Below are 55,702 nucleotides of genomic sequence, written 5' to 3'. Positions count from 1 at the left end.
GGCGACGCGGCGGCGCTCGCGGCGGCGACCGTGCCGCTCGCGGACGTGACCATCATGGCCGAGGACGCCGCGCTGCACGTGAGCAGCGCGGACATCGTGAGCAAGGTCGCCGCCACGGAGACCACCACCACCGAGCTGGGCGGCAGCGCCATCCACGCGGCCGAGACCGGCCTGGCGCAGCTTACCGCGGCCAGCGACGCCGACGCCGTGGACCTCGCCCGCGCCGTCGTGGGCTACCTGCCGCTGAACAACAAGGCGGCCTCCCCGCTCGGCGCCGACGTCGACGCGGACGCGGGCGCCGACCTCGATACGTTCATGCCGGACGACGACAACCAGCCCTACGACGTCGCCGACATCATCGCCGCGGTCACCGACGGCGACTTCCTCGAGCTCTCCCCCGAGTTCGCGGCGAGCGTGGTCACCGGCTTCGCGCACGTCGGCGGGCGCGCCGTCGGTGTCGTCGCGACGCAACCGAGCGTCCTCGCCGGCTGCCTCACGCGCGACGCCGCGCGCAAGGCGGCCCGCTTCATCCGCACGTGTGACGCGTTCAACCTGCCCATCGTGCAGCTCGTCGACTGCCCCGGCTTCCTCCCCTCCGCGGAGGAGGAACGCTCCGGCTCTGCCGCCGGCGCCGCCGCCCTCGCCTTCGCGTTCGCCGAGGCGCAGGTGGGCACGATCACCGTGGTCACCCGCAAGGCGCTCGGCCCGGCCTACGCCCTGCTCGGGTCGAAGGGCCTCGGCGCGGATCTCGTCTTCGCGTGGCCGACGGCGCAGATCGCGCTCGCCGACGCCGCCACCGCCGCCGAGGCCATCGGCACCGACGAGGCGGAGTACGCCGAGGCGAACCTCAACCCGTACGTGGCCACCGAGCGCGGCCTCGTTGACGCGGTCATCGAGCCGTCCGCGACCCGCACCCGCGTCCTCGAGGGCCTGCGCCTGCTCGAGCGCAAGGTCGCCTACCCGACGCAGAAGAAACACGGCAACATCCCGCTGTAAGGAGGCCGACGTGGATATTCAGGTAGTCAAGGGCAACCCGACCGAGGCGGAGCTCGCCGCCCTGGCCCAGGTGCTCGAGCAGATCCAGCGCGAGCGCAAGCTCGCCGGCGTGCGGCCGGACGCCAACCTGTGGGGCGTGGCGCACCCGGCCACCGCGTTCAACCCGCACGCGTTCGATTCCGCGGCGTACTTCTGATGCGGCTGGTCCTGGCGTCGCAGTCGCCGTCGAGACGCATGCTGCTCGAGCAAGGCGGGGTGGCGCCCGTGCTCCGCCCCGCGGACCTCGACGAGGACGCGCTCATCGCCTCGCTTCACGACGCACCTCCGGCCACCATCGTCGCCACCCTCGCCCGCGCAAAAACGGAGACGGCCATCGCCGAATTTCCCGATGACGTGGTCGTAGGCTGCGACTCCATGCTGCTCCTCGACGGCGAACTGCTGGGCAAGCCGCACACCGTGGACGAGACCGTGCGCCGGTGGAAAGCGCAGCGCGGCAAGGTCGCGCAGCTGCTCACCGGGCACGCGGTGTGGTTCGGCGGCGAGTGGGTGGTAGACACCGTCGCCACCAGCATCCGCTTCGGCGATGTCTCGGACGCCGACATCGAGGCCTACGCCCGCTCCGGCCAGCCGCTCGAGTGCGCCGGCGCGTTCACGCTGGAGGCGCTCGGCAGCTGGTTCATCGACGCCATCGACGGCGACCCCACCAGCGTCATCGGTCTGTCCATGCCGCTGCTGCGGCGCTGCCTGTACCGCTTCGGGCTCGACGCCTCGGACTTCTGGGCATAGCGGACTGCGCATGGCGGATGCAATCGGCGGGTAGCCTGGCGCGCATGGAAATCAACGACATGCTCGCCCCCAAGCCCATCGAGCTGCCCGCCGACCCGGCCGCCGGCGAGGACCTCCTTGCCGACGCCACCGCGCTCGCCCACCCCGACTCCCCCGCCGTGTGGGCCGCCCGCGCCGAACGCGAGCTGTCGGACGGCGACCAGCTCGTCGCCTACGCCTACGCCCGCACGGGCTACCACCGCTCCCTCGACCGGCTGCGCGCCAACGGCTGGAAGGGCTGGGGCCCGGTGCCGGCCTCGCACGAGCCGAACCAGGGCGTGCTCAAGGCCATCGCGATGCTGGCGCTCGCCTCGAAGGCGATCGGCGACCAGGCGGAATACGACCGCTGCCGCCAGATGCTTTCCGACGCCGACCCGCAGTCGGTGGAAACGCTCCTGGCGGCAGCGGACGAGTAGCGCTGCGCTGCGCTGATAGTTCTGCGCTGCGCTTTTAGCGCTGCGTTGTGCTGCGCTGTGCGCTCTCCTCAAGCTCAACCAGCTTCGAGGTGTTCTGCGCCGTCTTCACCAGCGAGACGTAGAACTCCAGCGTGATGCGCGTAACCACCACCGCGATGAATGCGGCGAGGGTGCCGAAGATGAGGAACCCCACGAGCATCAGCATGCCCTCGCCGAAGCTGTCGCCGAAGCCAGCGAAGGAGAACAGCAGGCCAGACACCCACGCGAGGGCGATGAGGCCGAGCGAGATCGCGTAGATCACGCGCATGAAGTCGACGGTGATGTAGCGGCTGAAGGACAGGTCGAACAGCGCGTTGAAGAAGCCGTTGCCCTTGCCCGACTTCGCGGGCTTGCCGTAGCCGTACTGCGACTGGTCGTACTGCTGGGTGCCGGCCTGGGGGAACTGCCCGTACTGGGCCTGCTGGCCGTACTGCCCCTGCCCGTACTGGCCCTGCCCGTACTGGCCCTGCCCGTACTGGCCCTGCCCGTACTGCGGCTGGGTGTAGCTCTGCTGGCTGTACTGGGTCTGGCCGTACTGCGGCTGAGAGTACCCCTGCCCGTACTGGCTCTGGCCGTACTGGGCCTGGGAGTACTGGCCCTGCTGCCCGTACTGGTTCTCGCCGTACTGGTTCTCGCCGTGCTGTGGCTGCACCGACGGGTACTGGCCATAGCTCGGGTAGCTGCTCTGGCTCTCGGCTTGGTCGGAGTGGGCGCCGAAGCTGCCGGTCTCGTTGGTGGAGCTGGTGGAGCTGGTATCGCCGGTGGAGCTGGTCTCGCTGTCGCTGGTGGCGCTGGTATCGCCGGTGAGGTCGCTGGAGGTGCCGGTCTGGTCGTCGTCCGGGTCCGGAGTGTGGTTCGGGTTGTAGGGCGTGGACATGGGAGCTCCTTGCGTCTTTGGGGTTGAACACAATAACCATAGACCGGCGACGGTGCGCCTGCTGGGGCAAGCCGGGTAGTAAGAGTACGCAAAACACCCGGTCGGCACCGACGGGAACGCGGGTGTTGTCAACTGTTACGGGCAGGGGGCGCGGCGTGGAGGCCGGGTTTTGTAAAAATCCGCGCAAGCGAGACGCCTTCACGCGGGGTGCCGACCTGGGCTTTTGTCGGTGGGGTTGTGGATTTTTACAAGCACCACCGCCAAAGCACCACCGCCCCGGTCCAACGTGGGAGGGACCGGGGCGGTGGTGGCTTGAGACGTCGATAAGCAAGAAGCGCTTAGGCGTTCTTCTCCTCGACGCGCTTGATGGCCTCCTCGGCCACGAGCTCCTGGATGCCCATGTCGAGCTCGGAGGTGAAGCCGACGCAGGAGCAGTTGATCTCGCCGAGGACGTAGGTGTCCTCGCCGGTCTCGTCGTCGTCGGCGAGCATGAAGTCCGCGGTCCAGATGAGCGGGATGTTGTCGCCGCCGAGGTTCTCCGCGATGACCGGGCGGGCCTCGGCGAACATGTCGATGAGCTCCTGCCACTCCTCAGGCTTCTGGTAGGTGTACTTCGCGCCGGAGAACAGGGTCGCGGAGAAGGCGTCGCCGCCCTCGGCCGGCTTCTTGTGCACGACGAACACCGGGTGCGGGCCGACGAGCAGGATGCGGATCTCGCCCTCGACGATGCGCGGCATGAAGCGCATGTCAACGAGCATGCCGTTGTCGCCCACGATGTACTGGTCGCAGAAGTCCATGAACTCGCCGAGCTCGCGCTCCTCGGTGTGGTTGTCCACGGCCTCGGTGCACTTGAGCTTGGTGTCCAGCGGCAGGGCGGTGCCCGGTTCGACGGACTCGGCGAGGGACTCGTCGGCGAGGCGCACGCGCCAGATGCCGGAGCCGGTGGAGCCGCGGTTCTGCTTGAGCACGCGCTCGCCGTAGGACAGGGAGGTCGGGAAGGTGTTGTGGAAGTCCTCCACCTCGTAGTACGCGGCGGTGTCTTCCGGCACGAGGTCGGTCTTGTTCAGCTTCACCAAGGCGTCCTTCGCGCCGTAGGAGATCATCTCCTCCGGGGTGGACATGCCGACCAGGCCGGCCTCGGACAGGCGGGTGAGCAGGTCGAAGTAGCCCTTCTCGCCGCCCGGGATGTTGCCCGGGTTCACGCGGGAGATGTAGGCGTCGAAGTTCTCGGAGACGTAGGTGAACAGGTCGTCGCTCCACTCGGGGCGGAAGAAGACAACCTCGGAATCCCAGCCCTTGTCCTTGATCGCGTTGACGATGGGCATGGTGTCCTTGCGGTGGCCGTCGAAGGACTTGTCGGAGCCGCCTTCGACCTCGAAGACAACAATCGCCTTGTGCACGGTGGTTCCCTTTCGTGATGCATGCCCCCGACCGGCGCTCGGTAGCGCCGCCGGGGCAATTGAGATTCGGTAGAACAAACTGGCCGTAACCTGTGTGTTCCTCGGTTTGACTGTAACTCCCGGGAGTGATTCTTACCCGGCGACCAGGGCGATAGTGGGCAAGTTCACACGGGGCGAAAAACACACGATCGCATCAGGCGGACCGCATTCGTTTCTGTATCGTTGTGGTTGCTTTGCTCCCCGCCGGATTCAGGCGGACCCGACTGAGAAGAAAGGTGGTCGCCGTGGGCATCGAGCTCGACGACAACCCCCAGTTCAAGGACTACGCGCACCCGGAGAAGTTCGTCTCCGCGGCGTGGTTGTCGGCGCGCCTCGGCGTGCCGGGGCTGAAGGTTGTGGAAAGCGACGAGGACGCGTTCCTCTACGACATCGGCCACATCCCCGGCGCCGTGCGCATCGACTGGACACGGGACCTCAACGACCCGCTCGTGCGCGACTTTATCGACGGCGCAGCGTTCGCCGAACTCATGCGCTCGCGCGGCATCGAGCGCGACGACACGGTGGTCATCTACGGCGACAGCTCCAACTGGTGGGCTGCCTACACCGCCTGGGTCTTCGAGCTATTCGGCCACCCCGACGTGCGCCTCCTCGACGGCGGCCGCGACGCCTGGATGGGCGAGGAGCGCGACACCTCGTTCGTCGTGCCCGAGTACGCACCCTCCGACTACCCCGTCGTGGAGCGCCAGGACGGCCCCTTCCGCACGTTCGCCGCGGAGCTCCTCCAGCGCAAGCCGCAGCAGCTTATCGACGCCCGTCCGGCCCCCTTCTACCAGGGCGACAGCGACGCCGCCGAGACGAGCTGCGCCACCTCGCTGCGCCAGGGCCACATCCCGGGCGCGGTGAACGTGCCGTGGGGTCGCTCCGTCTTCCCCAACGCGCGCTTCCGCCCGGTGGAGGACATCCGCGCGATCTACGAGGACTTCGACCGCGACGCGGAGACGGTGGTGTACTGCCAGCTCGGCGAGAGCTCGTCGCACACGTGGTACGTGCTCAAGCACGTCCTCGGCTTCACCGACGTTTCGCTCTACGACGGCTCCTGGGCCGAGTGGGGCAACATGGTCCGCGTGCCGGTGGAAAAGGGCGAATAGCGGCCGCGCCCCGCGTCGTTGAGGAGGCGGCGGCCGGGCCTGTAACATGGTGCGACATTTACCCGATGGTTTGACGGTTCCTATTTCCGAATGAAGGACGGGATTGCTTCGTGCCCACTACCGCAACGACTTCTGACCTGCCCAACACCCTGACCAAGGTGCTGGTGGCCAACCGCGGCGAGATCGCCGTGCGCGTCATCCGCGCCTGCCAGGACGAAGGCTTGGCGTCGGTGGCTGTGTACGCGGAGCCGGATGCAGACGCACCTTTCGTGCAGCTCGCCGACGAAGCCTTCGCCCTCGGTGGCACGACCGCGGCCGAGAGCTACCTCGACATGGACAAGGTGATCGGCGCGGCGCAGAAGGCGGGCGCCGACGCCATCCACCCCGGCTACGGCTTCCTCTCCGAGAACGCGGAGTTCGCGCAGAAGGTCATCGACGCCGGCATCACGTGGATCGGCCCGTCGCCGGAATCCATCGCGGCGCTTGGAGATAAGGTCACGGCCCGCCACATTGCTGAGGCCGCCGACGCGCCCATGGCGCCGGGCACAAAGAACCCGGTCGCCGACGCGGACGAGGTGATCGCCTTCGCCGACGAGCACGGCCTGCCCGTGGCCATCAAGGCCGCGTTCGGCGGCGGCGGTCGTGGCATGAAAGTCGCCTACACGCGCGAGGAGATCCCGGAGCTATTCGAGTCCGCTACCCGCGAGGCCACGGCGGCGTTCGGTCGCGGTGAGTGCTTCGTGGAGCGCTACCTGGACAAGGCGCGCCACGTCGAGGCGCAGGTGCTCGCGGACATGCACGGCAACGTCGTCGTCGTCGGCACGCGAGATTGCTCGCTGCAGCGCCGCTTCCAGAAGCTCGTCGAGGAGGCGCCCGCCCCCTTCCTCACCGACGAGCAGCGCGAGCGCATCCACGCCTCCGCGAAGGCGATCTGCCGCGAAGCGGGCTACTACGGCGCCGGCACGGTGGAGTACCTCGTCGGCTCCGACGGGCTCATCTCCTTCCTCGAGGTGAATACCCGCCTCCAGGTCGAGCACCCCGTCACCGAGGTCACCGCCGGCATCGACCTCGTGCGCGAGCAGTTCCGCATCGCGCGCGGGGAGGCATTGCGTATCGACGCCGATCCGGTCCCCCGCGGCCACGCCATCGAGTTCCGCATCAACGGTGAGGACGCGGCGGCGAACTTCATGCCGGCGCCGGGCACCGTGACGGCCTACGCCGAGCCCGCCGGCCCCGGCGTGCGGGTGGATTCCGGCGTGCGTGCCGGCTCCGTCGTGGGCGGCCAGTTCGACTCCATGCTGGCCAAGCTCATCGTCTCCGGCGCGACCCGCCACGAGGCGATCGAGCGGGCGCGCCGCGCGCTCGGCGAGTACGTTGTCGCCGGCTTCCCCACCGTCATCCCGTTCCACCAGGCGGTGTTGAACGACCCGGCCTTCGTCGGCGACGAGGACGGCTTCGGCGTGTACACCCGCTGGATCGAGGAGGAGTGGAACGGCGAGCTGCCCGACGCGGGCACGGATGCCGACGCCGACACCGAGACCGAGGGCGCCCCGGCTCGCCGCACGTTCGCCGTCGAGGTGGACGGGCGTCGCATCGAGGTCGCGCTGCCCGAGGAGCTCGTGGCCGCTGGTCCGGTGAAGCGCAAGCCGAAGGGGCGTCGAAACGCAACGAAGGCCGCGGTCTCCGGCGACGCGGTCGCCTCCCCCATGCAGGGCTCCGTGATCAAGGTCAACGTCGCCGAGGGCGACGAGGTGAACGAGGGCGACGTGCTCGTCGTCCTCGAGGCGATGAAGATGGAGAACCCCGTCAAGGCGCACAAGGCCGGCACCGTCACCGGCCTCGCCGTCGAGGCCGGCGCGCAGGTGAACAAGGCCGCCGTGCTTATGGAGCTGAAGTAAGCGCCTCGACGAGCTCCGGCGGCAGCTGTCGCAGGATCGCCGGCGCGGCGAGCGCGAGCCCGACGGCGAGTGCGATCCAGAACGCCACCTTGCCACCCTCGCTGCTCTGCGCGTGCGAGGCATCGGAGGCCGGCGTCATCGTCACCGGCACCACCGTGACGCGCTTTGGGAGCCTGGAGCCGATGAAGTCGCGCTCCTCGTTCTCTGTCACCTCGCGGCCCTCCGCCGGCTTCGACCCGCGGTTGAGTTTGGCGCGGTCGCCGGTGACGGTGTTGGTCACCTCGCTCGAGCCTGTATAAATGGCCACGAAGCCCTTCCCCGGCGCCCAGACAGGGCCGCCCGAATCGCCGGGCCGGCCGCCCGGGCCGTCCCAGTAGACGTTGTTGCCCAGGTTGCTCACGTACGTCCCGCAGAGCGGGTGCTTGCTGGTCACGCCGTACATGCAAAGCTGGTCGCCGGCGGCGAGGTCGGCGCCGTCGATGACGGTGTTGCCGGTGTACTTGTTGGGCCCGACGGTGACCGCCTCGTCCCAGATGATGACCCCCCAGTCGTTGCCGCTCAGCGGCTTGCGGTAGTCCTTCGACGGGAAGAACACGCCGGTGGCGCGGCCCCCGCCGGGGGTGTCCGACTCGACGCGCGCGCCCGAAGCGCCGCAGTGCGCGGCGGTGTAGCTCACGTGCTGGCCCGGGTCGTTAAACCCGATGGTGCAGGTGTTCGCGCCGCCCACCTTGATGGTGTCGCCCTGCGTCACGGTGGGCGCGGTGGGCGCCTGTGGTGCCGTGGTGGGCGCTGCAGGCTGCGTCTCGGCGGCTATTGCCGGGGCCGCGGTGAGTGTGAGGGCGGCCGCCGTCGTCAGGCACAAGCGTCGAAGCATGCATCAAGATTAACCTGGGGGACATGGATTACACACCTGAGTTCCAGTTCCGTGAAGCAACCGAGTCCGACCGCACCTACCTGCGGCGGTTGAATTTTCTCACCGACGTCTTCGGCGACGAGCACGGGGAGGTCGGCCACGAGGAGCGCGCGGGCGCGGAGACCTACGTCGGCCAGTGGGACCCGGAGAAGGAAAGCGGCATCATCGCGTTCGACCAGTTCGACGTGCCGGCCGGGGGCGTCTGGCTGCGCTACTGGGATTCCACGGACGACGGCCACGCGCACGTCGGCCCGGACGTGCCGGAGATCGCGATCGCGGTGGAGAACCGCTACGCGGGCAACCAGCTCGCGATGCGGCTGCTCGAGGCCGCGGTTGAGCTGGCGAAGTCCCAGGGCGCGCCGAAGGTGGCGCTGTGGGTGGACCCGGACAACGAGCGCGCCCGCCACCGCTACGAGAAGTTCGGATTCAAAGACGTCGACGGCCAGAACAATGTCATGGCCGTCGACGTGGAGGACTTCACCGGCTAACTAGCCGATCACGACGACGAGGTCGCCGCCCTCCACCTTCGTCGGCTTGGAGAAGGCGACACGCTGGATCACGCCGTCCTTCGTCGCGGAGATCGCGGCCTCCATCTTCATCGCCTCGATGGTGGCCACCGGGTCGCCGGCCTTGACCTCGTCGCCCTCCTTCACCGTGACGGTGACCGCGCCCGCGAACGGGGCGGCGACGTGGTCCGGGTTGGAGGCGTCGGCCTTCTCCACCTCGGCGACGGAGGACTCGACGGACTCGTCGCGCACCGCCACCGGGCGGACCTGGCCGTTGACGGTGAGGATGACTTGGCGCATGCCCTTGTCGTCCGGCTCGCCGACGGCGTCGAGGCTGACCACGAGCGGCGGGCGGTTATCCCCGATCTCGCCGTACCAGATCATCGTTTCCTCGCCCTCTTCCAGGCCGTAGAAGAACGTCTTGTCGCCGAGCTGGTCGGTGATGCCGTAGGTGCGCAGGTGCTCCTGGTACTCCGCGTACTGCTTCGGGAAGAGGAGCTTGTCCAGCGCGGCGCGGCGCGTCTCGTGGTCCTCGGACTGGAGGTCCTGCGCGAGATCCTCCGGCACCTGCACGGTGTGGTCCACCTCGCCGCGGTTCTCCAGCGCCTTCTCGCGCAGCAGCGGCCAGCCGCCGGGGGGCGTGCCCAGCTCGCCCTGGAGGAAGCCGATGACGGACTCCGGAATGTCGTACTTACGCGGGTTCTCCGCGAACTCCTGCGGGGTCACGCCCTGGCCGACGAGCTGCAGCGCGAGGTCGCCGACCACCTTCGAGGACGGGGTGACCTTCGTCGGGCGGCCGAGGATCTCGTTCACGCCCGCGTAGGTGTCCTCGATGAGCTCGAAGCGGTCCTCGAGGCCCAGCGCCTTCGCCTGCGTGCGCAGGTTGGACAGCTGGCCGCCGGGGATCTCGTGCTTGTAGACGCGGCCGGTCGGGCCCGGGATGCCGGATTCGAATGGGGCGTAGACCTGGCGCACGGCCTCCCAGTACGGCTCCATGTCGAAGACGGCCTGCAGGTCGATGCCGGTGTCGCGCTCGGTGTTCTCGAACGCCGCGACGAGCGCGGACATGGACGGCTGCGAGGTCGTGCCCGCCAGCGGCGCGGAGGCGACGTCGACGACGTCGGCGCCCGCGTTCGCGGCCGCGAGATAGGTGGCCAGCTGGCCGCCCGCGGTGTCGTGGGTGTGCACGTGGATGGGCAGGTCGAAGCGCTCGCGTAGCGACGTCACCAGCTTCGCCGCGGCCGCCGGGCGCATGAGGCCAGCCATGTCCTTGATCGCCAGCACGTGCGCGCCGGCCTCGACGATCTCCTCGGCGAGGCGCAGGTAGTAGTCGAGGGTGTAGATGTCCTCGTTCGGGTCGAGCAGGTTGCCGGAGTAGGCCATGGCCACCTCGGCGACGGTGGTGTTCGTCTCCAGCACGGCGTCGATGGCCGGGCGCATCTGGCTCACGTCGTTGAGCGCGTCGAAGATGCGGAAGATATCAATGCCGGACGTCGCGGCCTCCTGCACGAACGCCTTGGTCACGGAGTCCGGGTACGGCGTGTAGCCCACGGTGTTGCGGCCGCGCAACAGCATCTGGATGTTTACGTTCGGCATGGCCTCGCGGAGCTCGTCGAGACGCATCCAGGGCGACTCGTGGAGGAAGCGCATGCCCACGTCAAAGGTCGCGCCGCCCCACGCCTCCACCGAGGTGAGCTGCGGGGTGAGTTGGCCGACGTGCTTCGCGGCGGCGACGAGGGTGTTCGTGCGCACGCGGGTGGCCAGCAGCGACTGGTGCGCGTCGCGGAACGTCGTCTCGGTGACGCCGAGGGCCGTCTGGTTGCGCAGCTTCTCCGCCCACTTCACCGGGCCGAGCTCGAGCAGGTCGTCGCGGGAGCCACGCGGCAGGTCGCCGTACTCGTTCTGGGGCAGCTTCTTCGACGGGCGGATGTTCGTCGGGCGCGGGCCGTTCGGCTGGTTCACCGTCACGGAGGCGAGGTAGTTGAGGATCTTGCCGGCGTCGTCGGCGGCCGAGGGCGCTTCGAGCAGGTGCGGGTGGTCCGCGATGAAGCCGGTGTTGATGCGCTCGTGGCGGAACTCCGGCTCGCTGAGCAGCGCGCGCAGGAAGCCGATGTTGGTGGACAGGCCGTTGATGGTGAACTCGTTGAGGGCGCGCAGGGCGCGGTCCACGGCAACCTGGAAGTTGCGGCCGCGGCAGGTCATCTTCACCAGCAGGGAGTCAAAGTTCGGGGTGATGGTGGTGCCCACGGCCACGGAGCCGTCGAGACGCACGCCCGCGCCGCCCGGCGAGCGGTAGCTCGTGACCACGCCGGAGTCCGGGCGGAACCCGTTCGCCGGGTCCTCGGTGGTGATGCGGCACTGCAGCGCCGCGCCGTTGACCTCGATGAGGTCCTGGGTGAGGTGGAGGTCCTCGAGCTTCGCGCCGGCGGCGATGTACATCTGGTTCTTCACGATGTCGATGCCGGTGACCTCTTCGGTCACCGTGTGCTCCACCTGGACGCGCGGGTTCATTTCGATGAACACGTGGTTGCCGGCCTCGTCGACGAGGAACTCGACCGTGCCGGCGCCCTCGTAGTTGATCTCCTTACAGAAGTTCACCGCGTCCTGGCAGATGCGCTGGCGCTGCTCCTCGGTGATGTGCTGCGCCGGGGCGATCTCGACGACCTTCTGGTGGCGGCGCTGCACGGAGCAGTCGCGCTCGAACAGGTGCACCACGTTGCCGTGGCTGTCGGCCATGACCTGCACCTCGATATGCTGCGGCTTGATCACGGCGCGCTCGAGGTAGACCTGGGCGTCGCCGAACGCCGCCTCCGCCTCGCGCGAGGCTTCCGCAGCCAGCTTCTCGACGTCCTCCGGCTTCTCAATGAAGCGCATGCCGCGGCCGCCGCCGCCGGCGACTGCCTTGACAAAGACGGGGAACTCGAAGTCCTTGGCGTACTCCGCGATCTGCTTCGGGTCGGTGGACGGCTCGGAGTCCTTAAGCACCGGCAGCCCGGCGCGCTCCGCGGCCTGGACGGCGGCGGACTTGTCGCCGGTGAGCTCGAGGGTCTCCGGGGACGGGCCGATGAACTTAATGCCGTTGTCGCGGCAGGCGCGGGCGAGGTCCGCGCGCTCGGAGAGGAAGCCGTAGCCGGGGTAGACGGCGTCGGCGCCGGTCTGCTTCGCGGCGCGGATGATCTCGTCAATGTCGAGGTACGCCTTCACCGGCTGGCCCGGCACGCCGATCTGGACGGCCTCGTCCGCGAACGGGCGGTGGAACGAGTTGCGGTCTTCGCGGGGGTAGACCGCAACGGTCTTCGCGCCGGTTTCGAACGCGGCACGGAAGGCGCGCACGGCGATCTCACCGCGGTTGGCCACCAGGATCTTGTTGAACGCCGGCAGGTCGTGCAGCGGGAGGTTGTCCGTATTCATGAAGTTCCTTTCCTCGTGGAAAGACGGGGGTCATACAACATCGGGTAGTTTAGTACAGGTCACACTTTTTTCGGAAGAATTTCGGTCGGTTATTCGGTCACCCCCTCCCCCAACATGGGGCGCGAAAACGCGGGCCGTCGATAAGCGACTGCCCGCGTTTCGGGGGTGGAACGTTGGCCCGCTAGCGCTCGATGTGGCGCTCCTCCGGGCCGTTGTAGGCGGACAGCGGGCGGATCAGCGAGTTGTTCTCGAACTGCTCGATGATGTGCGCGGTCCAGCCGGTGATGCGGGACATGACGAACAGCGGGGTGAAGAACTCGATGTCGAAGCCCAGGATGTAGTACGCCGGGCCGGACGGGAAGTCCAGGTTCGGGCGGATGTTGATCGAGGTGTTCTCGTACATGGTCTTGGCCATGATGTCGTACATCTCCACCCACTTCTGGGCGTCCTTCTCCGGGTGCTCGGCGGCGAGCTTCTTAAAGGCGGCCTCCATGGTGGGCACGCGCGAGTCGCCCTTCTTGTACACGCGGTGGCCGAAGCCCATGACGAGCTCCTTGTTCTTCAGCTTGTTCAGGCACCACTCCTCGGCCTTCGCCGGGTCGCCGATCTCCTCCATGTGGTGCATGACGAACTCGTTCGCGCCGCCGTGCAGCGGGCCCTTCAGCGCACCGATGGCGCCGGTGATGGCGGACCAGCCGTCGGACATGGTCGACGCGATAGTGCGCGCGGTGAAGGTGGAGGCGTTGAAGGAGTGCTCGGCGTAGAGGATCATCGTCTTCTCAAACGCCTCGATGTCGGACGGGATGTTCGCCGGGGACTTCTCGTCGTCGCCAAAGACCATCCACAGGAAGTTCTCGCTAAAGCCCTTCTCCTTGGAAGGTGCGATGTACTCCTTACCCTGGCGGCGGCGGATGTCGGTGGCCACGATGGTCGGCAGCTTCGCCAGCAGCTTGCGGCCGATGCTACGCAGGTGGTCGGAATCCGGCGTGAACTTCTCCGGATCCTCCGTGCCCAGGTATGACACCGCCGTGCGCAGCACGTCCATCGGGTGGCAGTCGATCGGCATGAAGTTGATGATTTGGATCAGCTTCTCATCGATGTCGCGGTTGGCCATGCAGCCGCCACGGAACTCTTCAAACTGCTCCTCGTTCGGCAGCTCGCCGTTCCAGAGCAGGTAGGCGACTTCCTCGAACGTGCAGTGCTCGGCCAGCTCCTGGACCGGGTAGCCGCGGTAGAGCAGAGAGTTGGTCTCCGGGTTGACCTTCGACACTGCCGTGTAGTCGGCGACGACGCCGTTGAGGCCCTTGCGGATGTCTTGTTCAGTCATGGTGTTTCACTCCTTATTCGAAGGTCGAGCTGTAGGTGTCTTTTGAGTAGGTGAAAACGGACTGGTCGAACTGGTTGTACTGGTCGTACTTCACCAGCTCGTAGAGCCGGGAGCGGTGCTGCATCTTGTCCAGCCACGGCACCTGGGAGCCGGTTTCGGCCATGTCGCGCAGCATCGCCTCGGTCTGCCCCATGGCGATGCGGAACGTGGTCACCGGCCAGATCACGGCGTTGTAGCCGAGGTCTTCCAGCTGCTTCGCGCTCAGCAGCTCGGTTTTGCCGAACTCGGTCATGTTCGCGAGCAGCGGCGTATCGACGGCCTCCCGGAACTTCGCGAAGTCGGCCTCCGAGTACAGCGCCTCGGTGAAGACGAGATCCGCGCCCGCATCCGCGTACGCCTTCGCGCGCTCGATGGCCTCGTCGATGCCCTCGATGCCGGCGGCGTCGGTGCGCGCGCAGATGACGAAGTCGTCGTCGTGCCGCTCGCGCACCGCGGCGGTGATGCGGCGCACCATGAGGTCCCGGGGCACGACCTCCTTGCCGTCGAGGTGCCCGCAGCGCTTCGGGTTCACCTGGTCCTCGAGGTGCAGGGCCGCAAGTCCCGCGGCCTCGAACTCGGCGACGGTGCGGGCGGCGGACATCGGCTCGCCGAAGCCCGTGTCGGCGTCGATGAGCACCGGCAAGTTCGTGGCGCGGGCGATCTGGCCGCCGCGGTGGGCCACCTCGGTCAGCGTCGTCAAGCCGATGTCCGGCAGGCCGAGGTCGTTGGCCACCACCGCGCCGGAGACGTAGACGCCGGAGAAGGCGCCGATGTCCTCGATGAGGCGCGCGGTGAGCGGGTTGAAGGCGCCGGGCAGGGTCGTAATCGCGTCGCTGGTGAGCGAGGCGCGCAGCGCCTTGCGGCGCTCGTTCGGGGTTTGCTCGGGTGCGAACATTAGAAGATGCCTCCGGGGATCTCGGGCGCGGCGGCGCGGGTGGCGTCGTTGACGCGGATGTTCAGCTCGGTGAGGTCGGTGAGGTTTTCGAGGTCCTGCACAGCGGCGAGGAAGCGCTCTTGCTCCTGCGTATCGACGATCCCTTCGGCCAACGTGCGGAACTTGGCGATGTAGTTCTCGCGGGCGAACGGGCGTGCCCCGAGCGGGTGCGCGTCGGCGACGGCCATCTCGTCCTCGATGACCGAGCCGTCCTTGAACGTGATCACCGCGCGGGCGCCGAACGCCTTCTCGTCCGGGTCGGTGGAGTGGTAGCGGCGCGTCCACTTCGGGTCCTCCACCGTGGAGATCTTGTGCCACAGCTCGACGGTCTCCGGGCGGTTCGCACGCTCGGGCGCGTAGGAGTCGACGTGGTGCCACGCCCCGTCCTCGAGCGCGACGGCGAACATGTACATGATGGAGTGGTCGAGCGTCTCACGCGACGCCTTCGGGTCCATCTTCTGCGGGTCGTTCGCGCCGGTGCCGATGACGTAGTGCGTGTGGTGCGAGGTGTGCAGCACGATGGACTCGATGTCGGCGGTGGTCTTGCCCGCGTCCGCGATGGTCTGCTTCATGCGGCGGGCCAGGTCGATCGGGGCCTGCGCCTGGTACTCGGCGGAGTGCTCCTTGGTGTAGGTTTCCAGGATCGCGCGCTTTTCCTCGCCGTCCGCCGGCAGCGGCACGGTGTAGGTGCGCTCCGGCGAGTGGAGCATCCAGGCGATGACGCCGTCCTCGCCCTCCCAGATCGGGGCGGGCGCGCCCTCACCGCGCATCGCGCGGTCGACCGCCTCAATGGCCATCTTGCCGGCGAACGCTGGGGCGGACGCCTTCCAGGAGGAGATGAGGCCCTTGCGGGACTGGCGCGTCGCAGTCGTCGTGTGCAGCGCCTGGCCCACGGCCTGGTAGATCGTGTCCACGTCGAGGCCGAGCATGGTGCCCAGGCCGGCGGCGACCGACGGGCCGAGGTGCGCGACGTGGTCGATCTTGAACTCGTGCAGGGAGATGCCCTTCACCAGGTTCACCTGAACCTCGTACCCGGTGGCGATGCCGCGGATGAGGGTCTTGCCGTCGAGGCCCTTGTGCTGGGCGACCGCGATCATCGGCGGGATGTTGTCGCCGGGGTGGGAGTACTCCGCGGCGAGGAACGTGTCGTGGTAGTCGAGCTCGCGCACGGCGGTGCCGTTGGCGAAGGCGACCCACTCCGCGGAGTAGGTGCCGTCCTCGCCGAAGACGAGCGCGCCCTTGTTGTTCGCGGGGTGCGCCTTCGCCATCTCGCGGGCGACGGCGACGGGGCGGCGGTTGTAGGAGGCCACCGCAACCGACGCATTGTCAATGATGCGGTTGATGATCATCTCGCGGGTGTCCTCCGGGACCTCGACCGGGTCCGCGGCGACCTTGGCGATCTTGTAGGCCAGATGCTCTTCGATGGGAAAGTCCTCGGCGGACTTGTGCGTTCGTACCTCGTGCTGGATCATGCGGTCTCCTTGTGACGGTGATGCAGTCATTGCAGTAATTGAGATGGTGTGGCTCATACTAAGGACTTCATTGTGTCACGCGTCATAGTTAAGGTTGCGTAATCTTGCGTCCTCAGACGTGTTACTTTGCAATATGTTGTAAATCCGCACGACAACTGCCCAGTTGAGAGGAGCGCCGTCATGCCGAAGCTGTTCGCGGGGGCACAGATCCGCACGCTGCGCACCGCCCACCGCCTCACCCAGGCGGAGGCGGCCCGCGCCCTCGACATCTCCACGAGCTACCTCAACCAGCTCGAGAACGACCAGCGCCCGCTTACCGCCCCGGTCCTCGTCGCGCTCACCACGGCGTTCGGCGTGGAGGCCTCGTACTTTTCCGGCGACGCGGAGCGCGAGGCCGCCGCGGCGCTCGCCGAGGTCCTCCCCGGCGTGCCGAAGGACGAGTTGGCCGACTTCGCGCGCAGCTTCCCCACCATCGCCGCGCAGGTCCGCGAGATCCCCGACCGCCTCGCGGGCACCTCCCCCGACCCGTACGAGTACACCCGCAACTTCTTCCAGGACCACCGCAACTACTTCCATGACCTGGACATGCAGGCCGAAACCCTCGCCGCGCGCCTCGGCGGGCGCCAGCTGCGCCTCACCCGGCTGGCCTCCACGCTCGACCGCGAGTTCGGCTACGCCGTGCGCTTCAACCAGCCCGTCGAGGACGGGCGCTCGAGCGTGGCGATGGGCGCGCGCGAGATTCACCTGCGCGCGGGGCTCACCGAGGCGCAGCAGTGCTTCGAGCTGTCCTACCGCTACGGCCGCCTCGCCCACGGCGACATCCTCGCGGGCCTCACCCGGGGCATCGCCGACTCCCCCACCCGCGCCGTGACCACCCACGGCCTCGCGCAGTACTTCGCCGCGGCGGTGACCATGCCCTACACCGAAATCCTCGAGGCCGCCCGCGAGACGCGCTACGACATCGACGTCGTCTCCGCCCGCTTCGGCACCGGCTTCGAATCCACCTGCCAGCGCCTGGGCACGATGCAGCGGCCCGGGGCGCAGGCGGTGCCGTTCGTGTTCGTGCGCACCGACCGGGCCGGCAACGTGTCAAAGCGTCAGGAGACCCCGTCGTTCCACTTCTCCCGCTCGGGCAGCACGTGCCCGCTGTGGGTGGTCCACCGCGCGTTCGAGACCCCGAACCGCGTCACTCGTCAGGTCTCCGCCACGCCGGACGGGCGCACGCAGATGTGGGTTGCGCGCATGGTCCAGGGCCCCGCCGTCGGCTTCGGCACCCCGCGGCGCGAGCACGCGGTGGCGCTCGGCTGCGACACGGCCTACGCCCCGCAGCTCGTCTACGCGGACGGGCTCGACCTCAACCCGTCCTCCGCCACGCCGATCGGGCCGGGCTGCGCGACGTGCCCGCGCGTCGACTGCGCGCAGCGTGCGTTCCCGGTTGGTCCGGGTCCGAGCTAGTCCAGGTCGGAGTGCGTGATCAAGCGGCGTGCCGCCTCGGTGATCGAACCGGACAGCGACGGGTAGACCGCCATCGAGTTGGCCAACTGGCGCACCGTGAGGTTGTTCGTCACCCCAATGGTGAGCGAGAGGATGAGCTCGGACGCGGTCGGCGCGACGATGACGCCGCCGATGACCTGGCCGGACCCCTTGCGCGCGAAGATCTTTACAAACCCGTGCTGCAGTGCGCGCATCTTCGCGCGGGCGTTGGTGGCCAGCGGCAGCTTGTAGATGTCGGCCTCGATCTCGCCATCGCGGATCTGCTGCTCGGTCACGCCGACCGCCGCGATCTCGGGGCGGGTGAACACCGCGTTGCCCACCGTCTTCAGGCGGATCGGGCTCACACCGTCGCCGAGCGCGTGGTCAATCGCGGTGCGGCCCTGCTGCGCGGCCACGGAGGCGAGCGGCATGAGGTCGGTGCAGTCGCCGGCGGCGTAGATGCCGGCGACGTTCGTGCGCGAGACGCGGTCGACGTGGATGTGGCCCGACGGGGTCGTTTCCACGCCCGCCGCCTCGAGGTTGAGGTCCGCCGTGTTCGGGATCGAGCCGATGGACATCATCACGTGCGAGCCCGCGATCGCGCGTCCGTCCGTCGTGTGCACGACGACGCCGTCGCCCGTGTTCTCCACCCGCTCCACGCGCGCGTCCTTCTCCAGCTGCACGCCGCGGTCCGCGAGGACCGCCTCGAGCACGTCGGCCGCGTCCGCGTCGTCGTGAGGCAGGATGCGATCGCGGGAGGCGACCATGGTCACCTTGACGCCGAGCTCCGCGAACGCGGAGACGAACTCCGCGCCCGTCACGCCCGAGCCCACGACAATGAGGTGCGACGGCAGGTCCTGCAGGTCGTACATCTGCCGCCAGTTGAGGATGCGCTCCCCGTCCGGCTCCGCACCCTTAAGCACGCGCGGGCTCGCACCCACCGAGACCAGCACCATGTCGCAGCTAATCGTCTCGGTCTCGCCGTCGGCCGTGACCACCTCGATGTTGTGCGTCGTGTGGCCGGTCTGCTCGTCCGCGAAGCGCGCCTTGCCGTTGATCAGGCGCGCCCCGGAGCGCTCGAGCTGCGCGCGGATGTCCGCGGACTGCTCGGCGGCGAGCGACTTCACGCGCTCATTGAGCGCGAGCAGCGACAGCTTCGCGTCGCCGAGGGCGTGGTTGAGGCCCATGTCGTCAGCGCGGCGCAGGTCGTTCTTAATGTTCGCGCCCGCGATGAAGCTTTTCGACGGCACCACGTCTTTCCGGATCGCGGACCCGCCGGCGCCCTGGTCCTCGACGAGGGTGATGTCGGCACCGTGCTTCGATGCCAGCAGCGCAGCCTCGTAGCCGCCGGGGCCTCCGCCCATGATGACGATCTTCTTGGACAAAACAGCTCTCCTCAGGGGTCGGGTGCGGGTCGGGTCAGCCTGTGACGGGCCAAACACTCTCACAGTGTACCCACAGCCGGTTATTCCCCGTCGGGGCGGAATCCGGCGGCGAGGTCGGGCCGGAAGTACTGCTCCACAATCGAGGCGAACAGGCGCACGCCCACCCCGATCGCACGCTCGTCGACGTTGAGGTTGCCCTGGTGCAGGTCCTGGGGCTCGCCCTCCCCGTTCCAGGCGCCGAGCCGCATCATCGCGCCCGGCACGTGCTCGAGGTACCAGGAGAAGTCCTCCCCGCCGCTCGACTGCGGGGCGGCGACGACGCAGTGCGGGTCGACGGCCCGGGCCGCCTGCACGGCGAGCGCGGTCGCCGCGTCGTCATTCAGCACGGGCGGCACGCCGCGGATGTAGTCGAGGTGGTATGTGCAGCCGGTCGGCGCGACCACGAGGTCAATGAGGTCCGTGAAAAGGTCCTCGTTGCTGCGCCACGTGGCGATGTCGGCGGTGCGCAGGGTGCCCTCGAGCACGCCCCGCTTCGGGATCGCGTTGGCGGCGTCGCCCGACTCGGCGTGGCCGAACACGAGCACGGTGCCGGTGCGCGGATCCACCCGGCGCGAGAGCAGCGCGGGCAGCTGCGTGATCAGCGCGCCCATCGCGTAGACCACGTCCGCCGTGAGCTGCGGGCGCGACGTGTGCCCGCCGGGGCCCTGGACCTCGATGCGGATGACGTCGGAGGCCGAGGTGATCGCGCCCGCGCGCACGCCGATCTCGCCGACCTTGACGTGCGGCTCGGCGTGCACGGCGTAGATCGCGGAGACGTCCTCGAGGGCGCCCCACTTGACGACGTCGAGGGCGCCGCCGCCCATCACCTCCTCGGCGGGCTGGAAGATGACGCGGACGCCGTGCTCAAGCTCGACGGTGGACAGCGCGCACGCGAGCGCGAGGGCGACGGTGGCGTGCACGTCGTGGCCGCACGAGTGCGAGACCCCGGGGTTCGTGGACGCGAAGCTCAGGCCGGTCAGCTCGGGCACCCGCAGCGCGTCGATGTCCGCCCGGAACGCCAGGCGCTTGCCGCCCTCCGGGCCGAGGTCGACGTAGAGGCCGGTGCCGGGGAAGCGAACGGGCGCAAGGCCGTGCTCCTCGAGCGTGGCGGCGATGAAGTCCGTCGTCGCCGTCTCCTCGTTCGACAGCTCGGGGTGGGCGTGGAGGTGGCGGCGCCACCCGATGACGCGGTCGTGGTTGGCGGCTAGCCAGCTGTCCACCGCGGCGGCGATGCCGGCTGATTCGGTCGTGCCGGTCTGGTCCACGTGTCCTCCCTTGCTCCCGTTGCGATGCCAAGAGTGTACGCCGTGCCCCGCCAATCTAGACAAAGCGGTGCGGAACGCGGCCAGCGGGCGCGCTAGAACGGCGGCGTGTCAGCGGGCGCGCCGCGGCGCAGGTACAGGTCGTGGAACCGGGCCGTGTCGCGGGGCCCGCGCGGCCACTCGAAGGTGATGGGTGCGGCGCCGGAGGTGGCGTCGTCACGCATGAAGCACCCCTCGACCGCCTCGCCGGCGCCCGGCAGGAGCGCGGCGGGCGGCACCTGGAGCGCCGACGCAAGCCGGTAGCACGTCGACAGCGTCGGGTCCGCGGCCTTCGACCCGTTGTAGTCGTTGCGCTCGAGGTTCGAGATGAGCGAGCGCGACACCCCCGAAAGCTCCGCGAGGCGGGACTGGCTCAGCCCCCGCATGAGGCGGATGGCGCGCACCCGCTCCCCCAGCCCCAGCGCGTAGCTCGCCCAATGCGATTGCGGCAGCACGTCCCCCATGTTCGATCCCCCGGTTGTCCCCAGTCGTCCCCACCTAGATATCTGCGTCTCAATCTAGCGCGGCCGCAGCGGGGCTGCACGCGGAAGGGCTAAAGATCGATGTTGCGGGGCCCGTAGAGCCGGTCGCCCGCGTCGCCGAGGCCCGGGACGATGTAGGCGTCCTCGTTGAGCGACGGGTCGATCGTCGCGGTGATGAGCCGGATCGGGCCGCCGTGCGCCTCGAGCGCATCGACGCCCGGCTGGGCGCTCACCATGCACACGCAGGTGATGTCGTCCGCGCCGCGCTCGACGAGCAGGTCGATGGCGTGGATGAGCGAGCCGCCCGTGGCCAGCATGGGATCCACGAGGAAGACGGGCTGCCCCGCGAGGTCCTGCGGCAGCGCCTCGAGGTACGGCACGGGCTGGTGGGTGACCTCGTCGCGCGCGAGGCCGATGAAGCCGACCTGCGCGTCCGGGATCATGGACAGGGCCGGGTCGATCATGCCCAGGCCCGCGCGGATGATGGGCACGATGATCGGCGGGGTGGCCAGCCGGGCGCCGGTGGCGGTGCCGACGGGGGTTTCGGTGTCGAATTCCTCGACCTCGAGCTCGCGCGCCGCCTCGTAGACGAGCATCGCGCCGAGGTCCGCGAGCGCCGCGCGGAACGCCGCGTTGTTCGAGCGCTTGTCGCGCATGATGGTCAGGCGGGACGCCGCGAGCGGGTGGTTGACAACCGTGATATCCATGCGGCTCATGCTAGTTCACCGCGCCCCGCCGAAAATTTTTTGCCGCGCGAGGGAACCGGGGCGGCACTTTCTGCGTCCAATGGCCATGACTATTTTCCAACTCGATTCCGCCACCGTCGCCGCCCGGACCGATTCGCTGCGCGCCGACGCCGCCAATTTGCACCCGCTTCACGACGTCGCCGTGCCCGACGCCTGGCCGCTCGGCGACTTCAGCGCCGCGGTGTCCCACGCCATCGCGAAAGCGAACGCCGACGCCGACGCGCTGCGCGGCGAGGCCCGCCGCATCGCGGCCGCGATGGACCTCGCCGTCGAGGCCGCCGCGGCCGTCGAGGCCTCCACCTGCCAGCGGCTGGGGGCGACGCTATGACCGCCGTGGCACCTCCCACCCCGCTGGATATGATGTCCAGCCTCTTCGGCCCACCGTCGGTGACGAGCAACCGCCACGTCAACTTCTTCCTCGACGCCCACAGCGCCGTGGCCAAGATTCTCACGATGCGCCCGTCCGACCCGCCGACGCTGCCCCACTTCCGCATGCCGGACTTCGAGGACTTCGGCCCGCTCGCCGAGGTGTTCCACGCCTCCGGGCTGACGCGGGAGATGTTCGCGCAGCACCTCGCCGGCTTCCGCGCGGACATCAGCGACGCGCTCGTGCGCGGGGCGGCCTGCACCGGGACCGCCGCGTTCGAGCTCACGAGCATCGCCATCGGACTCGCCCGCGACGTAGCTGCCGCCCCGGCGCTCGCCGCCACCCCGGTCGGGCCGGCGGGCGCCGCGCTCTACGCCACCACCCTGGTCACCATGGCCCTGAACAACGCGCTGAGCGTGCTGCAGCAGCTGGAGCAGGAGATGCGGCAGCTCGCAGACGAGCTCAACGAGAAAACCGCCGCGGCCGCCGCGCGCGTGATCCCTGGGCCGGGGCCGCGCGGCGCGCAGGCGCAGGCCGAGCTGCAGCGTCTCGCCGCACTCGTTGCGCCACCGTCCGCACCTCCCGCGGCCCCCACCCCGCCCGCGGTGGCACCCGCCGCCGCGGTCGTCGCACCGCCACCGCCAGCGCCCACGCCCGCTGCCGCGCCGCCCCCGGAACCGACGCCGGCGCCCGTACCTGCACAGGCGCCCGCCCCCGCCCCCGCTGGCTCCTCCGTCGGCGCCGCGGCCGTCGAGGCGGCGCGCAGCCAGATCGGCACCCCGTACGTGTGGGGCGGCAGCGCGCCGGGCGGGTTCGACTGCTCCGGGCTGACGTCGTGGGCGTACCGCCAGGCCGGGCTGGAAATTCCGCGCGTCGCCGCCGACCAGGCGGTGGGCCGCCAGGTGAGCTACGACGAGCTGCAGCCGGGCGACCTCGTCCTCTGGACCGGCCACGCGGCCATCTACGCGGGCGACGGGATGATGATCGAGGCGGGCGATCCCGTGCAGATGAACCCGGTGCGCACCGAAAACACCGGCATGACCTTCTGCGGATTCTGGCGCCCGACCGGCTAAAGTCGGACGGCATGACTACGCGCGCGATTCTCCCCGTCAAGATGTCGCTGACCGCAGGCGACTTCTACACGCTGTGGGCACCGAGCTGGAAGGAAAACGGTGCCCAGTGGCAGGCCTTCCTCGGCGACGACCAGACGGTCCTCGTCTTCAACTCCCCGGAGGAGCTGCTGGCATACCTCGACACCCACGCGGTCCACGACCTCTCCGACCACCCGCAGTGGGCTGAGTTCCAGGCGCAGGGCGACGACCGCGTCGTGCCCAGCGAGAAGCAGTACTACGACATCATCGGCGCGCCGGCCTACCTCGCCGACCGCCCGAGCCACGAGAACGTCTCGCGCCTCGCGCGAGTATTCCAGATCTCGCGCTCGCTTGCCGACGTCGCCTCCGCCGAGCACGCGCAGATCTTCTTCGCGTCCCACTCGATCCTGGGCAACGTCGCCCGCGGCGCCGACCACTACGCCGGCGAGAATGGTCTGTCCGAGTGGTCCGGCGTCGGCCGCGTCGTGCTCGCCAACTGGGAGGAAGTGGTCCACTCGCTGGATGACGCTGTGCGCGTCGTCGATACGCAGGAGCTCGACGCGGACCGCCTAGCCGCTGCCGGGACCGCGATCGCCGCGGCGCAGGAGTCGCGCGCGGCGGCGGACGAGCAGCGCCGCGCCGACGAGGAGGCGCGCGCGGCGGCCGAGGACCCCTACGACTCCTCCGTCTGGGGCCGCGCCGGCATCGACCCGGTGAAGGTCTCCATCCAGGGCCAGAGCGTGTACACGCTGCGCACCTACCTCGCCGGCTCCCCGGTGTTCCTGGGCAAGTACGGCGAGATTATGACCTTCCCCTCCACGAAGCACCTCGGCCGCTGGATCCTCGAGAACGACGACCACGACCTCGCGAGCGTGTCCACGTGGACCGACCTCATCAACGCGGCCAACGCCGGCGAGCTCAAGGTGGAGGTCCACCCGGACAACTCCTACTCGTTCAACGGCATCGCCGCCGACATCGCGAAGGGCCCCGACGCGGTGGACACGAAGCAGATGGCGAAGGCCTACGAGCTGCTCGCCGACGCCGCCGACTGGGCGGGCGACGATTCGCTCAACTCGCTGCTGCTGGCGAACCCGCGGATGCAGGACTACCTCGCGTACATGCTCGGCTCTACCGAGGCCGCCGGCTACGTGCCGTCCGCGCCGTTCACCGACAAGGCGGAGGCGTGGACGAAGATGGAAGACCAGCTGATCAAGCGCTTCTCCAAGTTCTAACGGGCTGGCTGCACGACGATGGACACCCCACCCGAACACGACCGCCTGCGCGAACAGCTCCACCACCTCATGGTGCTCATGCGCCACTTCGGGCCCACCCAGGAGGGCCGCGACGCCGCCTCCGGCCAGGGCCGCGTGCTCCGGCTGCTGCAGCTCAACAGCCCGGCGGCGCAGAAGGAGCTCGCCTACGTGCTGGGCATCCGCTCCCAGTCCCTCGCCGAGCTATTGGCGAAGATGGAGGACAAGGGGCTCGTCGAGCGCGCGCCGCACCCCGAGGACCGGCGCACGAGCATCGTTTCGCTTACCGACGCAGGACGTTCCGCCGCCGCCGCACTCGAAGAGGACCCCGAGCCCGAGGCCGACCCGTTCGCGGTACTCGACGACGCGGAGCGCGCGGAGCTGTCGCGGCTGCTGGGCAAGCTCATCGCAGGCGCGGAGTCACGCATGTCCCCGGACGACTTCCCGCCGCCGCCGCTGAAGTGGCCGCCGCCCCCGCCGCCCGGCGATCCATGGGGGCCGCCGCCGCTGAAGTGGCCGCCGCCCCCGCCACGCAGCGCCGGGCCGGGCCCGCGCCGACGTCCCTGACATGCCCCACATTCGTGCCACCTCTAGAATGCTGACCTATGTCAGTGGACCAGGTCGACCCCCTCATTAGCTCCATCTACTACTGGTTGGACATCTCCGGCGTCCTGCTCATGGGCATCATCGGCGGCACGCTCGCCCGCCAGCTCGGCTACGACATCGTCGGGTTCTTCTTCATCGCCATGCTCTCCGCCCTCGGCGGCGGCATGCTGCGCGACGTGCTGATCAATCAGGGCACCGTCGCCGCGATGAGCCAGCCGGAGTATCTCATCCTCGCCTTCGCCGGGGCGCTCATCGCGAGGTTCACCTACTTCAAGGGCCGCGCGTGGGAGTTCCTCCAGTCCCACGGCGACGCGCTCGTCTCCGCGCTGTGGGCGTCCACGGGCGCGGCGAAGGCCATCCAGCACGGGCTGCCGATCTTGCCGACCATCATGATGGGCGTGTTCACCGCGACCGGCGGCGGCATGATCCGCGACGTGGTCACCGGCCGCGAACCGGCCGTCTTCGGTGGCAACCAGCCCACCGTCATCCCGGCCGTGGCGTGCGCGGTGATCACGCTCATCGGCAACGCCACCGGCTACCTCGCCCTCGCCATGATCCTCGGGCCCGTTGTCAGCTTCGTCATGTTCCTCTTCGGCTACTACGGCAACTGGCGCATTTCCACCGACTCGGAGTTCGCGCCGGTAAACACCACCGTCAACGCGACGGCGACGCAGGTCGCGCACCTCGCGCGCAAGGCCGAGCACAAGTCCCGCGCCGTCGCCCGCGAGCTGGAGCCCACCCGGGTGCGCTCGTGGCGCCACCGGCAGATGGAAAAGGCACTGCAGCGCCGCATCGAGGCGGACATCAAGAAGGGCAAGCGCCCGGCCGACGCGCGCAGCGACGCGGACGAGTTCCTCACCGAGTTCACCACCCAGTTCCCCGCCATCGACGCGGACACGCTGGCCGCCGCGGGCGTCGCCCCGGCCACCGACGAGGGGATCCTCGACGGCATCGGCGTGGACTTCAGCGGCGATTCGTACGCCGACGACGCGGCGGCGCCGGATCCCGCGGAGACCGAGGCGATGCACGCGGACATGCTCGATATCATTCTCTCGGACGAGGCCCTGACCGACGAGCTCATCGAGCGGCTCGTCGCCCGGTACAACCAGAAAGGCTCCTAGATGAAGCGAGCGGGCATTGCCGCGGCGGTGGCGTCGATAAGCGTGGGCGTATGCGTGACGACGGTTGCGCAAGCGCAGGACGCCGAAGAAACGGCGACGACCACGACAACCCAGACCTCGGCGGCGCCGACGACCGGCTACTACGACGACGCGGGCAGCTGGGTGCCGCCGAGCCGCGGCCGCGCCCCGGACACTGACGCCTGCCCGCAGGCGACGTGGCCGCCGGAGCCGGTGTCCACCTCCGAGCGCTCCGCGAGCAGCCCGCTGCCCCTGCCCGTCACGTACGACGGGCCGTGCGGGGTGACCGCCGCCGACGGCTACAAGGTGCCCGATGGCGTGGTCGCCTCCGCGTGGCTCGTCGCCGACCTGGATTCCGGCGAGGTGGTGGCGATGAAGGACCCGCACGGGCGCTACCGCCCCGCCTCCATCATCAAAGTGCTGCTCGCGCTCACCGTCATCGACGAGCTGCCGCTCGACCAGAAGGTGCCGGTCTCGGCCGAGTCCGCGAACCAGGAGGGCTCCCGCGCCGGCATCGGCGAGGGCGGGGACTACACAGTCAAGGACCTCCTGCACGGTCTCATCCTCTCCTCCGGCAACGACTGCGCCCACGCGCTGGCCCAGGCGCTCGGAGGCGACGAGGTGACGCTGCTCAAGGTCAACGAGCTGGCAAAGAAGCTGGGCATGACCGATACCCGCGCCACCTCCTACTCCGGGCTGGACAGCCCCGGCATGTCCACCTCCGCGTGGGACATGGGGCTGGCGTACCGCGCCGCGTTTGCCAACCCCACCTTCGCCGACATCGCGGACACCGAGCACTACCCGTTCCCCGGCTTCGGCGAGGAGCCCGCCTTCGAGCTGTGGAACGACAACAAGCTCTACCTCAACGACCCGGACGGCATCGGCGGCAAGACCGGCTACACCGACGACGCGAACCACACCTTCGTCGGCGCCGTCAACCACGACGGCCGCCGGCTCGTGGCCGTTGTCCTGGACACCGCGGCCTACGACCACCGCGCGTGGGAGCAGGCGCAGATGCTGCTGCACGAGGCGTACGGGGTGCGAAGCTCCGTCGCCACGCTGGAGGCCGCCTCCGCGACCACGACGGCGCCGCTCACGACGGAGGCCGCCCCCTCCCCCACGCCCTCGGCTGGGGCGGGATCCGAATCCGGATCCGGGGAAGGGACGGCCTGGAAGTCCTGGTGGGCCTACCTCATCGTGGCGGGCGTGCTCGCGCTCGCCGCGGTGGTGGCCGCGCTCAGTCTCGGGACAGGAGCGAAGCGACGCCGACGCCGATAGCGCCGAGCGCCGCGCCCACGCCGAGCGCCTTGCCCGCGGTGTGGGACTCCTCGTTGGTGCGCAGCGCGCCGGAGCGCACGTTGATCACGGCAGGCTCCGGCACCTCCGCCGGCGCGAGCGCGAGGGATTCCTCGGTGGTGGCCGTCCACGCCGCGACGTAGAGCACGACGCGCCAGATGAGGTAGAGCACGACCATGAGGGTGATGATCGGCCCGAAGATCGCACCCGCCGGGTTGCCCGTCGCCGAAGAGATGACCAGGCCGGCGAACTGCTGTAGGACGGCGAAGATCACCGCGCCGAGGAGCGCGCCGAGCAGGCCCGACTTCACCGGCACCTTCGTGCGCGGCATGTACAGGTTCACCCAGAGCATGACAAGGAAGCTGGCGAGGACGCTCACGAGGAAGCCGACGAGCCACACGAGGAAGCGCGCGCCCGGGAAGTCGCCGATGCCGAGGTGCTCCATCGCGGTGCTGGTCCAGCTGGACACGCCGACGGCGGTGACGCCGAACGCGACGATGAACAAGACGATGAGCACGACGAGGCCAAGCAGGTCCCAGAGCTTCTTGGTGACGAAGTTGCCGCCCTCGTTCGGGTCCACCTTCCACATCGCGGACACGCCGACGCGCAGGTTGTTCATCCAGCTCAGGCCCGACCACAGCGTGGTGAGCAAACCGATGCCGGCGACGGTGCCGCGCTGGTCGATGGCCGCGTCGACGAGGTCGTTCATCATGTCCCCGAGGTCCCCGTCGAGGGATTTGGTGATCTGGTCCTGGATGTCCTGGATGAGGTCCGGGCGGGCGTTGAGGAAGAAGCCGAGGCCCGCGAACAGGAGCATGAGCAGCGGGAAGAGCGACAGCACCGAGAAGTAGGTGATGCCGGCGGCGAACTGGTTGCCGCCCTCCGCGCCGAAGCGGTCGTTCATGCGCAGCAGGTGCCCCGCCGCCGGGGACTTCTTCTCCACCTTGGCTTCGAAGCCGCCCGTCTGCTGTTTCGAGGCGCGCTCGATCCCATGTTCGTCGGTGTACGCCTTCCACGGCGCTGTCGAGGTTGCCATCGACGTCCCTTCTTACGTGTGTCGTTTACCGCATCACATCGTAGAGGAGGGCGCGCGGCGGCGGGAGCTACCTCCGGGGTGCCAGGAATCCGACCTTGTCGTAGACGTCCGCGAGCAGCTCCGAGGCGATGCCGCGGGCGCGCTCCGCGCCGCGGGCCAGGATAGATTCCAGCTCGCCGCGGTCGGACATGAGTTCGTCGTAGCGGGCGCGAAGCGGCGTCGTAAAGCTTTCGAGCGCATCCGCAGTGTCCACCTTGAGCGCGCCGTAACCCTGGCCCTCGTAGCCAGCGACGATGTCCGCGATCGGCTTGCCAGTGAGCGCGGACTGGATGACGAGGAGGTTGGACACGCCCGGCTTGTTCTCCTTGTCGAAGGCGATGACGCCGTCGTTGTCCGTCACCGCGGACTTGATGCGCTTGGCGGAGGCCTTCGGGTCGTCGAGCAGGTTGACGATGCCCTTCGGGTTCGCGCCCGACTTGGACATCTTCGACGTGGGATCCTGCAGGTCGTAGATCTTCGCCGAGCCCTCAACGATGAGCCCGTCCGGCACAGTGAACGTCGCGCCGTAGCGGGTGTTGAAGCGCTCCGCGAGGGTGCGGGTGAGTTCGAGGTGCTGGCGCTGGTCCTCGCCCACCGGCACGAGCTGCGGGGAGTAGAGGAGGATGTCGGCGGCCATGAGCATGGGGTACGTGAACAGGCCCACGGAGGTGCGGTCCTGGCCCTGCTTGGCGGACTTGTCCTTGAACTGCGTCATGCGGCTGGCCTCGCCGAAGCCGGTGAGGCACTGCAATACCCAGGTGAGCTCGGCGTGCTCCGGCACGTGCGACTGCACGAAGAGGGTGGAGCGCTCCGGGTCGATGCCGAGCGCGATGAGCTGCGCGCAGCCCGCGAGCGTGCGGTTGCGCAGGTCCTCCGGATTCTGGTCCACCGTGATCGCGTGGAGGTCCGGGATGAAGTAGAACGCCTCGTAGCCGTCCTGCAGATCGATCCACTGCTTCAGCGCCCCGAGGTAGTTGCCCAGGTGGTAGGAGTCGGCGGTGGGCTGGATTCCGGAAAGAACGCGTTGCTGTGACATGCCCGTAGTTTAACTTGCCTGATGTGATTCCCCTCAAGGAAGCTTGCCGTAGCTTTCAGTATTCTGAATGGCTGAACCACACAAACATCTGGTTCTTGGAGGGGGAAACTTGAGCAATAGGCCGGAAAAAGAGCAAACATATAAGAGGCAGGTTCTCCCCTGGGCAATTACTAGCGTATCGGTTCTTACCTCAATTGCCTATGCAGTCGCGCTATCTGCAAGCACTCCGGACGGCGCCAAGGCGGTCTTGGACTTTGCAAGCAAACTCTTGGGTCCGATTGGCGCCGCATTAATTGCCTGGGCCGGAGTGCATCACACCATTCGAGATACGCGTAGGCAAGACGATCTGAAGGTGCAGCAGGATCGATTAAAAGAGTGGTACGTAAATCTGCGCTGGGCAGCAGAACTGTGTTCGTCCAACACTCCCGCGTCAGTAGCAATAGGTGTGGCTACGCTGGATTCAATCGATGGTTTGCCTTTCCTAGGAGAACAGCAACAGGCTCTCATCGACCAGATACTGGAAGCCGTAGTGGAAGGCGACGGTGATTCACTACAATCAGGGGACGAAGAAGCTAATTTGAGTTCGCATGATCAAAAGGAGGCGCGACAATGACCACAATCTCCCCTAAGCCGAAGCGTCGCGCCAACTCTTCCTCGGTAAAGAGAGACCAAGGGAAGATCGCTGCTGCAAAGCTGATTATCAAGCGAAACGACGAAGGCAAGGGCAAGGTGGTAATCACCCAGCGGATTCGCGACCTCGCTGATTCATAGTCTCGTCCTACCGCTCCACCCACTCCGAGCGCAGGATGCCGTGGCGCGAGCACGCGGCCTCCCACGCCATCGGGGAAATCTTCACCACCATGCGCCGCCCGCACAGCGGGCAGATGCGGGGGGCGTCGTAGGGCCGCTCGGGGTTGAGCGGCCAGGGGACCTCGCCAGACAGGACGGCGTCGGCGAGGTTCGTGTTGTCGGGAATTTTCATCAGCCGAAAGCTACAGCGACTTGATCGTGTCGTAGAGCGCGCCGTGGCCGGAGTTGACCTTCTCGCCCACCGGCGTGATGTTCAGGTTCATGCCCGGCTTCGCGCCCTCCATGACCCGGTCCACGGCGTCGCGGTCCTTCTCCATCGGACGGCCGAACGTGGTCAGGTAGTTGCCGCCGATGATGGCGTTGGCTCCGCCGAGGAGGCCGGCCTCGGTACCGTCGTCGCCAAGCGCGAGCTCCGTGCCGCCCGCGAAGCGCAGCTGGGTGGACGGCATGGCCAAGCGGAACGCGGCGACGGCGCGCAGCGCCTCGCCCTGGGGCACGAGCGGGCGGTCCGCGAACGGGGTGCCCGGGCGCGGGTCGAGGAAGTTCATCGGCACCTCGTGCGGTTCGACCTCGGCGAGCTGAGCCGCGAATTCGGCGCGCTGCTCCAGCGTTTCGCCCAGGCCGATGATGCCGCCGCAGCAGGTCTCCATCCCCTCGGCGCGGACGTTTTCCAGGGTGTCCTTGCGCTCCTGCCAGGTGTGGGTGGTTACCACGTTGGGGAAGAAGGACTCGGCGGTTTCGAAGTTGTGGTTGTAGCGCTTCACGCCCATCTGTGCGAGCTGGTGCGCCTGCTCGCGGGTGAGGATCCCGAGGGAGGCGGAGATGGAGATGTCCACCTCGTCGTGGATCGCGGTGACGGCCTCGGCAACCTGGCCCAGCAGCTCCGGGGACGGGCCCTTCACGGCCGCGACGATGCAGAACTCGGACGCGCCCATCTTCTCGGACTGCTTCGCAGCCTCCACGAGCTCAGCGATGTCCAGCGTCACCGCGCGTACCGGGGACTCGAACAGGCCGGACTGCGAGCAGAAGTGGCAGTCCTCGGGGCAGCCGCCGGTCTTCAGCGAGATGATGCCCTCGAGCGACACATCAACACCGCAGTGCTTGATGCGCACCTGGTGGGCGAGGTCGAGTAGCTCCTGGAGGCGGTCGTCCTCAATTTCCAGGACCCGAAGGATTTCCTCCTGGGCCAGCCCGATGCCCTGATCAAGGGCCTTTTCGCGGGCGATGTCGAGGATGTCGCGGGAATCGGTTGGCACTGTCATGGTTACTCCTGAACGCCGTTTAACAACAGGGAATGTGTCGCAGTGTAGCGCCCCGGTTGAACGGTGTTCAGCAATTGGTCCAAGTGCTACGCTCGTAGCATGACTGCACGCATCCCCCACCGCGAACTCCGCAACTCAAGCGGGAAGATCCTTCACGCCGTCGCCGACGGAGAGAACTTCATCGTGACAAACCGGGGGCAGGAGATGGCATTGATCACCCAGGTCCCTTCGGACCAATCCGAAGCTCGAGGCCTTCGTCTCCGGCCCGCCACACGTGCCCTCAACATGGATGTGGACACGCTCGTTGAAAGCTCGATGCCCACCTCAGAGATGCTCGAAGGCCTGCGGGACGACTAATGGGGACCTGGTATCTGGATACTTCCGCAGCAGCCAAGCTAATTGTCAAGGAGCGGGAATCGTCCGCGCTGATTCTGGCCATCCAAACTGATCAACCTCGGTTGGTGTCATCTGTTCTGCTTGAGACCGAGCTGCGCAGAGCCGCGTTGCGTAATCCGGCGGTCAAACAAGGCGACGTCACAACTTTCCTGACGAGCCTGGACATCTACGAGATTGACGCCACCGTCTACCGACAAGCAGGTCTCCTTCCCGGCGCACATCTGAGATCCCTTGACGCGATCCACCTTGCTTGCGCGCTACTCTTGGACGCTTCCGCCGTAATTACCTACGACAAGCGCATGCTGGAAGCCGCCACTGAGGTAGGCATCGAAGCACTCTCCCCCGGAATTTAGCGGTACTCCACCAGAAGCGGCGAGTGGTCCGACCAGCGCTGTTCCACCGTCGGCGCCTTGTCCACCCACGTGCGTTGCGCCCGCTCCATCATGTTCGCGGTCGCAGCCTGCACGTCGATTCGCCAGCCCGCGTTGTTGTTGAAGGCCTGTCCGCGGAACGTCCACCACGTGTACGGGGCGTCGTCCGGCTGCAGCCTTCGCGCCACGTCGAACCACTGCGGAGAGCAGTTTGCTTGCCGACGACCTCCGGCCGCATACTCCACTGCCCCAGCCCACCCCTCGGCCGATTTCAGGTCCAGGTCCTGGGCCTCGTCGTCCGGGAAGCACCCGAACACCGCGTCCATGAACGCGCGCTCGTGCGGCAGGAACCCGGATTTCTTGTGGTTCGTCTTCCAGTTCTTCAGGTCCTCGCGGCGGTGGCAGATGTTCCAGTCCCCGCCGATGACCATGTCGGGGTACTCCCCCGCCCACTGTTCTAAGAGCGGTTCGAATTCGTCCAGAAAGCGGTACTTCTCGTCCTGTTTCGCTGTGCCCGCCGAGCCGGATGGGAGGTAGAGGGAGGCGACCCGGGTGCCGTCGTCAAGCGTGCCGGCGATGAAGCGTCCGCTGTTTTCGAATTGGGGGATGCCGGAGGTGACGTCGTGAAGCGGGGTGCGCGAGAGGATGCCGACGCCGGCGCGGCCCTTTGCGGCGGCGGGGGCGACCTCGAGGTGCCAGCCGCGCTCGAGGGCGAGCGCGAGCGCCGCGGTCGCCTCCTTTTCGGTGGCGCGGACTTCCTGCATCAACACCACGTCGGCAGGGGTTTCGGCGAGCCATGCAAGCATGCCCATGTTGTCTTCGTTGCGCACTTTGGTGGCTGCGCGGATGCCGTTGACGTTGACCGACGCGATGGTGAGTGTCATGCGTTTGCACCATACCGGGGGAGGCGACGCGGTACGCTTGGGGGCTGAACTCTGAACGCATACTTAGAGGAGACCTATGTCTACGATCATCTGGACCCGCACCGACGAAGCGCCGCTGCTTGCGACGTACTCCCTGAAGCCGATCGTCGAGGCGTTCGCGTCGCGCGCCGGTATCGATGTCGACACCGCCGACATTTCGCTCGCTGGCCGCATCCTCGCGCAGTTCCCGGAGCGCCTGGGCGATAAGAAGGTCGACGACGCGCTGACCCAGCTGGGTGAGCTGGCGAAGACGCCGGAAGCGAACATCATCAAGCTGCCGAACATCTCCGCCTCCCTGGTCCAGCTGAAGAAGGCCATCGCCGAGCTGCAGGCGGCCGGCTTCGACATCCCGGATTACGAGGATGCGCAGGAGAAGTACGACGCGGTGAAGGGCTCCGCCGTGAACCCGGTGCTGCGCGAGGGCAACTCCGACCGCCGCGCGCCGGAGGCCGTGAAGAACTACACGAAGAAGCACCCGCACTCCATGGGCGAGTGGTCCTCCGACTCCAAGACCAACGTTGCCACCATGGACGCGGGCGACTTCCGCCACAACGAGAAGTCCGTGATCATGCCCGCCGCGGACACGCTGACGATCAAGCTCGTCACCGCTGACGGCTCCGAGCAGGTGCTCAAGGACGGTCTGAAGGTGGAGCAGGGCGAGGTCATCGACGGCACGTTCATGTCCGCGAAGGCACTCGACGAGTTCCTTTTGGACACCGTGCAGAAGGCCAAGGAGGAGGGCGTGCTCTTCTCCGCGCACCTGAAGGCGACCATGATGAAGGTCTCCGACCCGATCATCTTCGGCCACGTCGTGCGCGCCTACTTCAAGCCGGTCTTTGACAAGTACGGCTCCGAGCTGCTTGCGGCCGGCCTGAACGGCGAGAACGGCCTCGGCGCCATCCTCGACGGCCTGTCCGAGCTGGACAACGGCGAGGAGATCCGCGCCGCATTCGAGCAGCAGCTTAACGACGGCCCGGCGCTTGCCATGGTCAACTCCTCGCGCGGGATCACCAACCTGCACGTGCCGTCCGACGTGATCATCGACGCCTCCATGCCGGCCATGATCCGCACCTCCGGCCACATGTGGAACGCGGACGACCAGGAGCAGGACACCCTGGCTGTGATCCCGGATTCTTCCTACGCCGGCGTGTACCAGACCGTGATCGACGACTGCCGCGCAAACGGCGCCTTCGACCCCACCACGATGGGCACTGTGCCGAACGTGGGCCTGATGGCGAAGAAGGCTGAGGAGTACGGCTCTCACGACAAGACCTTCAAGGTCCCGGCCGACGGCACCGTCCAGGTTGTGAACTCCGCGGGCGATGTGCTGATCGAGCACCAGGTTGAGGAAGGCGACATCTGGCGCGCATGCCAGACCAAGGACGCCCCGATCCAGGACTGGGTCAAGCTCGCCGTCGAGCGCGCCCGCCTGTCCGGCATGAAGGCCATCTTCTGGCTCGACCCGGAGCGCGGCCACGACCGCAACATGATCGAGCTGGTGAAGAAGTACCTGGCCGACCACGACACCGACGGCCTTGACATCGAGATCAAGTCCCCGGTCGAGGCCACCAAGGAGTCCGTCGAGCGCATCCGTCGCGGCGAGGACACCATTTCCGTCACCGGCAACGTGCTGCGTGACTACAACACCGACCTCTTCCCCATCCTCGAGCTGGGCACCAGCGCGAAGATGCTCTCCGTCGTGCCGCTGATGGCCGGCGGTGGCCTGTTCGAGACCGGTGCCGGCGGCTCCGCCCCGAAGCACGTCCAGCAGGTTGAGGAGGAGAACCACCTGCGCTGGGATTCCCTGGGTGAGTACCTCGCGCTTGCCGAGTCCTTCCGCCACGAGCTCAACCGCAACGGCAACGCCAAGGCTGGCGTGCTGGCTTCCGCTCTGGACCAGGCCACCGAGAAGCTCCTGGAGGAGGGCAAGTCCCCATCCCGCAAGGTCGGCGAGATCGATGACCGCGGCTCCCACTTCTGGCTCTCCCTGTACTGGGCAGAGGCGCTGGCAGCCCAGACCGAGGACTCCGAGCTGGCTGAGGTCTTCGGCCCGATCGCGAAGGATCTGCGCGACAACGCCGAGCAGATCGACCGCGAGCTTCTCGACGCCCAGGGTGGCGCCGCCGACCTCGGCGGCTACTACTGGCCGGACGAGGAAAAGACCTCCGCGGTCATGCGCCCGTCCGCAACCTTCAACAAGATCATCGACGAACTGGAGAAGTAGCTCGCTGATCTGAGATCGGCCGATGTCGGGGGTTCGCGCCCCGGCACCGGCCGTTTTTGTTGCACTGTAGTTCGCCCGCGCGGCTATCTCGCCTCGGGGTGAAAGGAGTAATCCCCGGTCCAGGGGTTATGAATTTGGACTTCGTAGCCGATTCCCTGCTCAGCGGCGCCGTCAAGGAGCGCCTGCAGCTCCTTCGCATTGAAGTAGCTCTTGCTCAACACGAGCCCAGCCACAATGAATGCGATAAAAGCACGAGTGCAATCACGTTCACGGCTGTGGTGCGGTTCATAGTGGGTCCTTTCCAGTGTGGGTGGTGCGCTAGCGCTTCCTGCACTGAAATTTGTAGCCGCCAGCTGCCTGGGCTTCATAGGCGTCGGTGGTGCCATCCACCCCTCCGCTGTCACGCGAATCTACCTCGGGATAGCCGGAGGCCCGTCCGCATTCGTCGATGAGCTTCATCTTTTCCTGGTGATTGAAGTACGTCGCAGTAGAAATCAACGCACCGGCAACCAACGAGGCAATCGTAACTCCAGCGCCCCAGACGATGGGAGCAACGTTGGCAGTTGCCTATGCTTCAGCATCGCGTAGCTGCACCGGGTCGTAGCCATTGGCCACGAGAATCTCATCCACCTCGCTTTCGCTCAATGCATTGAGCTGAGCCCGCACATTCTCAAACACGCCATTGTCAAGGTCCACTTCCGGGAACGCTCGCGGTTGTGGTGCGTCTTATCTTCTCAGGTTTCCGCGTTTGTCAGCGCTCGTTGAACCAGACTTCTGCCCAAGCCAAGGTTGTGTCCCTTAGTTTGGTGTGACGCTTGCTGATGGTGGGCCCTGGGAAATGCAGGGGCGGCCACCGTCAGCAAGCGTTACACCACACTAAGGGACGCAACCGTATTTAGTGACACTGTGCCGTCAGGATCACTCCCCGTTAGAGCACTCACTCAGCATACTGAAGTAGGCTATTTTCCTTCTACGACTAAGTTCCCTAATCGTAGAGTAGATGGCTTCACCAATGTGCTCGATTTCTTCGTGGGTAGATGCGGCCATAAAAGAGATCTTGACTCTATTTAGGTTTAGCACTTCTGGATTTACGGGAGTACCGAAATCATCGATCCATTGACGTTCTAGATCAAATTCATCTACCGCAAGTGCGGTAGACTCTACGGTCGGTTCACCCACTAAGGGGATTTTAGATCGTATCGCCTTGACGACCTGCTCTGCAGCATATTCCAAATCGTGGTCTGTCGCATAGAGGAAGACCTCTTCAGTCAGAGACATATATGAGCGTTTAGTCACCACGGACTCATCCTAGCTGGCGCCAGATATGGAATAGCGCCTCAGATCCTCTCCAAAAATACCTACCCTAGAGGGCCTGGGTTGAGCACTCCCCCTATAGCTCCCCGGGTCTTTCGCTACCCAAAACTTCTTTAAAGCAAGTTCTTCTCCACCCACTGCCTCACGGCAGGGGAACCGTATATTGCTTACGGTGTGAGACCCCTACAGATCAGGCCACTCGTCTGCTTCCTTGAGTGCGGCAACGTGTCGCGCGACCGTAGCCCGGGAGAACCCTGTCTCCGTCTGAATCTCTCTCCACGTTGGCAAGCGTCCAGTCTCGATCCAATACTCGTTTACGAATTGGCCAACCTTCTGGCGGTTACTCGTTCCCTGGACTTTCTTTTTTCGGTGGGTCTTCTTCATCGTGGCACGCTGGGCTTGGGCGTATTCCCCGTTTGGATCGGTTGTCCATCGTTCTGCGGCTTTCTTTCCGCCTTTGCGGCCCATTGTGGCGAGGGCTTTGCGTTCTGAGCTTGTCGCGCGTCCCGGGGCGGATGTACTTGTGTATGAGCCGCTCTTGGACTGCGTGACGTAGCCGCGCACGCGGCGGGCCATTGTTTGGCGGTCGCGCATCGGCGGCATTTCGTCGTCACGCCCATCAGCTCCGAAGCGTTGTGCGGTGTTGTAGGCCTGTTCGTAGGCGTCGATGATCGCAGCGTCGGTCATGCGCTGTCCTGCTGCACGGGTCAAGTCCTAGTTAGTGGTGTATCTGCCCTTTCGATCTGAGGCGGTTTCAGTGAAAATACGGAAACGAAAGCAAGGAATGCAAAAGCGAAGACTAGCCCCGCAAGCAGTGGATATCCGATCATGGTCACTAAGATGCCAGACAGGGTAGAGCTTACGCCCGCTGCAATATTTATGGTCAGATCCAGTCTGCCCTGGAGCGCCATGCGCTGGTCCGTGTCATCAATCTTAGAGGCAAGGGTGGAGGAGATTATCATACCTACCGACCAAAACACTCCGATTCCAAAGAGACCCACAGTAAACAGGATAAAAGAGCTATGCAGAAAAACTAAGAGAAAAATCGAGATTAGAAAGGCGGTTGCTCCCCACGAAATCGTCTTAATGAGTCCGAACCGATTAAGGCTAGAACTCACAAAAGGTCCGATGGCATACATGCCGAGTAGGTGAGCTGTCATCACGATTCCAGATTTAGACGGACCAAAAACTCTATCAGTGTAAATGGGTGCCATTGTCATCAGGCTAATCATTGATGCATGGGCAATGATGCCGGTGGCGAATATAAAAACATAGGATTGCTTCCATATGAGACGTCCTGATTCTAAAGAGGCAGTCGAGCGTGGGGTCCCCGATGTGTAGCTTTGACGCCTCTCAAAAGATAGGGCCAGCAGTCCAACAATGAAGGTTAGAGCAGACCCGACGAATGCCCATTCCATCGGTGATTCGACGTTTAGAGAGATGAGGCCATATATATTTGGACCTATTACAGAGCCTATCGCGGAGCCAAAAAGTACTATGCCAACTGCAGATGCGGCCTGTTGATTTTGCCCGATTTTCTCAGTGGCTGTAAAGCGAGAAATAAGTGCGCTTACCGTGCCACCGCCAAGGAGAAATAGTCCAACGAAGAGAAGCCATCCGCTGGAGCCTTTAGTAGAGATGGCAAAGTGTGCAACGAGAGATCCCAGTGCAGCCACACCAATAGTGCATCGTAGTGCAAACAGCCTATCCTTGAGGATGCTGATTCTCGTTGCCGTTATGGTAATAAATGTGGCACCTAAGATGGTGCTTGTCTGGGCTAGTCCCCCTAATGATTCCTTGCCTGTAACCTCAACGGCTGCAAGTGCGGCGATAGTAAGATTTAGTCCCACCGCGGCGGATACGCAGATTTGGGTGGCAACTATCGGCCAGATTAACCCAAGGGTGCTTTTCGTCGAACTTTTCGGAAGTTTGATCAAGGCAGTTTGATTTCTTCATAGTAGAAGGGGGCTTCATCTCCCCTTACAAACCATGCTTTATAGCGCTCTGGCTCTTGAAAAACAATAGCCTCATACTCCGTTACGATGGAGCCATCTAGACGGACGATCGCTGTGCCATGCCAAGGGGAAATCACAGTTTTGGCATCGCGCATAATGGGAGAGTACTGATCTGGCTTAGGGTGCACTGTTCCACGGATAGCATCTGGGAATGCGGTCATTACCAGGTCGAGTCTACGCATAATGGTCAGAAGCACGGTGTATTCGAACGCGGCGTGCTCTGCTCTCTTGAGAAGGGCCTTTTCTGCGCGAATGAAGAAACTATCTAGGTCAACATTCTTGTAAGACCCACTCTTGTACATCTCAATCAGAGCTACAGTTATGGGAGTGGTTTCAACCCCCTGGCGAAGGGCGGCAATTAGATCTTGCCTGGCGGGAAGGTCGTGATCATTCCACTGACTCGAAACGAGCTCTCTTACTTCTACTTCGATCGCAGCGGCTTCATTCTTTCGTTCTTGGTAGATGGGCCACATATCGGTAGTTCGCAGAGAATTTTCTGCTTCAAGTGCTGAAATCTGCCGGTTTAGGTTCTCCTCGTAGGGGACAGCTTCATTGTGGGCGTACCCGTAGAAAGGTCGATAAATTGTTCCGTCAAGAATGAGTGTAAACAGTAGTCCTGGTGGATACACTTCTCTCACGGCATCTGAAATATCTAAGAGATAGAGAAGAGCATACATTTCGAGGGTGTCAGGAAGTTTGTGTGTGAGGCTCTGATTGAGAAGGAGTTTCACCGATAATGACTACGGTGTCACCGAAGAAGAACCATGACCCGGCGAGGGTCAACGAGATCAGCGAGAAGCTGATGGAAAATCCTGAGCTCGCCAGTTTGATCAGTGAACTGTCGACCTCGGCTGATGATGCAAGCGAGCTGGTCAAAGGCTTGCTGCAGGCATCGATCAACGCTGGTTTGCAGGCGGAGATGGATGCGCATTTGGGTTACGGCCATTCCGACCGCAAGGCGAAAGCCCAGGTGGAAACCGGGCGGGGCAGCAATCACCGCAACGGGTCGTACACCAAGACCGTCGATTCTGGCTACGGCCCGGTGGAAGTGACTGTGCCCAGGGATCGTGCCGGCACGTTTACTCCCCGGATGGTGCCGAAAGGTGCACGCCGACTCACAGAGCTCGACGACATGATCGTCTCGCTGTACGCCGGCGGGATGACCGTGCGCGATATTCAGCACCATTTAGCGACCACCCTTGGGGTGGATATGAGCCCGGATACGATCAGCACCATTACCGATGCGGTCTTGGAAGAGGTCATGATCTGGCAGAACCGTCAGCTCGATGAGTTTTACCCGGTGATCTTCCTCGACGCGCTGCGCGTGAAGATCCGTGATGGCCACCGCGTGGTCAACAAGGCTTGCTACATGGCGGTTGGTGTCGACATGGACGGCATCAAGCACATCCTGGGATTGTGGATCGCGGACAATGAAGGCGCTGCATTCTGGGCATCGGTGTGCGCGGATCTGGCCAACCGCGGTGTCCAGGACGTGTTCATCGTGTGCTGCGACGGACTCAAAGGCTTGCCGGAAGCTGTCGAGGCAACCTGGCCGAATTCGATGGTGCAGACCTGCATTGTGCACCTGATTCGGGCTGCGAACCGGTGGGTGTCGTATCAGGACCGCAAGGGAGTTTCCCGTGCGCTGCGTGAGGTCTACACGGCCGCCAACGAAGACACCGCACGTGCCAGCCTGGATGCGTTCGAGACCAGTGAACTCGGCCGGAAATACCCGCAGTCGGTCAAAGTTTGGCGTGATGCGTGGGAGCGGTTCGTGCCGTTTCTGCAGTTCCCGCCGGCGGCACGACGGGTGCTCTACACCACGAATTCGATCGAGTCGCTCAATGCTGAATTGCGTAAAGCTACCCGTAACCGGGGCCAATTCCCGAACGATACTGCGGCGCTGAAAACGCTGTGGCTGATGATCTGCAACATCGAAGACAAGCGCGCCGCCCAGCGAGCGAGGAAAGCGAAGCGCGAGATTGAATGCAACGGCTATATTGAAGGAGCGAAAGCCACCGGGTGGAAACAAGCCATCAACCAACTAGCCGTGGCTTACCCCGACCGATTCGCGGACTACTTGTAAACCAAACCCCCGCGCACAAAGAATCGGACACTCTCTACATTTCACCTAAGTCGGGAGCTACTCGCTTATGAGCTGCAGGATTATGTGGGCGACCCGCAAATGAAGGGATGACAATTTCTATAGGGACCCCGTTGGTTACTGCAGTTTCGATTTTGGCACGGTTCGTCACTCCATCATGGAGAAGGTTGCCTTTCGGTCCTTTTAGAAACCTTTCGTGCTCCATGATAATAATGATGTCGTCGACAATATTTCCTGAAAGACTGCTTCTTACATCCGAAAGGACAGCTGCCTTTCGGGAGTAGTTCTCCTTGAATTTCTCAGTGTCGAATGTTTCGAGCACGGCCGAGTCGGGTCGGGTCTCTCAGTCGCTTCGATGCACTTCCAGGGGTCCGTAAGCCAATTGGTGGGAGTGAAAGAAATATGAAAGAACTCTTCAGAGAGTTTCACATTTGAGAAGTTTGACTTATCCATTAGGTAGCCTCCCGCAAAATGGAGTTGTGGTGTGAGTTTTGCTTGGTATTGGGGCCGTATGCTAGTCTGCAGTCGCCTCAGTCGGTCGTCGACCCCCCTGGATCTGTAGGATTGTGCCAGTTTTCTTTGGGTTGGAGAGTTTTAGTGCCAGATCCAATTGCTGAGAGTGTCCGATTATTTGTGTGCGGGGGCTTGGTTTACAAGTAGTCCGCTAATCGGTCGGGGTAAGCCACGGCTAGTTGGTTGATGGCTTGTTTCCACCCGGTGGCTTTCGCTCCTTCAATATAGCCGTTGCATTCAATGTCGCGCTTCGCTTTCCTCGCGCGCTGGGCGGCGCGCTTGTCTTCGATGTTGCAGATCATCAGCCACAGCGTTTTCAGCGCCGCAGTATCGTTCGGGAATTGGCCCCGGTTACGGGTAGCTTTACGCAATTCAGCATTGAGCGACTCGATTGAATTGGTGGTGTAGAGCGCCCGGCGTGCCGCCGGCGGGAACTGCAGAAACGGCACGAACCGCTCCCACGCATCACGCCAAACTTTGACCGACTGCGGGTATTTACGGCCTAGTTCACTGGCCTCGAAAGCAACCAGGCTGGCTCGCGCGGTGTCTTCGTTGGCGGCCGTGTAGACCTCACGCAGCGCACGGGAGACAGATTTGCGGTCCTGATACGACACCCACCGGTTCGCAGCCCGAATCAGGTGCACAATACAGGTCTGCACCATCGAATTCGGCCAGGTTGCCTCCACGGCTTCTGGCAGGCCTTTGAGCCCGTCGCAGCAGACAATGAACACGTCCTGGACGCCACGGTTGGCCAGATCCGCGCACACCGATGCCCAGAATGCAGCACCTTCATTTTCCGCGATCCACAATCCCAGGATGTGCTTGATGCCGTCGATGTCCACACCGACAGCCATATATCAGGCCTTGTTGACCACGCGGTGGCCATCACGGATCTTGACTCGGAGTGCGTCGAGGAAGATCACCGGGTAAAACTCGTCGAGCTGACGGTTCTGCCAGATCATGACCTCTTCCAAGACCGCATCGGTAATGGTGCTGATCGTATCCGGGCTCATATCCACCCCAAGGGTGGTCGCTAAATGGTGCTGAATATCGCGCACGGTCATCCCACCGGCGTAGAGCGAGACGATCATGTCGTCGAGTTCTGTGAGCCGGTGAGCAGACAACCTCCCCTGCGTTGCGCAGGGCGATGACGAGACCGTTCATGGTGACCTGGATCGTCTTGAGTACGAGGAAGGTCTCGCCACCGGCGTTAGCCGGCTGGGAAACGCTGTGCCCGACCGAGACAACCACGTTGATCAGCCCAGTCTCGCCTTCCATTCCCAAACGCCACCCCTCCCGTAGTCGCTAGGTGCTGCCTACGCGTCACCAAACGACTGCGCATCCGACAAGTACAGGGGTGACGCTCGATCCCAGCTATTTGTTTCCGCTACATCAGAGCTCCACTACCTCATCTGAATTATTTGAAATAAACGCAGAATGGGTGGCTACGACGACTACTGCGCCTTCCTGAGCAAAATGGCGTAGATGTTTAAGAACGAGTTGCGCATTTGCTTTATCGAGGGCTCCGGTTGGCTCATCTGCTAACACTATTTTCGGCTGCGCGAGAATGAGTCGTGCCAAAGCGATGCGTTGTTGCTCACCACCAGAAAGTTCGCTCACCGTTCGCTTCTCGGATCCGCCAAGTCCGACTTCATTCAGCGCCGACTCCATTGTTTCGCGGGAGACGCGGGGAACAGCGATCTTGATGTTCTCGATCACAGAAAGATCGGAGACCAAACCGTAGTCCTGAAACAGATACCCGACGTTTGCTCGCCGAAATTTGCGACGTGCGCGCGAATTCATAGATGCAATGTCGAGCCCCTCGAACTCGATCGTCCCCGAATCCGGCGTAGTCAGCCCACCTAACATATTGAGCAAGGTTGTTTTGCCGCTGCCGGAGGGCCCCGTAAGCGCCGTGATTCGACCTGCCCTAAACGTGGCTGTGAAAGCTTGCAAAATCGTCCGCTCGCCAAATGCGCAGGATACTTCGTTTACCTGAATTGTCATTGCGGTTCCGCATCTCCTCTAGCATCCCACTGCGACGCAGCTTTGTGCATCAACCCCACAGAAACCACGAACCATACTGCGCCGAAACCTACTACTGCGAAAATGGTGGATGGTGTCCATTGATTTTCAAACCCGATACTCCAAGTTGACGGTACGCGGCTCTCGGCTTGAATCCAATGATCGCGAACCTTATAGAGCAGCCAGCCAATCATGGCTAGGAAAAATGCAACTTCGAAAGCTACTGCTTCTTTTGCAACCCACCAAGGGCTTCGCCCACAAACATAGGCAACGTGAATTTTGCGCCGGTAAGTAAGACGAAAAGTCAGGATAGTGGCTCCGACCAAGACCGTCACAAGCAGGACTGATGCAAAACCATTTAGCCCCCACAGAGCCACATTCTGCTCGGCGGTGCGAATGCTCGCCTGCCATGAGTCTTCACGCGGCCTAGAAAAAGCAAGTGTGTTCCCGGTGGCACCCTTCAACATTTTCGAAGGCACATCAGGGGAGGCAGTGAGAAGGACTTGCTGGGCTACCTTTGACATCAAGTTGTGGTCCCCCAACGGAGCGAGGCCACGCGGAAGGATGACGAGAATCGGGTTCTCTACTTGCGGACGGTACTCAACATCGTAAGTGAATACCGAGCCCAAGCTACAGCTTTCGCGCCACTCTATCTCGGGTGCTGGTTCATTGGTGTAGCCAGCCTCGAACTCGAGCGATTCCTCGATCACGTTTCTCGAGTGCACAGACAACTCCCCCGGTGAGCAGACCGTCACAACAGCACCTTCCAACATCGACATTCCCGCCTGTAGCGCGAATTCCTGGTTCACCAATAGAACTGGTGCCTCTAATTCCACGGGCCATGTAATCCAATAAGGATCAACGAGGAGTACGTCTCCCGCCTCGTCAGCAACCCGGAACGGCACTGCAGTCTCTGTATCTGACCAATCTTCGAAGGCGGTGTTGACGTTTAGCGCCAACTCTTGCGGCCCACGGTGCATATCCCACGCCCCCTGCAAGCGGTGACGCGCCTCAAGTTCCGCCGTAAACCCGACCAGGGTTGCAACCACGCTGAGCGCAGCAACCAGGGTCACGCCGCGGACGACGGTCAGGGAATAGAGAATTGGCCGCGCGTGGATCTTGCCCTTGATGGATTGAGGTATCGATGTCCTGCGAACCAGAAACTGCCCACCCAGGTAACCAACGAGCAAACACACTGACAGAATCACGCTGATCGTGAAATAAATTCTCCAAAATACCCAGCTCTCCGCCCACCCGTTGTAGGCGTAAAGAAGGCCAGCAACAAGCAGTGGGACTCCGAGGTAGGCGATCGTAAGCGCGAATCTTTGGCGCTGAATTTCAATACAGGTCGTTTCTGCGACGCTGAGCCCTAGTAGTCGATGAACACCGACCTCCCGCGAGCGGGCAAGGACATGGCCCGCGCCTAGTACCAGACACAGGAGCACAGATAAGATCAGCAGAATGGGAATTGTCGAAGATGCAAAGATTTCGGAGAAGTAACGGGTAAGAGGCACCCCGTCGAGCCCCTGTTCGGCTAACCACCGCAGCAAGTGCTGCTCGTCCGTCGCAGACCCTTTGATATGGAGAGGTTGCCTCGGATCAGGGTATGGAAAGTCTTCCAGCGGATAAAATATGTCAACTTCCCCGCGTTCAAAGCGCGGCCGTTCCATCCGACCGCCGTCAGGCGGAAGCGAGGATGAGTAGACTCGCTGCTCACCACCAGAGACAGCGAGCGACGAGTAGTTAATCGCGATATCGAAGTCATTACTTCGCGCAAAGTCGGCCAGCTCGGAATAGAAACTCGCGCGCTCCGAAGCGGTGCGATCTGATTCCACCTGTACCCCGTACTCACCCAGGTGACCATCGATCGTTGAGTAGAGACTCGCGCCGAGGAAAGCCACGGTAGTGGCCAGAATAGCCGTGGCGAATATCCCCACGGCTAATAGGCCTGATTTCAGAAGAGACATGCTCTAGCAATGGCGGTAGAAGGACTCATTGCCAATTCCCTTGCGCGGAGCAGTGGCGCGTGACCACACGTTCTTGTTCACACAGCCGCTATCTGACCGAAACTTCCCAACAGCTGTAGAGCCATGCGGGACGCCGTTGTGAAAGTAGTGGGACCACACTGTGGAAGAATCACTGCCATAATCCCAGGTTCCTCCGTCAATGCTGACAATCGTCGCCCCAGCAACACCCGTGCCGGCAAGGGTCAACGCACCCGCCAAAACTGCACCAGTGATGCGGTTTCGATTTTGAATTTTCATGGTTCCTCCCTTCGGTAGGTATTCAGAAGCGGAGGTACTTCCGCCGTGATCCAATTATCAAATTCGAATTTGTGTGATACAAGTAGGAAAACCTACCTTTGTGATTTGCAACCCTACCCAATCTCTACATCTTGCCAAGTTTGGGTTCCCAGGCACGGTGCAGCGACGGCTGCTCACGCATCTGTACCGCTTCGACGAGCCTTCATCTACCTGAGCACGTCGGCGCCCTCACGGCTGCGCGGGACCAGGCCACCGAGAAGCTGCTGGAGGAGGGCAAGTCCCCGTCCCGCAAGGTCGGCGAGATCGACGACCGCGGCTCCCACTTCTGGCTCTCCCTCTACTGGGCAGAGGCACTCGCCGCCCAGACCGAGGATTCTGAGCTGGCTTCCACCTTCGAGCCGATCGCGGCCGAGCTGCGCGAGAACGCCGAGCAGATCGACCGCGAGCTTCTCGACGCCCAAGGTGAGCCCGCCGACCTCGGCGGCTACTACTGGCCGGACGACGCCAAGGCCAACGCCGTCATGCGCCCGTCCGAGACCTTCAACCGCATCATCGACGGCCTGAAGTAACCCTCAAGGTTGACCGTCCGGGCCGCCGGCTCGGACGCCGGTCCTGGTAGCGTACCTGGGCCGTCGCCTTTGAATGACCGGCTGGCCCGGGGTTTCATCCCCCGACCAGCCGGTTTTCGTTCAGCCCGGTCTCCTCCTCCACGCCCAAAATGGTCACTCCGCTTGCGGTGGCCGGGCCGAGTAGTTTTCTTGCTTCGTAACCGGTAAAGGGCGCCAGAACGGCCCTTAAATCCCTCCAAAAACTCTCTTACCTGCAGGAACGTTTTCTTGCCTGTTTCTTGCTTGTGGCCCGGTTTTAGGGGGATACTTGAGGCATGTCGCCACTCAACTCCACGCCGGAGCCTCAACTCATCGCTAGGATCCAACGATTCGTCGATTTGCCTGCGGAACTCCCCTGGTTGGAGTTTAAGGAAAACAGCGCAACGACCGGCCCGGAAATCGCCAAGTATGTCTGCGCGTTAGGCAACTCAGCACGTCTTCATGATGAACCAGCTGGCTACCTGATCTGGGGTGTAAGTGATACGCATGAATTCGTAGGTACTTCGTTCCAATGGGAGATAGTGAAAGGGAAAGGCAACGAAGATCTTTTTCCCTGGCTGCAGCGTGTAATTTCCCCCACGCCGACGATCTCCTTCGAGTCGGTCACAATCGAAGGCAAAACCGTGGTTCTTCTCCGGATTCCGGCTGCCTTCTCGGCCCCTTACGCCTACGACGGAGCCCGTTACTTCCGACAGGGCAGTTACACCAAAAACCTAATGGACTTTCCAGATCGCGAGCGCGAGTTGTGGAGAAAGCTCAACCAATTCGAGTTTGAAACCAGCAACGCCGCGGACGGTCTCGAGCCCGAAGAGATCACCGCGCTTCTCTCTTCTGAGGCATTCTTTACCAACCGGCCGGAACTGCCACGCAATGTTGGCAATGCCCTCATCGACACGATGCGAGCAGCGGAAGCGATCACATATTCTCACGAATTGGGCTGGTGTATTCCAGCCTGGTCTGCGCTGATGTACGCGCGCTCGCTCAACGACTTCCCACACCTCGCCGGTTTGGCCCCACGAGTGATGCTCTTCGGTGACACATCAAGGACTCAACTGCAACGAGAGTGGGAGTTTGACGAGGGATACGCCACGTCGTTTAGCCAGATCGTGACGTTGGTGAATACGTTGAGACCCGGTGGAGAGACTATCGATCCAAACGGCCGCCGAATTGAAACCCCGCTGCTACCTACGGTTGCATTTCGCGAGGTATTCGCGAATGCGCTCATGCACCAAGACCTGGAACAACGCGGTCAATACTTGACCGTTGAGCTTTTCAGCGACCGCGTCGAAGTGACCAATCCTGGTACACCGCTGGTCAATCCCCAGCGTTTTATTGACTCGGCTTCTACAACTCGTAATGCACACCTCGGCGAAGCGCTTCGTCTCGCACACTTCGTAGAGCAACGTGGAAGCGGCTGGGACAAAATCGTTGCTTCGCTGGAGGCAGAGCATTTTCCACCGGCACTTGTTCGCACAAACGGCACAACAACCGTAACGCTGAGTGCCTACCGGCCCTTCAACCTAATGACTACGGATGAAAAGATCGAAGCCGTCTACCAGCATGCCTGTCTTGGATTTCTGGATAATCGCGCCGTTACCAACACATCGATACGAAATCGCTTCGGACTCAGGGATTCGCAGGCTTCCCAGGCGACCCGACTTATTAACGCCACTGTGGACAGAGGCCTCATCCGGCTCTACGATCCGGATGCCGGAGCGCGCAACCGCCGCTACGTCCCTTTCTGGGCCGAATAGTTTTCTTGCTTCGTAACCGGAAAAGGGTGCCAGAACGGCCCTAAAATTGCTCAAATAACTCTCTTAACTGCAGAAACGTTTTCTTGACTGTTTCTTGCTTATGACAGGGTTGAGGGATCCCCCCGAACCCTGTCATGCGCCCGCTCGAGACCTTCAAGCCAAAAACGGCCGGCTGCGGGTTTTCCTGCAGCCGGCCGTCGATGTTGGTGGTTCCTACCCCACTTCGGGGAAGAACGAGTATCGCCCTGTCCATGGGTTGTGGATCTGGACCTCGTAGCCGATGTCCTGTGCTGCCGCGCCGTCGAGAAGCACCTGCAGCTCTTTGGCGTTGAAATAGCTTTGGCTCAACACGAGCCCGGCAGCGATGAGTGCGATGAGCAGCACAAGTGCGGCAATGCTGATGGCGGTGGATTTGTTCAACGTGGTGCCCTTTCTGGTCATCGATGTGGCGATCTGCTGCGAAGCCTACGAGACGCTAGGCCTCACAACCAGCCCCTTTCGTCTCCACCTGAGGGGCCGAAAGTTCCCGTCCCCCCCAATTAGATTCACCGGTTCCGGCAGGCCACACAACCGCAGTAGACCGCTTAGTACACAACGCAAGACCAAGCGGGCTACATTGCCCACATGGCGAACTACGACAATTCCAATGCGAATGAGTGGTCCTTCGGCACCCGCGCGATCCACGCCGGCCAGCAGGTCGACCAGGATTACGGAGCGCGCAACCAACCAATTTACATGACCACCAGCTACGTCTTCGATGACGCGCAGCACGCGGAGAACCGCTTCAACCTGTCGGACGCCGGCCCGATTTACACGCGCCTGACCAACCCGACGCAGTCGGCGCTCGAGGACCGTCTCGCTTCCCTCGAGGGCGGCGTCGCGGCGACCGCGTTCGCTTCCGGCATGGCTGCCGAGACCGCGGCGATTCTCACCCTCGCCCAGGCCGGCGACCACGTGGTCACCTCCCCACGCCTCTACGGCGGCACGGAGACCCTCTTCCTGCACACCCTGCCCAAGCTCGGCATCGAGTTCACGTTCGTGGACAACCCCGACGACCCGGCCAGCTGGCAGGCCGCCGTCAAGCCCAACACCAAGGCGTTCTACGGCGAGACGTTCGGCAACCCAATCGCGGACATTCTGGACATTCCGGCAGTCGCCCAAGTCGCCCACGCGAACCAGGTCCCCTTGATTGTGGACAACACCATGGCCACCGCGGCGCTCGTCCGGCCGCTGGAGCTGGGCGCAGACATCGTGGTCCTTTCCACCACGAAGTTCTACACCGGCAACGGCGCGGCCATCGGCGGCGCGCTTGTGGACGGCGGCACGTTCGACTGGACCGTCGAGCGCGACGGCGAGCCGGTCTTCCCGCTGTTTACCACCCCGGACCCGGCGTACCACGGCCTGAAGTACGCGGACCTCGGCGCCCCGGCGTTTGCGTTGCGCGCCCGCGCCGGCCTGCTGCGTGACACGGGTGCAGCCATTTCCCCGTTCAATGCCTGGGTGGCGCTGCAGGGTATCGATACGTTGGCGTTGCGCGTCGAAAAGCATAATGCGAACGCGAAGCAGGTCGCCGAGTTCTTGAGCACCCACGACAAGGTGGCCAAGGTCAACTACGCGGGCCTGGAGGGCTCGCCGTACAAGGCCACGCAGGAGAAGCTGGGGCTGAAGTACACCGGCTCGGTGCTCTCCTTCGACATCGCGGGCGACCAGAACGACAAGACCGCGGCCTGGAGGTTCATCGACGCGCTGAAGCTGCACTCCAACCTGGCCAACATCGGCGACGTGCGCTCGCTGGTGGTCCACCCGGCGTCCACGACGCACTCGCAGTCCGACGCCGCAGGCCTCGCGCGCGCCGGCATCACCCAAGCCACGGTGCGTCTGTCGGTGGGCATCGAGGACGTCGAGGACATCATCGCTGACCTCGAGCACGGCTTCGCGGCGGTGTAACGCCCCCGCGCCTAACCGGGCACCCCGTCAAAAATCCCCCGCAGCGCGCGAGCTACTGAACGTAGGAAAAACTCCCCGGGATCGCGCAACGTACCGCTGCCGAAGTGGCCGAATACTTCGGCAGAAATCAACCCGACGATCGTCACCCACAGGTCCATCCCCAGCTCCACCACGTCCGAGCTCAACCCGGGGGCCTCATCCCGCCCGATAGCATCGAGGTCCTCGGTCAACACGTCGCCACGGGCCCCCGCCGTCCCGCCCGGCCGCGCGTCCTGGAGAAGACCGCCGAGCAGCCCGATCACTCGCGTGCCAGCCGCACCTGTCACCTCCGCCGGAGCGTGAAAGTTGGCGACGGGACTGCCGTAAATCAATGCCCATCTCTGCGGGTACACCAGCGCCCATTGTCGCATCGCCATCGCCAACACCCGGCACCGGTCTATCGCCGCCGTCTCTTCCGCCAACGCGTCCAGTTCCGACTCCACTGCATCAGCGAGTTGCGTGTACGACGCGGCAATGAGCGTAGTCAGCAGCCCGTCCCGATCGGGGATGTAGCGGTAAAGCGCCGACGGACTAACCCCGAGGTCGCGTGCCACTGCCCGTAGGTTCACCGCCTCCACGCCCCCTTCATCAAGACGGGAAAAGGCAAGCTGTTCGATCCGCTTCTCAGTTTGGATCCTCGCCAGGGCTCGTGGGCCTAGCTTCTCGACGGTCATGTCGCCACATTAACAAACGAGAACACTGTTCTTGTTCTGAGCCTCAGTGCAGTTTAGGATCAAACCGAGAACACAATTCACAATTAAGAACAGGGGTCTCGCAAAATGGGTTCAACACTGGTCATTGGCTTTGGAGCGGTTGGACAGGCCGTGACGCGGCGTCTCATCGATACCGAATCACCTGTCACCGTGTTGGCGCGCTCCAATCGTCCGGTACCCGCCGGTGCCGATCTCGTTGTGGGAGATGCCGCGTCAGCCACCGACCTGCTGGGAGCACTTGAAGCCAGTGGCGCCGACCGCATCATTTGCTGCGTCCACGCTCCGTACACTGAGGCCGCCTGGCGCGATCAGCTCATTCCGTTAGAGCGAACAGTCCTTGGCGCCGCAGAGGAAGCTGACGCCCACGTCACTTTCCCGGAATCCGTCTATGCTTTCGGCCCAGACGAACAGACGGTGACTGCGGAGAGCCGTGTGAGCGCGACCGCCGGCAAACCTGGAGTTCGTACCGAGCTGATTGCCGCACGCGACGCTTCCTCCGTCCCGACCGCTTCCGTGGTTGCCTCCGACTTGTACGGTCCCGGCTGCGGCGCTTCGATGGTCGCCCAATCGCTCATCATCGACCGGATACGCTCCGAGAAGCAGCCCCTGGCCCTGATCGATGCCGACACGCCCCATGCGTTCACCTTCGTCGGCGACTACGCACGAGCGCTTGTCGACGCCTCGGCGAAACGCACCAGCGGAATCACCCTCACCCCCACAGCCGGGCCGATTACGCAGCGCGAGTTCGCAACTCTCGCGGCGGGAGCTTACGGGGTTAAACAGCGCCGCCCGCTAACCCTTCGGCCGTGGATGCTGCAACTCGCAGGAATAGTCGATGAAAATATTGGCGGCTTACAGGAGATGACGTGGCTATGGGACAGCCCTCGAGCGCTCGAGTCCGACCTGGCCTGGGCACCGACCCCTTACCGTGACGGGCTTGCAGCTACGGCCTCTTTTGAATAAAAAGTAGACCGCTTAGTCCGCTTTGTACCTAAGCGGTCTACAGTGTGTTCCATGTGTGACACCAGCTCGGCCGCACCCCATCTGCCCCCAGAGGGCGAACAGCGCGTCGTTTCCATTGGTGACCTCGCCACCGAGGCTGGCGTGACGATCCGCGACGCAAGCATTGCCTTTCGGCGCTGGGGCGCTTTCCGCGGCGACCCCCACGGCAAGAACAACATCCTGCTGGTGGAGCATGCGCTGACCGGCGACTCCGACGCCACCAACTGGTGGTGCGAAGCCGTCGGCCCCGGCAAGGCGCTGGACACCGATGAATGGTGCGTGATCTGCACCAACGCCTTGGGATCGTGCTACGGCTCGACGGGACCTGCGAGCGAGCACCCCGACGGCGGCGTGTGGGGTTCGCGCTTCCCCGCTATTTCCATGCGCGACATGGTGAACGCGGAGCACGCGTTTCTTCAGGAGCTCGGAATCTCGCGGGTGCATGCGGTCATCGGCGGGTCAATGGGCGGGGCCCGTACCCTCGAGTGGACGCTCCTGCACCCCGAGGAAGTGGACTACGCGCTGGTGCTCGCGGTGTCTGCGCGAGCGAGCGCCTGGCAGATCGGCATGCAGACAGCGCAGATCACCTCGATCACCCAGGACCCGGCGTGGCAGGGCGGCAACTATCACGGCACCGGTGACACCCCCGACGCGGGTCTGGCGGCGGCGCGCCGCATCGCACACCTGACGTACCGCGGCGAGATGGAGATCGACGAACGCTTCGGCACCTCCGCCCAGCCCGGCGAAAACCCCCTCGGCCCGTTCCGCGAGGACGGCGAACGCTTCGCCGTGCAGTCCTACCTCGAGCATCAGGGCGTGAAGCTGACGAAGCGTTTCGACGCCTCCTGCTACGTCGCCCTCACCGAGGCGCTCAACCGCCACGACGTCGGCCGCGGCCGCGGCGGGTTGAACAAGGCGCTCGCCTCCTCGACGGTGCCCACCATGATCGTGGGCATCGACACCGACATCCTCTACCCCTACCACCAGCAGGAACACCTCTCCCGCAACCTGGGAAACCTGCTGGCGATGGCGAAGTTGTCCTCTCCTGTGGGCCACGACGCCTTCCTGGTGGAGGCGCGCCAGATGGACCGCATCTTGCGCAACTTCATCGCGCTCACCAGGGACACCCCATCGGCGCACGACGTGGCCGTGTCGCGCGGCAGCTACGACATCTAGCCCACGATGCCGACGGTGCCCATGCGCTGAGACCTGGGTGGGTTAGACATCACTCAAGAATATCTGCACGTTCTCGAGCGAGAACACCCTCTCGGTCACCTCCTCACCGAGCAAGACGGGGACGAGCTTGTCGAGGTCCGGCAACCCGGTCTCTTCGAACTCGGCCGCGGTCTGCTCATCGAAGACCACGACGAAGCGGCTGCCCTCCAATGCGTTCAACCCGGCCTCGAGCGGCTGCGGGAGTTGCGCGCTCGCGTCTGCGTCCCAGCCCTGAGGGATAAGGTCCGTGATGTCGCGCGGGAGCCAGTTGCCGATGGTGCGGGTGATGTGAATTGCCTCATCACTCGTCATGTCCTCGTTGAGCTCAGCGGCGCGGCGGGCGAGGAAGAGCGGCATGACAAACTCGGTGTCGAACTCGGAGAGTACGGAGAGCGAGTACGCGTACTGGTCGATAAGGTTGCGGCGGTAAATGCCGTCGTCGACGAAACGCTGCGAACCCACGATGTAGGCGAGCTGCTTGGCGTACGCGAGGTGGGTGTAGTACTCCACCGGCGTGTACCCGCGGGTGAGCGAGCAATGGGTTTCCACCACTTCACCGAGCTCCTTGAGGAGCGGAAACGCCTCGCGGTCTGTGCTCACCGCGAAGTCAATGCGCATCCCGAGTACGTACGTGGAGGATGCGAGGCGCGATTCAAGCATTCCGTCGGGGAACATGGGCACCGGGAAGACAGTTCGTCCGGCCGGGAGATACTCGTCGAGCTCGGTGGCGTCGACCATGCAAACACTCACGGCCTCGTGGTCCGGCGTGCGGGTTTCGGCGAAGCTTTCTGGGGTTTGGCGGTCATCCACCACCACCGCGCGGGGGGTCGGGCTGTCCCCGCCGATGCGTACGGGAAGCCACGTCTCAAGGCTTTCGGCCGCCTGCGCGAGCTGGCCCAAAAGGAAGTTCCCGGCCGCCTGCTCACACTTGCGCGCCTGGTAGTAGGCCGTGGTAAAGCGCGGGTCCCACTCCTTCAAAATTTCCAAGTTGTCGGCCGCGTCAGAGAAGTAGCGACGGGCTTGTGGTGCGGTGGTTTCCACCGAATCACGGGCGAGGTCGAGGAGCTGGTGGGTGTTGGCAAGGACAACGTACGCATCAAGCGACTCGTTGCGTACGGCTTCAGCAGGCTCGTATTCAGCCACAGCATCAGCAAGCTTGACGACGAGCTCGTTCGCGAACTCGACCTCCGCGTCGGACGGGGCATCGTCGAAAAGCGAGTGCACAGAAACGGCGACCTCCACGTTCGTGCCGTGGGTGTTGGCGGTGAAAGAGAAGCCGTTCGGGCGGGTATCGGTCATGTAAACCTCCATGGTTGGGAATCAGGGACACCACTAACCATAAGAAGCGCGCCGACACGAACCCCTTAACTCTCGAACATATGAACTACGATCCAAGCGCATCCACCGACCAGGACAGCCACAACATGGCGGCTCCCAGGGCCGTCGTAAAGAAGGCGTCGAAGCGTTTGGAGCGCACCGCAACAAGCCCAATCACCTGAGAATCGCAGGTCAGGCGCATGATGGTGAGCCACAGCATGGCGGCGCCGAGCGTGAACGTCGCGCGGCGCCAGTGCTCCGTCGCGGCGAACACGCCGGAGAGCACGAACCCCACGACGAACACCGCCACCAGCACCTGCTGCGCCCAGCGGGGCAGCGGCGAGGGGGCGTTGCCGCGGTCGTGGGGGTTGTCGAGCGTGAGCCCCGGCGGGGGGTTAAGCAAGTCGCTCCGCCTGGCGCTCGGCACTCTCGACGATGTTGCGGACGAGGAACGTGCGCGTCATCGGGCCGACGCCGCCCGGGTTCGGCGAGACCCAACCAGCCTTCTCCCACACGTCGGGGTGCAAGTCGCCCACCGTCTTGCCGTCGACGCGGGAAACGCCGACGTCGAGCAGCGCCGCGCCCTCCTTGATCATGTCCGCGGTGATCATGTGCGGCTTACCTGCGGCGGCGATGACGACGTCGGCGCGGCGGGTCTCCGCGGCAAGGTCCTTCGTGCCGGTGTGGCACAGCACGGCGGTGGCGTTGACGTCGCGGGAGGTGAGCATGAGCGAGATGGGGCGGCCCACGGTCACGCCGCGGCCGATGACACACACGATCGCGCCGTTGAGATCCACGCCGAAGCGCTCCAACAGCTTGATGGAGCCGTTCGGGGTGCACGGAAGCGGCGCCGGCTCGCCGAGCACGAGCTTGCCCAGGTTCACCGGATGCAGGCCGTCGGCGTCCTTGTCCGGGTCGATGAGGCCGAGGACGCGGTTCTCGTCGAGGTGCTTCGGTAGCGGCAGCTGCACGATGTAGCCGGTGACGGCGTCGTCGTGGTTCAGCTCGTCGATAAGCTGCTCGAGCTCCTCCTGCGTGCAGTCCCCCGGCAACTGCTTTTGTATCGAGGCGATGCCCAGCTCCTCGCAGTCCTTGTGCTTCATGCGCACGTAGTTCTGGCTCGCGGGGTCCTCGCCCACCAGCACGGTCGCCAGACCGGGAGTGATCCCCTTCTCCTTCAGCGCCGCCACGCGCGTCTTCAGGTCCGCGAAAATCTCCTCGCGGTAGAGCTTCCCGTCCAGTTTGATCGCAGTCACACGGCCCATCCTAGACTCTTGCGCGTGCTCCACCTCATCTACGACAACCCGGCCATCGGCGGCAACGCCGGCGCCGCGATCCGGCTCGCGGCGAACACGGGCGCGCAGCTCCACTTCGTCGAACCGCTCGGCTTCAACTTCAA

Annotated in this window: 55 protein-coding genes and 2 pseudogenes (2 of these 57 cut by a window edge); 26 read left to right on the top strand and 31 right to left on the bottom strand. The window is 64.5% G+C overall.

Going from position 1 to position 55,702, the window contains the following annotated elements; translation table 11 throughout:
• The 4 genes in view from CJEDD_RS02775 to CJEDD_RS02760 are tightly spaced (at most 44 nt apart) and all read left to right on the top strand, a layout consistent with a single transcriptional unit that may run on beyond the window.
• A protein-coding gene (locus CJEDD_RS02775) for an acyl-CoA carboxylase subunit beta (protein ID WP_042405453.1) crosses the window boundary here: on the top strand, nt 1–996 show its 3' portion. 522 nt of this gene lie to the left of the window's left edge; the window shows 996 of its 1,518 coding nt (coding positions 523–1,518); the start codon falls outside the window, past its left edge; its stop codon occupies nt 994–996.
• 10 nt (nt 997–1,006) lie between these two features.
• Complete coding sequence (locus CJEDD_RS02770) at nt 1,007–1,192, top strand: acyl-CoA carboxylase subunit epsilon (RefSeq protein WP_042405451.1); 186 nt, start codon at nt 1,007–1,009, stop codon at nt 1,190–1,192.
• On the top strand, nt 1,192–1,782 hold the full coding sequence (locus CJEDD_RS02765) for a Maf family protein (protein WP_042405449.1): 591 nt from the start codon (nt 1,192–1,194) through the stop codon (nt 1,780–1,782). Before CJEDD_RS02770 ends, CJEDD_RS02765 begins: the two co-directional genes overlap by 1 nt.
• Before the next feature lie 44 nt (nt 1,783–1,826).
• Nucleotides 1,827–2,237, top strand: a complete 411-nt coding sequence (locus CJEDD_RS02760) for a DUF3151 domain-containing protein (protein WP_042405447.1) — start codon at nt 1,827–1,829, stop codon at nt 2,235–2,237.
• A gap of 34 nt (nt 2,238–2,271) precedes the next feature.
• Here CJEDD_RS02760 and CJEDD_RS02755 read toward each other — a convergent pair whose 3' ends face one another.
• Together CJEDD_RS02755 and CJEDD_RS02750 are read right to left on the bottom strand one after the other, a co-directional pair.
• Nucleotides 2,272–3,153, bottom strand: coding sequence for a DUF4282 domain-containing protein (locus tag CJEDD_RS02755; protein WP_052333719.1), 882 nt, complete (start codon nt 3,151–3,153; stop codon nt 2,272–2,274).
• 338 nt (nt 3,154–3,491) lie between these two features.
• Nucleotides 3,492–4,553 carry a Cj0069 family protein gene (locus CJEDD_RS02750; protein ID WP_042405446.1) on the bottom strand — a complete coding sequence of 354 codons (1,062 nt, stop codon included), beginning with the start codon at nt 4,551–4,553 and terminating at the stop codon, nt 3,492–3,494.
• A 284-nt stretch (nt 4,554–4,837) separates the two neighbouring features.
• Between CJEDD_RS02750 and CJEDD_RS02745 the strand changes: the two genes are divergently transcribed.
• Together CJEDD_RS02745 and CJEDD_RS02740 are read left to right on the top strand one after the other, a co-directional pair.
• Nucleotides 4,838–5,701 carry a sulfurtransferase gene (locus CJEDD_RS02745; RefSeq protein WP_042405468.1) on the top strand — a complete coding sequence of 288 codons (864 nt, stop codon included), beginning with the start codon at nt 4,838–4,840 and terminating at the stop codon, nt 5,699–5,701.
• A 110-nt stretch (nt 5,702–5,811) separates the two neighbouring features.
• Complete coding sequence (locus CJEDD_RS02740; RefSeq protein WP_232297663.1) at nt 5,812–7,599, top strand: acetyl-CoA carboxylase biotin carboxylase subunit; 1,788 nt, start codon at nt 5,812–5,814, stop codon at nt 7,597–7,599.
• On the opposite strand, the gene CJEDD_RS02735 is transcribed toward CJEDD_RS02740, so the two are convergent.
• Nucleotides 7,583–8,473, bottom strand: coding sequence for a chymotrypsin family serine protease (locus tag CJEDD_RS02735; protein ID WP_157034402.1), 891 nt, complete (start codon nt 8,471–8,473; stop codon nt 7,583–7,585). The genes CJEDD_RS02740 and CJEDD_RS02735 overlap by 17 nt on opposite strands.
• 23 nt (nt 8,474–8,496) lie before the next feature.
• On the opposite strand from CJEDD_RS02735, the gene CJEDD_RS02730 reads away from it, so the two are divergent.
• Complete coding sequence (locus CJEDD_RS02730) at nt 8,497–9,000, top strand: GNAT family N-acetyltransferase (RefSeq protein WP_042405443.1); 504 nt, start codon at nt 8,497–8,499, stop codon at nt 8,998–9,000.
• On the opposite strand, the gene CJEDD_RS02725 is transcribed toward CJEDD_RS02730, so the two are convergent.
• The 4 genes from CJEDD_RS02725 to prpD all read right to left on the bottom strand — a co-directional run bounded on the left by CJEDD_RS02725 (nt 9,001) and on the right by prpD (nt 16,201).
• A complete protein-coding gene (locus CJEDD_RS02725) occupies nt 9,001–12,429 on the bottom strand; it encodes a pyruvate carboxylase (protein WP_042405440.1) in 3,429 nt (1,142 codons plus the stop codon).
• 181 nt (nt 12,430–12,610) lie between these two features.
• The gene (locus CJEDD_RS02720; protein WP_042405438.1) at nt 12,611–13,756 is read right to left on the bottom strand and encodes a bifunctional 2-methylcitrate synthase/citrate synthase; all 1,146 of its coding nucleotides are present in this window, start codon (nt 13,754–13,756) and stop codon (nt 12,611–12,613) included.
• Between the two features lie 13 nt (nt 13,757–13,769).
• Nucleotides 13,770–14,690, bottom strand: a complete 921-nt coding sequence (prpB, locus tag CJEDD_RS02715) for a methylisocitrate lyase (RefSeq protein ID WP_042405436.1) — start codon at nt 14,688–14,690, stop codon at nt 13,770–13,772.
• Nucleotides 14,690–16,201: a 2-methylcitrate dehydratase PrpD gene (gene prpD, locus CJEDD_RS02710; RefSeq protein ID WP_042405434.1), complete on the bottom strand. Its 1,512-nt coding sequence runs from the start codon at nt 16,199–16,201 to the stop codon at nt 14,690–14,692. Before prpD ends, prpB begins: the two co-directional genes overlap by 1 nt.
• Nucleotides 16,202–16,381: 180 nt before the next feature.
• Here prpD and CJEDD_RS02705 point away from each other — a divergent pair, with 180 nt between their 5' ends.
• The gene (locus CJEDD_RS02705; protein ID WP_042405432.1) at nt 16,382–17,656 is read left to right on the top strand and encodes a helix-turn-helix domain-containing protein; all 1,275 of its coding nucleotides are present in this window, start codon (nt 16,382–16,384) and stop codon (nt 17,654–17,656) included.
• Here CJEDD_RS02705 and CJEDD_RS02700 read toward each other — a convergent pair.
• The 4 genes from CJEDD_RS02700 to upp form a co-directional block, all read right to left on the bottom strand.
• Nucleotides 17,653–19,059: an NAD(P)H-quinone dehydrogenase gene (locus CJEDD_RS02700; RefSeq protein ID WP_042405430.1), complete on the bottom strand. Its 1,407-nt coding sequence runs from the start codon at nt 19,057–19,059 to the stop codon at nt 17,653–17,655. The genes CJEDD_RS02705 and CJEDD_RS02700 overlap by 4 nt on opposite strands.
• Before the next feature lie 80 nt (nt 19,060–19,139).
• Nucleotides 19,140–20,363 carry an amidohydrolase gene (locus CJEDD_RS02695; RefSeq protein ID WP_081764472.1) on the bottom strand — a complete coding sequence of 408 codons (1,224 nt, stop codon included), beginning with the start codon at nt 20,361–20,363 and terminating at the stop codon, nt 19,140–19,142.
• A 92-nt stretch (nt 20,364–20,455) separates the two neighbouring features.
• On the bottom strand, nt 20,456–20,863 hold the full coding sequence (locus CJEDD_RS02690; protein ID WP_042405428.1) for a helix-turn-helix domain-containing protein: 408 nt from the start codon (nt 20,861–20,863) through the stop codon (nt 20,456–20,458).
• An 89-nt stretch (nt 20,864–20,952) separates the two neighbouring features.
• Nucleotides 20,953–21,588: a uracil phosphoribosyltransferase gene (gene upp / locus CJEDD_RS02685; RefSeq protein ID WP_042405426.1), complete on the bottom strand. Its 636-nt coding sequence runs from the start codon at nt 21,586–21,588 to the stop codon at nt 20,953–20,955.
• Nucleotides 21,589–21,673: 85 nt separating this feature from the next.
• Between upp and CJEDD_RS02680 the strand changes: the two genes are divergently transcribed.
• From CJEDD_RS02680 to CJEDD_RS02655, 6 genes are read left to right on the top strand one after another with little or no spacing between them, the layout of a single operon-like run.
• A complete protein-coding gene (locus CJEDD_RS02680; RefSeq protein WP_157034401.1) occupies nt 21,674–21,955 on the top strand; it encodes a hypothetical protein in 282 nt (93 codons plus the stop codon).
• A 5-nt stretch (nt 21,956–21,960) separates the two neighbouring features.
• On the top strand, nt 21,961–23,067 hold the full coding sequence (locus CJEDD_RS02675) for a C40 family peptidase (RefSeq protein WP_273657601.1): 1,107 nt from the start codon (nt 21,961–21,963) through the stop codon (nt 23,065–23,067).
• 11 nt (nt 23,068–23,078) lie between these two features.
• Nucleotides 23,079–24,317: a hypothetical protein gene (locus CJEDD_RS02670; protein ID WP_042410426.1), complete on the top strand. Its 1,239-nt coding sequence runs from the start codon at nt 23,079–23,081 to the stop codon at nt 24,315–24,317.
• An 18-nt stretch (nt 24,318–24,335) separates the two neighbouring features.
• Entirely contained in the window at nt 24,336–24,902 is a 567-nt protein-coding gene (locus CJEDD_RS02665) for a MarR family winged helix-turn-helix transcriptional regulator (protein ID WP_273657600.1), read from the top strand.
• A gap of 38 nt (nt 24,903–24,940) precedes the next feature.
• Nucleotides 24,941–26,062, top strand: a complete 1,122-nt coding sequence (locus CJEDD_RS02660; protein WP_198133000.1) for a trimeric intracellular cation channel family protein — start codon at nt 24,941–24,943, stop codon at nt 26,060–26,062.
• Nucleotides 26,063–27,358 (top strand): D-alanyl-D-alanine carboxypeptidase family protein, encoded by a 1,296-nt coding sequence (locus tag CJEDD_RS02655; RefSeq protein WP_052333813.1) that lies wholly within the window; start codon nt 26,063–26,065, stop codon nt 27,356–27,358. It begins immediately after the preceding gene.
• Here the strand turns inward: CJEDD_RS02655 and CJEDD_RS02650 are convergent.
• Nucleotides 27,318–28,412, bottom strand: a complete 1,095-nt coding sequence (locus CJEDD_RS02650) for a YhjD/YihY/BrkB family envelope integrity protein (protein WP_042407679.1) — start codon at nt 28,410–28,412, stop codon at nt 27,318–27,320. The two genes, CJEDD_RS02655 and CJEDD_RS02650, sit on opposite strands and share 41 nt — an antisense overlap.
• 67 nt (nt 28,413–28,479) lie before the next feature.
• Nucleotides 28,480–29,487, bottom strand: coding sequence for a tryptophan--tRNA ligase (gene trpS, locus CJEDD_RS02645; RefSeq protein WP_042407681.1), 1,008 nt, complete (start codon nt 29,485–29,487; stop codon nt 28,480–28,482).
• Nucleotides 29,488–29,554: 67 nt separating this feature from the next.
• On the opposite strand from trpS, the gene CJEDD_RS02640 reads away from it, so the two are divergent.
• The gene (locus tag CJEDD_RS02640) at nt 29,555–30,100 is read left to right on the top strand and encodes a hypothetical protein (protein ID WP_157034483.1); all 546 of its coding nucleotides are present in this window, start codon (nt 29,555–29,557) and stop codon (nt 30,098–30,100) included.
• On the top strand, nt 30,097–30,258 hold the full coding sequence (locus tag CJEDD_RS02635; protein WP_232297718.1) for a hypothetical protein: 162 nt from the start codon (nt 30,097–30,099) through the stop codon (nt 30,256–30,258). The genes CJEDD_RS02640 and CJEDD_RS02635 overlap by 4 nt, the downstream gene beginning before the upstream one ends.
• A gap of 7 nt (nt 30,259–30,265) precedes the next feature.
• Here the strand turns inward: CJEDD_RS02635 and bsaP are convergent, their stop codons facing one another.
• Complete coding sequence (gene bsaP, locus CJEDD_RS02630; RefSeq protein WP_042407683.1) at nt 30,266–30,469, bottom strand: biotin synthase auxiliary protein BsaP; 204 nt, start codon at nt 30,467–30,469, stop codon at nt 30,266–30,268.
• Between the two features lie 10 nt (nt 30,470–30,479).
• On the bottom strand, nt 30,480–31,559 hold the full coding sequence (bioB, locus tag CJEDD_RS02625) for a biotin synthase BioB (RefSeq protein ID WP_042407685.1): 1,080 nt from the start codon (nt 31,557–31,559) through the stop codon (nt 30,480–30,482).
• A gap of 99 nt (nt 31,560–31,658) precedes the next feature.
• Here bioB and CJEDD_RS02620 point away from each other — a divergent pair, with 99 nt between their 5' ends.
• Together CJEDD_RS02620 and CJEDD_RS02615 are read left to right on the top strand one after the other, a co-directional pair.
• Entirely contained in the window at nt 31,659–31,916 is a 258-nt protein-coding gene (locus CJEDD_RS02620) for a type II toxin-antitoxin system Phd/YefM family antitoxin (protein ID WP_042407686.1), read from the top strand.
• Nucleotides 31,916–32,308 carry a type II toxin-antitoxin system VapC family toxin gene (locus tag CJEDD_RS02615; protein ID WP_042407687.1) on the top strand — a complete coding sequence of 131 codons (393 nt, stop codon included), beginning with the start codon at nt 31,916–31,918 and terminating at the stop codon, nt 32,306–32,308. Before CJEDD_RS02620 ends, CJEDD_RS02615 begins: the two co-directional genes overlap by 1 nt.
• Here CJEDD_RS02615 and CJEDD_RS02610 read toward each other — a convergent pair.
• Nucleotides 32,305–33,210, bottom strand: coding sequence for an exodeoxyribonuclease III (locus CJEDD_RS02610; protein ID WP_042407690.1), 906 nt, complete (start codon nt 33,208–33,210; stop codon nt 32,305–32,307). The genes CJEDD_RS02615 and CJEDD_RS02610 overlap by 4 nt on opposite strands.
• Nucleotides 33,211–33,286: 76 nt before the next feature.
• Between CJEDD_RS02610 and CJEDD_RS02605 the strand changes: the two genes are divergently transcribed.
• Nucleotides 33,287–35,473 (top strand): NADP-dependent isocitrate dehydrogenase, encoded by a 2,187-nt coding sequence (locus CJEDD_RS02605; RefSeq protein WP_042407694.1) that lies wholly within the window; start codon nt 33,287–33,289, stop codon nt 35,471–35,473.
• 318 nt (nt 35,474–35,791) lie between these two features.
• Here CJEDD_RS02605 and CJEDD_RS02600 read toward each other — a convergent pair whose 3' ends face one another.
• From CJEDD_RS02600 to CJEDD_RS02575, 6 genes are all read right to left on the bottom strand, one after another.
• On the bottom strand, nt 35,792–35,986 hold the full coding sequence (locus CJEDD_RS02600; RefSeq protein WP_157034484.1) for a hypothetical protein: 195 nt from the start codon (nt 35,984–35,986) through the stop codon (nt 35,792–35,794).
• A gap of 54 nt (nt 35,987–36,040) precedes the next feature.
• Nucleotides 36,041–36,169, bottom strand: a complete 129-nt coding sequence (locus CJEDD_RS02595) for a hypothetical protein (RefSeq protein WP_269745001.1) — start codon at nt 36,167–36,169, stop codon at nt 36,041–36,043.
• A gap of 222 nt (nt 36,170–36,391) precedes the next feature.
• Complete coding sequence (locus tag CJEDD_RS02590) at nt 36,392–36,769, bottom strand: hypothetical protein (RefSeq protein WP_198133002.1); 378 nt, start codon at nt 36,767–36,769, stop codon at nt 36,392–36,394.
• Nucleotides 36,770–36,970: 201 nt separating this feature from the next.
• Nucleotides 36,971–37,474: a LexA family transcriptional regulator gene (locus CJEDD_RS02585; RefSeq protein ID WP_232297719.1), complete on the bottom strand. Its 504-nt coding sequence runs from the start codon at nt 37,472–37,474 to the stop codon at nt 36,971–36,973.
• 20 nt (nt 37,475–37,494) lie between these two features.
• The gene (locus tag CJEDD_RS02580) at nt 37,495–38,724 is read right to left on the bottom strand and encodes an MFS transporter (protein ID WP_074432532.1); all 1,230 of its coding nucleotides are present in this window, start codon (nt 38,722–38,724) and stop codon (nt 37,495–37,497) included.
• Nucleotides 38,721–39,533: an L-tyrosine/L-tryptophan isonitrile synthase family protein gene (locus tag CJEDD_RS02575; protein WP_273657598.1), complete on the bottom strand. Its 813-nt coding sequence runs from the start codon at nt 39,531–39,533 to the stop codon at nt 38,721–38,723. The genes CJEDD_RS02580 and CJEDD_RS02575 overlap by 4 nt, the downstream gene beginning before the upstream one ends.
• Nucleotides 39,534–39,538: 5 nt before the next feature.
• On the opposite strand from CJEDD_RS02575, the gene CJEDD_RS02570 reads away from it, so the two are divergent.
• Entirely contained in the window at nt 39,539–40,888 is a 1,350-nt protein-coding gene (locus CJEDD_RS02570; protein WP_273657485.1) for an IS256 family transposase, read from the top strand.
• Between the two features lie 668 nt (nt 40,889–41,556).
• Here the strand turns inward: CJEDD_RS02570 and CJEDD_RS02565 are convergent.
• The 4 genes and pseudogenes from CJEDD_RS02565 to CJEDD_RS02550 form a co-directional block, all read right to left on the bottom strand.
• Nucleotides 41,557–42,537, bottom strand: a pseudogene (locus tag CJEDD_RS02565) (IS256 family transposase); the annotation flags it as partial.
• Nucleotides 42,538–42,811: 274 nt separating this feature from the next.
• Complete coding sequence (gene ccmA / locus CJEDD_RS02560; RefSeq protein WP_074432516.1) at nt 42,812–43,426, bottom strand: heme ABC exporter ATP-binding protein CcmA; 615 nt, start codon at nt 43,424–43,426, stop codon at nt 42,812–42,814.
• Nucleotides 43,423–45,345 (bottom strand): hypothetical protein, encoded by a 1,923-nt coding sequence (locus tag CJEDD_RS02555; RefSeq protein ID WP_198132990.1) that lies wholly within the window; start codon nt 45,343–45,345, stop codon nt 43,423–43,425. Before CJEDD_RS02555 ends, ccmA begins: the two co-directional genes overlap by 4 nt.
• A 69-nt stretch (nt 45,346–45,414) precedes the next feature.
• A complete protein-coding gene (locus CJEDD_RS02550) occupies nt 45,415–45,708 on the bottom strand; it encodes a lactococcin 972 family bacteriocin (RefSeq protein WP_074432517.1) in 294 nt (97 codons plus the stop codon).
• 227 nt (nt 45,709–45,935) lie between these two features.
• Between CJEDD_RS02550 and CJEDD_RS02545 the strand changes: the two are divergent.
• Both CJEDD_RS02545 and CJEDD_RS02540 read left to right on the top strand, forming a co-directional pair.
• Nucleotides 45,936–46,277, top strand: a pseudogene (locus CJEDD_RS02545) (NADP-dependent isocitrate dehydrogenase); the annotation flags it as partial.
• Nucleotides 46,278–46,591: 314 nt separating this feature from the next.
• The gene (locus tag CJEDD_RS02540) at nt 46,592–48,070 is read left to right on the top strand and encodes an RNA-binding domain-containing protein (protein ID WP_074432518.1); all 1,479 of its coding nucleotides are present in this window, start codon (nt 46,592–46,594) and stop codon (nt 48,068–48,070) included.
• A gap of 213 nt (nt 48,071–48,283) precedes the next feature.
• On the opposite strand, the gene CJEDD_RS02535 is transcribed toward CJEDD_RS02540, so the two are convergent.
• Nucleotides 48,284–48,490 (bottom strand): hypothetical protein, encoded by a 207-nt coding sequence (locus CJEDD_RS02535; protein WP_157034466.1) that lies wholly within the window; start codon nt 48,488–48,490, stop codon nt 48,284–48,286.
• 204 nt (nt 48,491–48,694) lie between these two features.
• On the opposite strand from CJEDD_RS02535, the gene CJEDD_RS02530 reads away from it, so the two are divergent.
• On the top strand, nt 48,695–50,017 hold the full coding sequence (locus CJEDD_RS02530; protein WP_042407146.1) for an O-acetylhomoserine/O-acetylserine sulfhydrylase: 1,323 nt from the start codon (nt 48,695–48,697) through the stop codon (nt 50,015–50,017).
• Between the two features lie 11 nt (nt 50,018–50,028).
• Here CJEDD_RS02530 and CJEDD_RS02525 read toward each other — a convergent pair whose 3' ends face one another.
• A complete protein-coding gene (locus tag CJEDD_RS02525) occupies nt 50,029–50,730 on the bottom strand; it encodes a TetR/AcrR family transcriptional regulator (protein WP_042407149.1) in 702 nt (233 codons plus the stop codon).
• A gap of 105 nt (nt 50,731–50,835) precedes the next feature.
• Here CJEDD_RS02525 and CJEDD_RS02520 point away from each other — a divergent pair, with 105 nt between their 5' ends.
• On the top strand, nt 50,836–51,732 hold the full coding sequence (locus CJEDD_RS02520) for an NAD-dependent epimerase/dehydratase family protein (protein ID WP_074432519.1): 897 nt from the start codon (nt 50,836–50,838) through the stop codon (nt 51,730–51,732).
• A 51-nt stretch (nt 51,733–51,783) separates the two neighbouring features.
• A complete protein-coding gene (metX, locus tag CJEDD_RS02515) occupies nt 51,784–52,947 on the top strand; it encodes a homoserine O-acetyltransferase MetX (RefSeq protein ID WP_042407152.1) in 1,164 nt (387 codons plus the stop codon).
• A gap of 42 nt (nt 52,948–52,989) precedes the next feature.
• Here metX and CJEDD_RS02510 read toward each other — a convergent pair whose 3' ends face one another.
• The 3 genes from CJEDD_RS02510 to CJEDD_RS02500 form a co-directional block, all read right to left on the bottom strand.
• Nucleotides 52,990–54,285 (bottom strand): hypothetical protein, encoded by a 1,296-nt coding sequence (locus tag CJEDD_RS02510; RefSeq protein ID WP_052333780.1) that lies wholly within the window; start codon nt 54,283–54,285, stop codon nt 52,990–52,992.
• Nucleotides 54,286–54,370: 85 nt separating this feature from the next.
• Nucleotides 54,371–54,706: a DUF3017 domain-containing protein gene (locus CJEDD_RS02505; protein ID WP_042407161.1), complete on the bottom strand. Its 336-nt coding sequence runs from the start codon at nt 54,704–54,706 to the stop codon at nt 54,371–54,373.
• Nucleotides 54,699–55,559, bottom strand: a complete 861-nt coding sequence (locus CJEDD_RS02500; protein ID WP_198132991.1) for a bifunctional methylenetetrahydrofolate dehydrogenase/methenyltetrahydrofolate cyclohydrolase — start codon at nt 55,557–55,559, stop codon at nt 54,699–54,701. The genes CJEDD_RS02505 and CJEDD_RS02500 overlap by 8 nt, the downstream gene beginning before the upstream one ends.
• An 18-nt stretch (nt 55,560–55,577) precedes the next feature.
• Here CJEDD_RS02500 and CJEDD_RS02495 point away from each other — a divergent pair, with 18 nt between their 5' ends.
• Nucleotides 55,578–55,702: the beginning of a tRNA (cytidine(34)-2'-O)-methyltransferase gene (locus tag CJEDD_RS02495; protein WP_042407167.1), read on the top strand. The gene runs 346 nt beyond the window's last position; the window shows 125 of its 471 coding nt (coding positions 1–125); its start codon is at nt 55,578–55,580; its stop codon lies beyond the right edge, outside the window.

Source organism: Corynebacterium jeddahense (assembly GCF_028609865.1).
GTDB classification, from domain to species: domain Bacteria; phylum Actinomycetota; class Actinomycetes; order Mycobacteriales; family Mycobacteriaceae; genus Corynebacterium; species Corynebacterium jeddahense.
The sequence above is the reverse complement of the archived record's forward strand: the minus strand, read 5'-3'. Positions and strand labels throughout refer to the sequence as shown.

What these genes read in the sequence shown, in the direction of transcription:
- CJEDD_RS02540 (WP_074432518.1), top strand. Translation starts at nt 46,592, where the DNA reads ATGTCGCCACTCAACTCCACGCCGGAGCCTCAACTCATCGCTAGGATC.
- CJEDD_RS02765 (WP_042405449.1), top strand. Translation starts at nt 1,192, where the DNA reads ATGCGGCTGGTCCTGGCGTCGCAGTCGCCGTCGAGACGCATGCTGCTC.
- metX (WP_042407152.1), top strand. Translation starts at nt 51,784, where the DNA reads ATGTGTGACACCAGCTCGGCCGCACCCCATCTGCCCCCAGAGGGCGAA.
- CJEDD_RS02705 (WP_042405432.1), top strand. Translation starts at nt 16,382, where the DNA reads ATGCCGAAGCTGTTCGCGGGGGCACAGATCCGCACGCTGCGCACCGCC.
- CJEDD_RS02635 (WP_232297718.1), top strand. Translation starts at nt 30,097, where the DNA reads ATGACCACAATCTCCCCTAAGCCGAAGCGTCGCGCCAACTCTTCCTCG.
- CJEDD_RS02655 (WP_052333813.1), top strand. Translation starts at nt 26,063, where the DNA reads ATGAAGCGAGCGGGCATTGCCGCGGCGGTGGCGTCGATAAGCGTGGGC.
- upp (WP_042405426.1), bottom strand. Translation starts at nt 21,588, where the DNA reads ATGGATATCACGGTTGTCAACCACCCGCTCGCGGCGTCCCGCCTGACC.
- CJEDD_RS02530 (WP_042407146.1), top strand. Translation starts at nt 48,695, where the DNA reads ATGGCGAACTACGACAATTCCAATGCGAATGAGTGGTCCTTCGGCACC.
- CJEDD_RS02585 (WP_232297719.1), bottom strand. Translation starts at nt 37,474, where the DNA reads ATGACCGACGCTGCGATCATCGACGCCTACGAACAGGCCTACAACACC.
- bsaP (WP_042407683.1), bottom strand. Translation starts at nt 30,469, where the DNA reads ATGAAAATTCCCGACAACACGAACCTCGCCGACGCCGTCCTGTCTGGC.
- CJEDD_RS02620 (WP_042407686.1), top strand. Translation starts at nt 31,659, where the DNA reads ATGACTGCACGCATCCCCCACCGCGAACTCCGCAACTCAAGCGGGAAG.
- CJEDD_RS02570 (WP_273657485.1), top strand. Translation starts at nt 39,539, where the DNA reads ATGACTACGGTGTCACCGAAGAAGAACCATGACCCGGCGAGGGTCAAC.
- CJEDD_RS02755 (WP_052333719.1), bottom strand. Translation starts at nt 3,153, where the DNA reads ATGTCCACGCCCTACAACCCGAACCACACTCCGGACCCGGACGACGAC.
- CJEDD_RS02720 (WP_042405438.1), bottom strand. Translation starts at nt 13,756, where the DNA reads ATGACTGAACAAGACATCCGCAAGGGCCTCAACGGCGTCGTCGCCGAC.
- prpD (WP_042405434.1), bottom strand. Translation starts at nt 16,201, where the DNA reads ATGATCCAGCACGAGGTACGAACGCACAAGTCCGCCGAGGACTTTCCC.
- CJEDD_RS02550 (WP_074432517.1), bottom strand. Translation starts at nt 45,708, where the DNA reads ATGAAAATTCAAAATCGAAACCGCATCACTGGTGCAGTTTTGGCGGGT.
- CJEDD_RS02690 (WP_042405428.1), bottom strand. Translation starts at nt 20,863, where the DNA reads ATGGGGGACGTGCTGCCGCAATCGCATTGGGCGAGCTACGCGCTGGGG.
- CJEDD_RS02615 (WP_042407687.1), top strand. Translation starts at nt 31,916, where the DNA reads ATGGGGACCTGGTATCTGGATACTTCCGCAGCAGCCAAGCTAATTGTC.
- CJEDD_RS02640 (WP_157034483.1), top strand. Translation starts at nt 29,555, where the DNA reads ATGGCTGAACCACACAAACATCTGGTTCTTGGAGGGGGAAACTTGAGC.
- bioB (WP_042407685.1), bottom strand. Translation starts at nt 31,559, where the DNA reads ATGACAGTGCCAACCGATTCCCGCGACATCCTCGACATCGCCCGCGAA.
- CJEDD_RS02605 (WP_042407694.1), top strand. Translation starts at nt 33,287, where the DNA reads ATGTCTACGATCATCTGGACCCGCACCGACGAAGCGCCGCTGCTTGCG.
- CJEDD_RS02650 (WP_042407679.1), bottom strand. Translation starts at nt 28,412, where the DNA reads ATGGCAACCTCGACAGCGCCGTGGAAGGCGTACACCGACGAACATGGG.
- CJEDD_RS02760 (WP_042405447.1), top strand. Translation starts at nt 1,827, where the DNA reads ATGGAAATCAACGACATGCTCGCCCCCAAGCCCATCGAGCTGCCCGCC.
- ccmA (WP_074432516.1), bottom strand. Translation starts at nt 43,426, where the DNA reads ATGACAATTCAGGTAAACGAAGTATCCTGCGCATTTGGCGAGCGGACG.
- CJEDD_RS02510 (WP_052333780.1), bottom strand. Translation starts at nt 54,285, where the DNA reads ATGACCGATACCCGCCCGAACGGCTTCTCTTTCACCGCCAACACCCAC.
- CJEDD_RS02725 (WP_042405440.1), bottom strand. Translation starts at nt 12,429, where the DNA reads ATGAATACGGACAACCTCCCGCTGCACGACCTGCCGGCGTTCAACAAG.
- CJEDD_RS02680 (WP_157034401.1), top strand. Translation starts at nt 21,674, where the DNA reads ATGACTATTTTCCAACTCGATTCCGCCACCGTCGCCGCCCGGACCGAT.
- CJEDD_RS02730 (WP_042405443.1), top strand. Translation starts at nt 8,497, where the DNA reads ATGGATTACACACCTGAGTTCCAGTTCCGTGAAGCAACCGAGTCCGAC.
- CJEDD_RS02665 (WP_273657600.1), top strand. Translation starts at nt 24,336, where the DNA reads ATGGACACCCCACCCGAACACGACCGCCTGCGCGAACAGCTCCACCAC.
- CJEDD_RS02520 (WP_074432519.1), top strand. Translation starts at nt 50,836, where the DNA reads ATGGGTTCAACACTGGTCATTGGCTTTGGAGCGGTTGGACAGGCCGTG.
- CJEDD_RS02610 (WP_042407690.1), bottom strand. Translation starts at nt 33,210, where the DNA reads ATGACACTCACCATCGCGTCGGTCAACGTCAACGGCATCCGCGCAGCC.
- prpB (WP_042405436.1), bottom strand. Translation starts at nt 14,690, where the DNA reads ATGTTCGCACCCGAGCAAACCCCGAACGAGCGCCGCAAGGCGCTGCGC.
- trpS (WP_042407681.1), bottom strand. Translation starts at nt 29,487, where the DNA reads ATGTCACAGCAACGCGTTCTTTCCGGAATCCAGCCCACCGCCGACTCC.
- CJEDD_RS02660 (WP_198133000.1), top strand. Translation starts at nt 24,941, where the DNA reads ATGTCAGTGGACCAGGTCGACCCCCTCATTAGCTCCATCTACTACTGG.
- CJEDD_RS02525 (WP_042407149.1), bottom strand. Translation starts at nt 50,730, where the DNA reads ATGACCGTCGAGAAGCTAGGCCCACGAGCCCTGGCGAGGATCCAAACT.
- CJEDD_RS02670 (WP_042410426.1), top strand. Translation starts at nt 23,079, where the DNA reads ATGACTACGCGCGCGATTCTCCCCGTCAAGATGTCGCTGACCGCAGGC.
- CJEDD_RS02735 (WP_157034402.1), bottom strand. Translation starts at nt 8,473, where the DNA reads ATGCTTCGACGCTTGTGCCTGACGACGGCGGCCGCCCTCACACTCACC.